41 protein-coding genes (2 of these 41 cut by a window edge) are annotated in these 57671 nt (G+C 38.1%); 27 read left to right on the plus strand and 14 right to left on the minus strand.

Going from position 1 to position 57671, the window contains the following annotated elements; genetic code table 11:
- A protein-coding gene (locus SVZ03_14090) for a hypothetical protein (protein ID MDY6935340.1) crosses the window boundary here: on the minus strand, positions 1-1485 show its 5' end (the start). 4071 nt of this gene lie to the left of the window's left edge; only the first 1485 of its 5556 coding nucleotides appear in the window; its start codon is at positions 1483-1485; its stop codon lies off the left edge, out of view.
- A gap of 167 nt (positions 1486-1652) precedes the next feature.
- Positions 1653-2648 (minus strand): M23 family metallopeptidase, encoded by a 996-nt coding sequence (locus tag SVZ03_14095; protein MDY6935341.1) that lies wholly within the window; start codon positions 2646-2648, stop codon positions 1653-1655.
- A gap of 764 nt (positions 2649-3412) precedes the next feature.
- On the opposite strand from SVZ03_14095, the gene SVZ03_14100 reads away from it, so the two are divergent.
- The 5 genes from SVZ03_14100 (at position 3413) to SVZ03_14120 (ending at position 9375) form a co-directional block, all read left to right on the plus strand.
- Entirely contained in the window at positions 3413-4174 is a 762-nt protein-coding gene (locus tag SVZ03_14100; protein ID MDY6935342.1) for a restriction endonuclease subunit S, read from the plus strand.
- A 333-nt stretch (positions 4175-4507) separates the two neighbouring features.
- Entirely contained in the window at positions 4508-6382 is a 1875-nt protein-coding gene (locus SVZ03_14105) for an ABC-F family ATP-binding cassette domain-containing protein (protein MDY6935343.1), read from the plus strand.
- A gap of 238 nt (positions 6383-6620) precedes the next feature.
- Positions 6621-7250 carry a lysophospholipid acyltransferase family protein gene (locus tag SVZ03_14110; protein ID MDY6935344.1) on the plus strand — a complete coding sequence of 210 codons (630 nt, stop codon included), beginning with the start codon at positions 6621-6623 and terminating at the stop codon, positions 7248-7250.
- Positions 7251-7465: 215 nt separating this feature from the next.
- Positions 7466-8404, plus strand: coding sequence for a malate dehydrogenase (gene mdh, locus SVZ03_14115; protein MDY6935345.1), 939 nt, complete (start codon positions 7466-7468; stop codon positions 8402-8404).
- A 74-nt stretch (positions 8405-8478) separates the two neighbouring features.
- Entirely contained in the window at positions 8479-9375 is an 897-nt protein-coding gene (locus tag SVZ03_14120; protein ID MDY6935346.1) for an MBL fold metallo-hydrolase, read from the plus strand.
- 75 nt (positions 9376-9450) lie between these two features.
- Here the strand turns inward: SVZ03_14120 and SVZ03_14125 are convergent, their stop codons facing one another.
- The 6 genes from SVZ03_14125 to SVZ03_14150 all read right to left on the minus strand — a co-directional run bounded on the left by SVZ03_14125 (position 9451) and on the right by SVZ03_14150 (position 23007).
- A complete protein-coding gene (locus tag SVZ03_14125; protein MDY6935347.1) occupies positions 9451-10014 on the minus strand; it encodes a FumA C-terminus/TtdB family hydratase beta subunit in 564 nt (187 codons plus the stop codon).
- Positions 10015-10074: 60 nt separating this feature from the next.
- Positions 10075-10920, minus strand: a complete 846-nt coding sequence (locus tag SVZ03_14130) for a fumarate hydratase (GenBank protein ID MDY6935348.1) — start codon at positions 10918-10920, stop codon at positions 10075-10077.
- A gap of 121 nt (positions 10921-11041) precedes the next feature.
- Positions 11042-12880 carry an acyl-CoA dehydrogenase family protein gene (locus tag SVZ03_14135; GenBank protein ID MDY6935349.1) on the minus strand — a complete coding sequence of 613 codons (1839 nt, stop codon included), beginning with the start codon at positions 12878-12880 and terminating at the stop codon, positions 11042-11044.
- Positions 12881-12917: 37 nt separating this feature from the next.
- Positions 12918-13859, minus strand: a complete 942-nt coding sequence (locus SVZ03_14140; protein ID MDY6935350.1) for a TetR/AcrR family transcriptional regulator — start codon at positions 13857-13859, stop codon at positions 12918-12920.
- 6 nt (positions 13860-13865) lie between these two features.
- A complete protein-coding gene (locus SVZ03_14145) occupies positions 13866-14654 on the minus strand; it encodes a 4'-phosphopantetheinyl transferase superfamily protein (GenBank protein MDY6935351.1) in 789 nt (262 codons plus the stop codon).
- Positions 14638-23007, minus strand: a complete 8370-nt coding sequence (locus SVZ03_14150) for an SDR family NAD(P)-dependent oxidoreductase (GenBank protein MDY6935352.1) — start codon at positions 23005-23007, stop codon at positions 14638-14640. The genes SVZ03_14145 and SVZ03_14150 overlap by 17 nt, the downstream gene beginning before the upstream one ends.
- Positions 23008-23569: 562 nt before the next feature.
- Here SVZ03_14150 and SVZ03_14155 point away from each other — a divergent pair.
- From SVZ03_14155 to SVZ03_14170, 4 genes are all read left to right on the plus strand, one after another.
- A complete protein-coding gene (locus SVZ03_14155; GenBank protein MDY6935353.1) occupies positions 23570-24085 on the plus strand; it encodes a hypothetical protein in 516 nt (171 codons plus the stop codon).
- An 89-nt stretch (positions 24086-24174) separates the two neighbouring features.
- On the plus strand, positions 24175-24630 hold the full coding sequence (locus tag SVZ03_14160) for a hypothetical protein (GenBank protein MDY6935354.1): 456 nt from the start codon (positions 24175-24177) through the stop codon (positions 24628-24630).
- Positions 24631-25163: 533 nt separating this feature from the next.
- Entirely contained in the window at positions 25164-27242 is a 2079-nt protein-coding gene (gene fusA / locus SVZ03_14165) for an elongation factor G (protein MDY6935355.1), read from the plus strand.
- A 259-nt stretch (positions 27243-27501) separates the two neighbouring features.
- Positions 27502-28917 carry a citrate/2-methylcitrate synthase gene (locus tag SVZ03_14170; protein ID MDY6935356.1) on the plus strand — a complete coding sequence of 472 codons (1416 nt, stop codon included), beginning with the start codon at positions 27502-27504 and terminating at the stop codon, positions 28915-28917.
- A 150-nt stretch (positions 28918-29067) separates the two neighbouring features.
- On the opposite strand, the gene ggt is transcribed toward SVZ03_14170, so the two are convergent.
- Complete coding sequence (gene ggt, locus SVZ03_14175; GenBank protein MDY6935357.1) at positions 29068-30675, minus strand: gamma-glutamyltransferase; 1608 nt, start codon at positions 30673-30675, stop codon at positions 29068-29070.
- Between the two features lie 67 nt (positions 30676-30742).
- Between ggt and SVZ03_14180 the strand changes: the two genes are divergently transcribed.
- From SVZ03_14180 to SVZ03_14225, 10 genes are all read left to right on the plus strand, one after another.
- Positions 30743-30925, plus strand: coding sequence for a hypothetical protein (locus SVZ03_14180; protein ID MDY6935358.1), 183 nt, complete (start codon positions 30743-30745; stop codon positions 30923-30925).
- Between the two features lie 516 nt (positions 30926-31441).
- Entirely contained in the window at positions 31442-31705 is a 264-nt protein-coding gene (locus SVZ03_14185) for a 4Fe-4S binding protein (protein ID MDY6935359.1), read from the plus strand.
- A 77-nt stretch (positions 31706-31782) separates the two neighbouring features.
- Positions 31783-32928: a 2-oxoacid:acceptor oxidoreductase subunit alpha gene (locus SVZ03_14190; GenBank protein MDY6935360.1), complete on the plus strand. Its 1146-nt coding sequence runs from the start codon at positions 31783-31785 to the stop codon at positions 32926-32928.
- A 6-nt stretch (positions 32929-32934) separates the two neighbouring features.
- Complete coding sequence (locus SVZ03_14195) at positions 32935-33840, plus strand: thiamine pyrophosphate-dependent enzyme (protein MDY6935361.1); 906 nt, start codon at positions 32935-32937, stop codon at positions 33838-33840.
- A 1-nt stretch (position 33841) separates the two neighbouring features.
- A complete protein-coding gene (locus SVZ03_14200; protein ID MDY6935362.1) occupies positions 33842-34432 on the plus strand; it encodes a 2-oxoacid:acceptor oxidoreductase family protein in 591 nt (196 codons plus the stop codon).
- On the plus strand, positions 34429-37815 hold the full coding sequence (locus SVZ03_14205) for an FAD-dependent oxidoreductase (protein ID MDY6935363.1): 3387 nt from the start codon (positions 34429-34431) through the stop codon (positions 37813-37815). The genes SVZ03_14200 and SVZ03_14205 overlap by 4 nt, the downstream gene beginning before the upstream one ends.
- The gene (locus SVZ03_14210; GenBank protein ID MDY6935364.1) at positions 37802-38227 is read left to right on the plus strand and encodes a hydrogenase iron-sulfur subunit; all 426 of its coding nucleotides are present in this window, start codon (positions 37802-37804) and stop codon (positions 38225-38227) included. Before SVZ03_14205 ends, SVZ03_14210 begins: the two co-directional genes overlap by 14 nt.
- Positions 38224-39390: a (Fe-S)-binding protein gene (locus SVZ03_14215; protein MDY6935365.1), complete on the plus strand. Its 1167-nt coding sequence runs from the start codon at positions 38224-38226 to the stop codon at positions 39388-39390. The genes SVZ03_14210 and SVZ03_14215 overlap by 4 nt, the downstream gene beginning before the upstream one ends.
- A gap of 38 nt (positions 39391-39428) precedes the next feature.
- Complete coding sequence (gene hdrA2 / locus SVZ03_14220; GenBank protein MDY6935366.1) at positions 39429-41846, plus strand: CoB-CoM heterodisulfide reductase HdrA2; 2418 nt, start codon at positions 39429-39431, stop codon at positions 41844-41846.
- A 343-nt stretch (positions 41847-42189) separates the two neighbouring features.
- Positions 42190-43386, plus strand: a complete 1197-nt coding sequence (locus SVZ03_14225) for an HD domain-containing protein (GenBank protein MDY6935367.1) — start codon at positions 42190-42192, stop codon at positions 43384-43386.
- Between the two features lie 20 nt (positions 43387-43406).
- On the opposite strand, the gene SVZ03_14230 is transcribed toward SVZ03_14225, so the two are convergent.
- From SVZ03_14230 to SVZ03_14250, 5 genes are all read right to left on the minus strand, one after another.
- The gene (locus SVZ03_14230; protein MDY6935368.1) at positions 43407-44381 is read right to left on the minus strand and encodes a CAP domain-containing protein; all 975 of its coding nucleotides are present in this window, start codon (positions 44379-44381) and stop codon (positions 43407-43409) included.
- Between the two features lie 136 nt (positions 44382-44517).
- Positions 44518-45843, minus strand: a complete 1326-nt coding sequence (locus SVZ03_14235) for a hypothetical protein (GenBank protein MDY6935369.1) — start codon at positions 45841-45843, stop codon at positions 44518-44520.
- A gap of 6 nt (positions 45844-45849) precedes the next feature.
- Positions 45850-46089: a carbon storage regulator CsrA gene (gene csrA, locus SVZ03_14240; GenBank protein ID MDY6935370.1), complete on the minus strand. Its 240-nt coding sequence runs from the start codon at positions 46087-46089 to the stop codon at positions 45850-45852.
- A 4-nt stretch (positions 46090-46093) separates the two neighbouring features.
- Entirely contained in the window at positions 46094-46552 is a 459-nt protein-coding gene (gene fliW, locus SVZ03_14245; GenBank protein ID MDY6935371.1) for a flagellar assembly protein FliW, read from the minus strand.
- 503 nt (positions 46553-47055) lie between these two features.
- On the minus strand, positions 47056-48102 hold the full coding sequence (locus tag SVZ03_14250; GenBank protein ID MDY6935372.1) for a response regulator: 1047 nt from the start codon (positions 48100-48102) through the stop codon (positions 47056-47058).
- Between the two features lie 409 nt (positions 48103-48511).
- On the opposite strand from SVZ03_14250, the gene SVZ03_14255 reads away from it, so the two are divergent.
- The 8 genes from SVZ03_14255 to SVZ03_14290 all read left to right on the plus strand — a co-directional run.
- The gene (locus SVZ03_14255; protein ID MDY6935373.1) at positions 48512-49966 is read left to right on the plus strand and encodes a hypothetical protein; all 1455 of its coding nucleotides are present in this window, start codon (positions 48512-48514) and stop codon (positions 49964-49966) included.
- Between the two features lie 139 nt (positions 49967-50105).
- Complete coding sequence (locus tag SVZ03_14260) at positions 50106-51551, plus strand: hypothetical protein (protein MDY6935374.1); 1446 nt, start codon at positions 50106-50108, stop codon at positions 51549-51551.
- 26 nt (positions 51552-51577) lie between these two features.
- Complete coding sequence (locus SVZ03_14265) at positions 51578-52006, plus strand: hypothetical protein (protein MDY6935375.1); 429 nt, start codon at positions 51578-51580, stop codon at positions 52004-52006.
- 24 nt (positions 52007-52030) lie between these two features.
- Entirely contained in the window at positions 52031-53920 is a 1890-nt protein-coding gene (locus tag SVZ03_14270; protein ID MDY6935376.1) for a methyl-accepting chemotaxis protein, read from the plus strand.
- 35 nt (positions 53921-53955) lie between these two features.
- Complete coding sequence (locus tag SVZ03_14275) at positions 53956-54489, plus strand: chemotaxis protein CheW (GenBank protein MDY6935377.1); 534 nt, start codon at positions 53956-53958, stop codon at positions 54487-54489.
- Entirely contained in the window at positions 54476-56257 is a 1782-nt protein-coding gene (locus tag SVZ03_14280) for a chemotaxis protein CheA (GenBank protein MDY6935378.1), read from the plus strand. Before SVZ03_14275 ends, SVZ03_14280 begins: the two co-directional genes overlap by 14 nt.
- 102 nt (positions 56258-56359) lie before the next feature.
- Positions 56360-56782 (plus strand): chemotaxis protein CheW, encoded by a 423-nt coding sequence (locus SVZ03_14285; protein ID MDY6935379.1) that lies wholly within the window; start codon positions 56360-56362, stop codon positions 56780-56782.
- A 238-nt stretch (positions 56783-57020) separates the two neighbouring features.
- On the plus strand, positions 57021-57671 hold the 5' portion of the coding sequence (locus SVZ03_14290) for a methylmalonyl-CoA mutase family protein (protein MDY6935380.1). Its footprint extends 1032 nt past the window's final position; 651 of the gene's 1683 nt are visible here — the first part of the coding sequence; it begins with the start codon at positions 57021-57023; the stop codon falls past the right edge of the window.

Below are 57671 nucleotides of genomic sequence, written 5' to 3' on the forward strand. Positions count from 1 at the left end.
ATAAATAGATGAAAGATAAGCATTCGTCTGTTGCTTTTCAGAATAGATCACATCTGCATCATTCATATCCAAGAGCTGCCGGAAGGGCTCCCTAAGGTGGAACTCTACTATACCATTGGTATAATCCACAGAATATTTCCCCAACTTAGCAACATCACTCTTTGGCAAAAGTGTATTTTCTCTATAAAAAAGTATTCTGAAATTATCCTCCAGAAGCTGTCTGTCCCCAATATTATAGAATGATCGTATCTCATATATATCACGATTGATCCTGCCATCACCATTGACATCATCACCATGAGTCTCATCTAGGGAGTATCCATATTTGATGAATACAAAGTTCTTGCCTGAAAACATCCCACCAGGGTGATTTGAACTACCTGGAGATAGAGCGCATGGATCTGCGGTAGATCGGTCTTTAAGCCAATATACTGCAAAAATATTCGCATTCTCTGGAATATTTTTAATAAAAGTAATTAAGCCAGTGGCATAATTTATCTTATAATCTATGCCGGAAATCAATTTTGAATAATAACAATTATCTAAGGTGAGTCTAATGGCGTTATAATTATTCTGCGGATTCTTATCATCAATGTATATTTCAAAACCAGATGGTTCAATATTTACAGGATAGAGAGTATAAATTTCTGGATTTGACGGTGATGACGTGACCACGACAGAATTTAATACCTCTCCATCAGAAGGGATAGATATCCTATTATCATACCTAATAAATGGTTCGATCTGATAGTATATGTTTCTTATGTATTGATATTCTGATAGCCTGATATAACTCGGAGAAGCATTGCCACGAAATATCTCAATCTCTGTCTCACCCCTTGATACGCTGCCAAAGGCCCTGATTCTCAAGTTCTCCTTCTTTAAGGCTACATCAATCCCAATACCCTTCATTGAGGTTTCATCAAAAGCAACATACTTTGACTTCTCAAGATTTATATCAATCTCACCGGCATTTATCTCCCTAATAACCTCTTCCTCACGAATAGCCCGATATCGCATCACATAGTGATTGTCGCTCTTATCACTATCATGGTCAATATAAACGGTAAGGCGTCTACCGATATCGCCTTCCATATGAAGTTGCAGTTCATGCTCTGCATTGAATCCATCCTTAATAACCCTTGAAACTGGTTTGTCCTCATCATATCTACGGTAACTATCCTTTGTAAATTTCGATTTGCCATATAGCAGATCAATCTTAAGCGAACCATAAGAGTTGATATTCACCTCACCCCTCTTCTCAATGCTGAATCCCTCATCAAAAAGGTTTTCTGTAATAGGTTTATATTTTATTGAGGTGACATATTTCTCCCAATCCCCCTCAAGATATACAAATGGATGAGTGATGTTCTCGTTTATTTCATTAATAAATATATTCTCTTTTTGAAGAGAGATGCCTACTTCTCCTCCTTCTGAGTTTGACTCAATATATCTTAGCAGGATGTCTTTGAAACCTCTTTCCACATAAGTTACTTTTGAAAAGGCAACAGCCAATAAGCATGTTGTCCCCAAATATATTAATAACTTAATACAAAGGGACACCCTTATTATCATTGACTATTTCTTTATGAGGAATGAAATGATTTTAGAAGAAATGAAAGAACAAATCAGGAATATTATATCAATATTTTTTACCAGACTCTGCTCATATAGGGATAAGGATTTGATGCGGCATGACCGACCCTAATCTCATAGTGACAATGATTACCGGTTGCTGCTCCGGTTTGTCCCACATAGGCTATTATTGTGCCCTTCTTCACTCGATCTCCCTTTTTCACTATTATCTTAGAACAGTGGCCATACATCGACTGAAATCCATACTTATGTTTTATTCTTACTAAATACCCGTAACCGCTTCCCCATCCAGCTGAAACCACCACACCTGGCGCTGTTGCTCTTATCGCTGTGCCTGGTGGAGCGGCAATATCTATCCCAGTATGAAAGTCTCTTCCAAAACCAAAAGGGGATCGTCGCCATCCGAATAGTGAAGTAATATGCCCCCTGTTTGGAACAATTGACGGCATATCACCTATTACCTTGCTTCTAACATCAACAAAGGTTTTAATAGTTTTTATGATATTTGTTGTGCTGACAATATCTTTTTGTAAACCTGCTAACGTAAATATTTCTTCAGGTAGTATATTATTAAGGCCCTCAAGTGTATTCAAATCACCCGCATCAGATAAAACACTATTCCATACCTTACCAATATCAATATCACCAACAGTCATTTTATATAAGTCGCTCACTTCTGGTTTAATATTCTTTATCATCTCATCTATTTTGTTTGTATGCTTTTCAAATCTCAACAAGTGAGATCTTATATCCATGTAATCGGACAACAATCTCTGTTCTTCACGCTCGATAGCAGCATTTTTTATGATTGCATAGGTTGAAGTTGATATAACGATCACAAATAGTATCAAGAAAAAGGATAATGTAAATTTTGATATTTGAAAATTAAATATTCTCTTCTGGTTATGTGGTATAAACATAACGGTCATCTTTTCATGACCCTTTTCCAAATAACTATCCCATCTCCTATTGAGTCTCCTCTTATATACATAGTAAGACTCTGAAACCCATTTCTTAATTCTATTTCGATACTTCTTTATCATAAATCTCATCTTGCCTTCCTATTCCAACTAAATCGTATGACTTTTTCTATTTGATATGCGTTTACTCAATCATAACCCCAATATATGATAATGGATAATCATTCTAAAATAGAATCAAAGAGGTATGCAGATTGATGACGCTCCAGCAAAAAATCAACTCCAATAATATTTACATTGATAAAAGCTAAATACTAACAATATAGTCGGATATAGAAAGCATACTTCAATTAAAAGTAGTTTGTATGAATGTTGATTGTACAATACTTTATATTATCATTACACTAATATCATATCTTCCAAGCTTTATACCCTAAACATAAATGGAATCAATGATTCAAATTAACCTTTTCGGTGTATTGCGATAAGACTTTTACGCAATTGCCTCATTAGTATTTCCACAACATACTCGTGACAAATACTATGTCATGGAAATCCATTGACGAAGTCCAATATAAAGGACTTATACCATAGCCTTTATCAAAATAAACAACCGCCTATTTTAGATAATATTATTAATTTAAGCAACCATTTTTTATGGGAATTAAATTTATTATGAATTATGATATTCAAATATAGGATAAATATTATTTTCACGACAATAATAATGATAATAACAGAATGTGCCAGAGGTTTTTTTAAAGTGTTTAAAAATATAATAAAACTTGTTGAAATATCACTATATTCTAATAATTCTTGCATTCAATTATCATCTTTGCTTCAAAAAATTGCCCTGAATAATAATAATCGTTCAAAATAACAGGAGGACAACCTATATGAATTCTTCAGATTCTGTTAACATAGAGAAAACCCTATCTTCTGCAATCGATAAAGCGCTTCATCAGGCCAACAATCTGCTTCATATGATCAAGGACTATAAAAAAATAAAAATAAAACAGATTCTTGATCTGGAATACAATCACTATTCAATAGATGCTAATGGAGTCGTAAGCATATCATCACGGTGGCCTATTGTTAGGTTGCATGAATTTATTTCTGATGATCTCGGCATCGTACAGGGTGCGGAAGATATATTGATATATGAAAGGTATATTCAACATGAGGGATTTCCATTAACAGAGTCCAGGTTTCTGACCAGTCTGCGATACAACCCAGAGAATTGTTGGCATGTTCGCGAGGATATTCAAAATGAATTTCCACATTATGTGGTGCATGGTTCGGATATTCTTATGGTGCAGGCTGGGAGTTTTGCTGGAGCTTCAGCAATATTGCCAATATTTCATGAAGATGTGATTCTGGGCAATGGATGCATAAGAATCAGGGTAAAGGCTGAAATTTGCGAGGTATTTTATTTGCTAAATGTCCTTCACTACTATTATTCACAAGGAATAATACAGATTTCACATAAGGGAGCCCGAGACAAAATCACTATAGAATCGTTATTAAACATTCAATTACCGAATCCTCCGATGGAGGAGCAGAAGCGTATCGCTGACACACTTCTGAAGCTGTCTGGGGCCATGGTTGCACAAACAACTTACAGCGATGAGATGCTGAATCTTAAAGGTATGATTTAGCGTCATTAGCAACTGCTTGACAATTCATATTATTATTAATCATAAATTGTATGATAGTTAAAAATGAGAACTCCTTATAATGCGTTGCTTTAGTATAACTATCCTTGTTATAGAGCACTACTCATTAATATCATAATTAATTGATCACAATCATCATGTTTAGAATAAGTCACTCAAGTAATCTTAACAGGACTATCTGTGTAGGGATTGAACAAATATTATTATGAAATCGCTGCTAATGGTTAACCATTTATATCTTACGATTACGGCTTTTAATGATATAATGATAATTACTAGGAATAATTATACTTCAATAACAAACAGGTTACAGGGATGATCAGTGTTGAGAACCTAACTAAAAATTTCGGGAACAGGCTACTACTTGATGAAGTTAGCCTAAAGATTAATTCCAGAGAACGTGTTGGCCTTGTTGGGCGTAATGGACATGGGAAGACCACACTTTTCCGTATCTTAATCGGCGAGGAACCTTATGACAAGGGCAGCATCATTATTCCCAAGTACTATCGTATCAGCTATGTTCGTCAAATAATTGATTTTACCCAGGATACAGTATTAAAGGAAGGCATGACGGGACTTATGGAAGGAGAACTCGATCATTTTTGGAAAGTCGAGAAAATCCTAGCAGGTCTTGGATTTTCTAATAAGGATATGCAACGAGACCCCAGAGATTTCTCAGGAGGCTACCAAGTTAGACTGAATCTGGCTAAAGCGCTTGTTTCCGAACCAAATCTTCTTCTTTTAGATGAGCCTACCAATTATCTTGATATCACCTCTATTCGTTGGATTGAACGTTTTCTATTAAACTGGCCTAACGAATTGTTACTTATCACTCACGACAGGAGCTTTATGGACAAGATCGTAACACATACAATTGGAATTCATCGAAAAAAAACGCGCAAAATACTCGGAAATACAGGGAAGCTTTACGCGCAGATTGCTCAAGTGGAAGAGATATATGAAAAAACCCGCCTTAAGGATGAGCGTCGGAGGAAAGATGTTGAGCAGTTCATAAACCGTTTCAGGGCTAAAGCTAGACTTGCCAATCTGGTGCAGTCACGTATTAAGAGCCTGGATAAAATGCAGAAGCGGGATAAGCTTGAAAAAATTCAGACACTCGACTTCTCCTTTAGAGATAACCCATTTTCAGGAAAAAGCGTTCTGAGCGCTCGGGATGTCTACTTTTCATACAATTCCGATATCCCGCTTATCAAAAATTTTAATATCACTATTAAACCGCGCGATAGAGTCTGTATAATAGGTAAAAATGGAAAAGGAAAAACAACGCTTCTAAAGCTATTGGCAGGGACTCTCAATCCTCAAAAAGGTGAAATCATAACTACTCCTAATGTGATTAAAGGATTATTTGAACAGACAAACATCAAAAGCCTTATAGACAAGAGAACAGTTGAAGAGGAGCTTCTCTATTCACACTCAGATGTGGATAGACAGATGGCTCGCGATATATGTGGGGCCATGATGTTTAAGGGCGATGATGCGCTGAAGAGGATCAACGTGCTTTCAGGTGGAGAGAAGAGCAGGGTCATGCTTGGGAAGCTGCTCGTAACCCCAGTAAATCTGCTGCTCTTGGATGAACCGACTAACCATCTTGACATGGAGTCATGCGATGCTCTGCTTTCAGCGATTGACAACTTTGATGGCGCTGTAATTATTGTAACACACAATGAAATGTTCCTTCACGCCCTTTCGGAAAGGCTTATAGTATTTCAAAATAATCGCATTTATGTTTTTGAGGGGAATTATCAAAATTTTTTAGATAATAATGGATGGGAAGAAGAGAAAATATCAATTATATCTACTAATAAAGATGATGCGCTAGATAATGAATATAATACAAAAATCAGTAAAAAGGATATTAGACGACATCGCTCTCAAATAATCACTGACCGGTCGAGTGTCTTAAAACCCCTTAAAGCACAAATAGACCAGATAGAAGCGGAGATTGAAGCCAAAGAAGAGGAACTGGAAGAGAACAACAGGTTCATGATAGAGGCGTCAGCATCCCAAGATGGCGAAAGGATATCGGAACTTTCTCAGTCCATACATAACTGCAAATCTGTCATTGACAGCCTATTCGATGAGCTTGAGGAGCTAACAAACAACTTTAATGAGCAAAGCGCTCTCTTTGAGAAAAGACTAAATCATCTTGAACATATCAAAGATTTCTAGATGAGTCAACAATTCTTCTTTATGCATATTTTTTGTTACTAGTGGACTAATAAACAATACAGAAAGGCCTCTTTTGTATTGACTTTTTAAAACCAATATTTCAACATCGATCATATAAACCCTTTTAGCGGATGATCATGAAATAATGAGAGCTGTTTCTCAGGAATTGAGTGATGAAGACGCAGTCTTCAACAATTTTAATACTCGCGTTTAATCATTGAGTTTGGGAGCAATCATTATGCAGAAAAAAAATCAATTAAAAGCACAGCCATTAACATATAATGGAAGAAAGGAAATTGTTTACTGGTTAACCAAAAGCACAGCTAGAATATTATTATTCCCATTTTTCAGATTGGAAATAAATGGTCGTGAAAATCTCCCAAAGAGAGGACCCTTTATCCTATTACCCAAACATCAACGTTGGGAGGATGTACCCCTTGTGGGTATTACCCTACCGAAAAATGTATACTATGTTGCCAAACATGAGCTGTTCAGCAACAACCTCACTAGTTGGTTTTTTGAATCTATTGGGGCTGTGCCATTAAACAGACAACGTCCACTGGAGAGCAGGCCCTATCTTCGCGCCTTAATAGAATTGATAAAGAAGGGAGAACGGATTGTGCTTTTCCCTGAGGGCACATATTATGTAAATGAAATGGGACCTGGAAATATTGGAATCTTGAGGTTTATACTTTCGCGCTTTGATGTTCCATTCATTCCAATTGGAATCTGCTATTCAAAGGTTGGATTCCGGACTGACGTATGTATCTCTATTGGGAACCCTCTCTATGGTAATTCATCAGAGTCTCCAGAAACCTTTCTAGAAAAGACGATGAAGGAGATCGCTTTTCTCTCAGAACTCATTTAAATTACTTCTCTCTGCTATGTAAATATATCAGAATAAGTGAAACAGCATTTTCTCCAATTTGTAAAATCTGAATATTAAGAAAGATGCTATTTCTTAAAAGCAAAATAATTCCCAAAAAATACTTTACAAAAGTTGCTATCAGGTTCGCCATTAAACCAATGGCTTTTGCCTATGTTCAGTAATTGAGCACCAGTTAACTATTTGGAGGATAAATTATGAGAAAGAAAGTGACAATAGTTGGAGCAGGTAATGTTGGCGCCACTACAGCGCAAAGAATTATCGAAAAGGATTTTGCAGATGTTGTTATGATCGATATCCTTGAAGGTGTTCCACAGGGAAAAGCTCTGGATATGACTGAGGCGTCAACCCTCATGAAGCATGATTCAATAATTGTAGGCGGAAATGATTATAAATTAACAGAGGATTCGGATATTGTTGTCATTACTGCTGGTGTTCCGAGAAAGCCTGGAATGTGCCGTGATGACCTATTGAATACTAACGCGGATATAATTAAAAAGGTCGTTGAACAAATTATGCAATACTCCTCAAATACAATCATAATAGTAGTTAGCAATCCACTTGATGCATTGTGCCATGTGGCGTATAAAGTCAGCGGTCTTCCAAGATCAAGGATAATTGGAATGGCCGCATTACTCGATTCAGCACGTTTTAGGGCCTTTATTGCTATGGAGTTAGGGTATTCTGTAAGTTCAGTTCGCGGCCTGGTGTTGGGTTCTCATGGAGATCAAATGGTGCCATTAGTGCGATATACCACTGTTGCAGGAATACCACTACAGCAACTACTATCAGAGGAAAAGATTGAACAATTAGTGCAGAGAACAAAAAATGCTGGAGCCGAGATTGTACGACTCTTGAAATCAGGAAGCGCCTTTTATGCACCATCAGCAGCAACCTCAATCATGGTAGAATCAATCCTCTCTGATAAAAATAAAATAATCCCCTGTTCTGTTTACTTAGAGGGCGAGTATGGGATTAGTGACCTCTTTGTTGGTGTTCCAGTTAAGCTTGGTGACTGCGGCGTCAAGGAGATTATTGAGATTGAATTGAATGATGAGGAGAGGAATTCCTTAATGAATTCAGCAAAAGCTGTAGAGGAACTTGTTAACAAATTAAAAAAAACAGGTTATCTCTAAATGTTCTGTAAAGATATTTTTAATCTATTGATACTGCCGATGCAACAATATGGGCAATTACGAGAATGAAATAAATGAATATCCAAGAAATCACACCTAATTTACACCTCATCAATCTGAAACAGGATATTAGTGGTTTTAGAAATTTTATTAGTTCATGGATTTTCAATAGTAATATCAATTTCCTGGTTGATATTGGGCCTGCTGCCACTATTAAATCATTACTGGAGGCTTTAGAGGAACTAAATATTAAGAAACTTGATTACATATTATTAACCCATATACATCTGGACCATGCCGGTGGTATTGGTCATTTAATAGATCTTTTCCCGGAAGCTAAAGTCGTTTGCTGCCAAAAAGGGATAAAACATCTTGTTGATCCTGAAAAGCTATGGGAAGGAAGCACAAAAGCCCTTAAGGATATTGCCCTAAAGTACGGCCAGATAAAACCAACACCAAAGGAGAGGATAATTCCTGCCGAGGAGTTCAATTCATCAGGGATACAAGCAATAAACACTCCAGGACATGCAGCGCATCATGTAAGTTATGTTTATGATAAATATCTTTTTGCAGGAGAAGCTGGAGGAGTATTCCACTCCTTCAATAATGAACTTTATCTGAGACCTGCCACCCCACCAGTTTTTTATTTGGAGGAGGCGGTCGAGAGTATCAATAAACTTATAGAATTGGGAAAAAAGCACATCTGTTATGGTCACTTTGGTCATTTCGACAACTCATTGGATACTTTATCCATGCACAAAAATCAATTATATTTATGGAAGAATATAATTTCTGATGTGCTCAACTCCTCTAGTAAAGAAAATTTAATAGAAAATTGTGTATCAACTCTTCTTTCGAGAGATGATCTTTTTAAGCCATTAAATGGATTTGATGAAGATATTATTCAGAGGGAATTATACTTTGTGAAAAACAGCATTAGAGGCTATCTTGGATACCTTGAAGTCGATTAGTAATGTAAATATTTACGATGCTGGATTTGCCCCAAGTCGAATTATTAGGGCAGTAAATTTCATTTATAATACAAACTAACTACTCATCACCTGATATATCTTATACCTACTCTCGTATAAATCATCCCCATAAATATCGTTGGCCACAAACATAGGAAAATCTTCCACCTCCAATTCATAAATAGCCTCAGTAGCGTATTCAGGAAACGCCAATATTCTCGATCTTAAAACATATTGAGACAAGAGGGCTCCAGCCCCTCCAAGTGTAACAAAATATACTGCCTTATATTTCTTTATTGCCTCTACCACCTCTTTTCTTCTTTTGCCCTTTCCTATCATCCCCTTTAACCCATTGGATAATAAAATCGGTGTATATGGATCAAGACGTGAACTTGTAGTTGGACCAGCCGCTCCAATAGGCATTCCAGGGGGATTGGGTGTTGGTCCTACATAATAAATAATTTGACCCTCCAATGAAAAGGGTAAAGGTTGACCCTCTTCAATCATTGCCACAAGCCTCATATGAGCCTTATCCCTAGCTGTGTAAATTGTGCCACTCAGCAGTACCCTATCACCAACCCTCAAATCCTTAATTATATTATCATCAATAGGTGTTTCGATAGTCTTAATATCATCCATACATATCATTTCCTGAAGAACTTTCTGGTAGAGTCTTGATACAAATAAAGAGCTACAGTTTTAGATTACAGCTTTTTTTACTCTATGAGCATGGCACTGAATAACAACAGCCACAGGAATGCTTGCGATATGACAGGGGTGTATCTCAATGTGTACGGCTAAACAGGTATATTTACCTCCAAATCCCAGTGGTCCATATCCAAAGTTGTTAATTGCCTTTAGCCATTTTTTTTCTAAACCAGCAACATCTATGTCATCAGCCTTGCCTCCAACTGTTCTCAACAAGGCCTTATGAGCTAAAGTTGTAGACATCTCAAGATTCCCCCCAATACCTACCCCAATTATCAAAGGACCACATGTTTTAGCTCTCTCTGCAGTTGCTCTAACTGAGGTTAATACAAAATTTTCAATGCCTTCAAGACCATCCGCCGGCGTCAGGACAATTGCTTTAGAAACATTCTCACTTCCAGCGCCCTTGGGCATAACACTAATCTTAATCTCATCGCCAGGCACAATATCATAATGTATAATAGCCGGTGTATTATCACCGGTATTTTCACGGGTTAAGGGATGACATATCGAATTCCTCAAGAAACCCTCTTTATATCCCTGACGCACACCCTCATTTATTGCTTCCTTAATGTCGCCTCCAACTATATGTACATCCTGGCCAACTTCAGTAAAAATAGAGACAACTCCTGTATCCTGACAAATGGGTATTTTCAAATCCTCGGCTAATTCAGCATTCTCTAAGAGTAGACCAATGACCTCCTTTCCAATTGGCGACACCTCATCTTCCTGAGCTTTCTTTAATAACCTAATCATATCCATACAAAGAGAGAAGCATGCTTGTTTGCATAAATTCTTTACCACATTAATAATCTTATTAACCCGAACTTCCTTCATTATGAATACACATTTATATTTTTTTTATTTTTTTTCACCCCCCATGTTATGATACAATATATCCCCTCTGTTCTATCAAAAAACAGATATTTCTATTGTATAAAGCCCAAGTGAGTGATAATTATGAGTCAACCCTCATCACCAGATTATAACTCTCACCAATGATATCATCAACGCCGCCCTTTATATTATTTTTATGATACTCGGCTTTGATTTTCATTCTTTCTATATATGATTTAGCAATACTCCCTTTATAATCTGATATTAAAGCCTGTTTTAGTAACAGGTAACCCTTTATAATAGCCCCGATTATATCTACATAATCCTTCTGAAATACAGAATTATATCTTCTCCCCTCTTCCTTTTCCTTTTTTCTAGCCTCAAGAAAGAGTATCTCCCTTGATTCCTTTAAGAATAACCTCATCCTGTCAATCATCTCAAGTAGGTCAAGAACAATTTTCTTCCCATCTGCATTACTAATAATCTCATTCTTATATTCATCAAAGAGGTTATCTAAAAATAATCTGTTTTTTTCTGTCTCCACAAATGTTCTGTTATCGCCAAGCTTAAACTGATTGATAAGGCCCAACTTTTCAAAGTAAAAGGTTTCATTAAAGACCTGATCTATCTGTATCTGACTTGTGCCTTCATATATACTTGTAATTCTTGCATCCCTATAAAAACGCTCCATAGGATATTCCTTAGTAAATCCATATCCTCCATAAACCTGAAGAGATGAATAGGCTACTGTATTTGAAAGCTCTGAGGCATCATACTTTGAAAGAGGGATAAAAATCTCTGAGATTCTGTGATATTTCTTTAATTTATAATTTAACTCCTTATATTCTATACTATCCTTGCTAAAAGTATTCAGCTTTCTCTTGTAGGCTTCCCGCATATCGAAATAATATGAGGCCATATATGTTAAGGCTCTTGTAGCCTGTAGATTGATTTCATTCTCATATATTATCTGCCTTACCGGCGGATGCTCAATTATTGGAACCCCAAATTGGATCCTCTCATTTGCATAGTCCACGGCAAATGAATGCGCTCTCTGCCCAATGGCCAATGCTTGAGTCGCGACACCCAATCTGGCAATATTCATTAATTTAAGCATATTCGGGATCAATCCCCCACCCAATTCTCCAACAAGCACACCAGGTGAATTGTCAAAAAAGAGTTCGCATGTAGCTGACCCCTTTATACCGAGTTTCTTCTCTATCCTTGAAACCTTCTTATCTTCCCCATATACCAGAAACATACTTATCCCCTCTCCAACCTTAGCTAGAGCTAAGACATCACCATATCCATTGGAGATAAATATTTTCGAGCCATTCAGAAGATAGACCTCTCCTAAATTCTGTAACTCCTTTATCCTCTCTGAATTATCAGAGGTTGTATCAACAGGACGAGCAGTTGTCTGCATAACAACGAGATCGCTGCCAGCCCCTGGTTCTGTCAATCCCATAGCACAGAGCCTTTCTCCGCTTATAAGCCTTGGCAGGTATTCGGAGATGATCTTTTCATTAGCAAATTCCACTAGCACCTGAGCAGAACCTTCATTGAGCATTGGGGTCAAACCAAGGCTTGAATCTGCCATAGAAATTATTTCACCATAGGCAAAAAATGTGGTTAATGGAAAATCGAATCCTCCCTTGTCTTCAGGTAAGGTAACACCACAAAACAGACCCAATTCCTTCAATTTTTCATGCCCTTCAGTTATTCCTTTGGGTAATATTACTCTGTTATTTCCATCAGACATCTCCTCAAGTCTGCATTCATCTTTATCATTCCCCTCAGCCTCAGGCTCAACCTGTTCCTCACACCACTTAGCAACAGTCTCCATGGTCATAATGTATTCATCCAGAAGGCTCTCCTTGCCCTGCACAGCCTCAATATCGCCCCAGGGTATATATTTCTCCAGAATAAATCTTAAATCATCAAAACAAAAATCAGCCATTCCCCTACTCTTCTCCTTTTATGAAAATATAATTTAATTACACAGCATCCTTAGATGATAAAATCTCTCCCCTTAAATCCTCGCCTACAAACCCATAAAAAATTACCTCAATGATAACCGGCACTTCGTCCTTAAGAGAGTATTCACAATCATCATTTAACCACTTATGCACAACACCGTCAACAAATCCCAGTATACCATAAAAGACAGTATAAAAATTTGTAGCCTTAATTCTTCCCCTCAGGGTTTGAGCATATATTCGCCTCTTTATCATAGGCAGATGAGAAATAATATCGTCATAAAAATGCTTGTTAACATCACTCAATAACCATGGTGTATGAATTAGTATTCTATAAAGATCCTTATTCTGTTCACAAAAATCGACATAGTATGCTATCGCCTCTTTAATTAATTCAAGAATATCCCTGCCTCTTCTAAATATTTCACTCAATCCCCTTCCTACAAGTGCTATCTTCTCAATAACAAGATCTCTCAAAATATCATCCTTACTGCTAAAATAACGATACACCGTCCCCTTTGCAATTCCAGCCAGCTCAGCGATCTCATCCACATGCGCGTTATGAAATCCCTTTTGTGAAAAAACCATCATTGCTGCGTCTAATATGACACTACGTTTATCCTGTTTTGGTCTTGATCTCTTCTCAGCATGAAAATCCTTCCCCGCCAACTCCATCATCTGTAGGATTGTATTAATCGGCAGGCTCACCATCTGCATCCCGATAGAATCAATATTATCAAGTACTATCCTTACAAACTCAGATAATACATCATGCATCCTCTTCTCTATCAGAAAGGAGGTTACTGAACAAATAAGGCTTGATATCTGATCGTTGAGTTCCCTCTTAAATTCATCTGTATCTTCAGGAGACGAAATCTGTTGAATCTGTTTTCTTAGCTCTTCTACAACCACAGACTCATTAACAGAACCATCATCTGAGAAAAAAGAATCTATATCCATCCTCTATCACCTTCTCCCAAGGCATGCGATTGAAATCACATAACTATTATTAATGATAAAGGATTCAATCATTAGATCACTTTCATCAAAGTGTAATTGATCATATTTCCTTTTCACATCATTAGTCATGCTTATGCTCACTCTTCCAGAATTAGAATCTAATATTTCAATATCCTTTAGATCCATATTCAAGCCAAGACCCAATGATTTTAGCACAGCCTCCTTAATCACCCAGGACCTCGTCACCTCTTTATCCATGGACGATATAGAATCACTGATATCATCTTGTTCATACACCTTAAGTCTATTGATCTCACTCTGATTAAACGCAACATTCAGGAATGATTCATCCCTCTTCTCAATCCTTTCAATATCTACTCCAATCCCTCGATAATTCGCATCACCACTTACAGTAGACACCGCTAGAGTACCTGAATGTGATATAGAAATTAGAAATCCAGCTTGATTATTTGTAATTGATACTTCAGGTTTGCCTGTCTTTAATCTTCTTATCTCTATGTCATTAAACCTCAGGGATTCGCAGCTATCCCTGAAATAATCCAAAAGATATCCCTTAACCGCCCTCTTGGCAGCGAGCCTTCCGGAGAGAAAATCATATTTCCTCTTTGGATACCTCATTCCATCCACATAAGCATGCTCCCAATCAGTTAAGAGACCACTATAAGCCCTGTTCCCATACTTCTCCATTCTCATCCTTGTATTAGATATATCAACCAGAGACAGGTTTACATTCTGTTCCCTTAGATCATTTTTGATATTATTGAAATCTCTCATTTTCTTCAAGCTCCTCAGTATTTATCATTTTATAGCCCTTCATACGAGAATACAGATTCCCATCATTATCAAAGATCTCGGTATCATAAATATGCTTGTCCTCTTCATTTCCAATATGCTCGGCTAAAATAAAAAGACTGTCAACCTTATCAGGTATTTTCCTAAATTCCAGTTCTGTTATTGCATCCGGTAGAGAACTCATGTTTGCATTTGCCATTCCATAAATACCAGCATTCTGAAGCGCAGCTTCAATTGTCATCGGATTAGCTATAAACCTCGGTTTCTCTATTGATTTAAATATCTTTTCATTCTTAATACCCACAGCACCAACAATCCTCTTCTTATCAGTATTGAGATTTAGGACACCATTATGCACCTGGAAAACTGGTCCATGGAAAAATCTCTTGTATATCTCTTCATCAGAAATCTCAACTGCACCATCCTTCATATATCGCTCTATTATATGCTGCTCATGAGCGGCGCTCTCAGATTTCGTTAATACAACCTTATCTTCTGATATAATTATCCTAGCCGTAAAGTGAAGCTTGTTATCCCCAAGCTTGATTCCCTCTTTGTTATAAAATTCGGTTTCTATCTTTGCATTGAGTTCCGTCTTCCCATCCTCAGTTCCACACTCCTCCACTGTAATAATTAAATCAACAGGGTTCCCCTTCAATAGCTTAATTGGCACCTGGAACTGGATATCCCTCATTGATCTTATCCTCTTCTCAGGGAAAAGAAGGTGTGTGACCTCAGCAAAGGCCTCAATACCCATTACTGCCGGGAAATAGGGCACATTTTCAATTGAATGATCCTTTAGATAAATATCTATCTCTGGATCAAGCTTCTTCTTTACCACTAACCTCTTGCCAGGTTCAAAGTCTATAATTTCATCAAGCAAGGGATAAACTTCCCTCTTGGACTTAACCAGGCTGACAAGATTTAAAAATTCCTTTGACCTATCGCCAACCACAATTGCATCACTATCTAGAATCCCGACTTTACCTGCAATTACAACCTCGCTATCATGTCCAAATAATATTTCCTCACGTACCCTAGTAACACCATCAGCCAATGATATCATATCAATTCCATCTTCCTCGAATATCTTTGTTATGCTTTCTCGAGTTGCCATCCCCACATCCTTCCATCCACTCCAATTCATTGAGACAGCTACTGTCTTACCATTTTTCCTCTTGTTTACATGCTGGACATATTTATTTAGAAGATCATTTGCTGCAGAATAATCCGTTTGACCACGATTTCCAAATCTGCCTGATACAGATGAAAAAGTAACCAATGCCTTAACATCTATGTCTCTTGTTAGCTCAACTAAATTAAAACATCCATCCACCTTAACATCAAAAACACGACAGAAATCCTTATATTTCTTATCCTCAAGGAGTTTGCCGTAATCAATTCCAGCTCCATGGATTATCACATCTATTCTTCCATACTTCTCTTTAATACTATTAATAATTCCTGACATCCCCTCATTATCTGAGACGTCACAGGGATAGTATTCAACAGATGCCGCTCCGATATCCTCCATCTGTCTGATATTCTTATACTTCTCAATGGCATTAAGATATTTGCCATACTCTCGATCAATAATCACAGGTGTAATCCTCTTTTCAGTCGATTTTAGCTCATTAATAACACGATCCTTTAACTCCTTTAAGCCATTCTCATCTAAGCTAGCCAACTCCTCAATATTCGATGGCAATCCCTCTCGCGAAATAATTATAATTCTCGATTTGAAATGCTTGGCAATATCCTTTGCAATCTCACTGGTAATGCCATATCCACCGCCAGTAATTAGGAATACTGATTCACTATCAAACTTCATCCTTGGTTCAACATCTGTATTTAACTCACTAAATATAAGCTGAGGTATTACCCTTCTTTTGCCAGAATAACCAACCTCAACTCTTTCGTCACCATATTGAATCTCATTAAATATTGTCCTTGAGATACTCGATGGCTTCCCTTTAATCAAAAAATCTACCGTCTTTACAAGCACTCCTTCAAGCTCCTTGTTTAATGCCTTGGTAAGACCGGCAACGCCCCCACTAGTTGGTTCATTCACTTGGAAATCCTCAAAGCCGAATGATCCACCCATGGATGTAGCGGTTAAGACAAAGGCGCTCTTTGAACCTGCATTATCTAATAAATCCATTTGGATGGCCTTAGTTAAGATAAAAAGCCCCTTTACGCTATGAAAGGTAAGTTGTCGCCATTCATCAAAGCTGAGATCAGTTAAATTCTTACTCTCCCTAAGTGGAACCAAATGCACAAAACCATTGATTTTACCTAGTCGCTTCACCTCTTCCACTCTACGCATAAGTTCATCCTCAGTTTCAATACCGTTAAAATCAATAATCTCAACATTTGCCTTATTCTCACTAAATACTCGACTCAAACTCTTCGCTACTCCCTTGCCATCATCAGTAATGATTATATTATATCCTTCAAAATTGAATCTCCCATCCCTATCCATATTCAAGGGATCGTCAATTATTTCAGCAATGATTCTCTTGATTTTGCTATCCGATACATTTGCCTCAGTGGAGATTGTACCCTCAACGTCACTCCCGCCAATTGCATCCGTTTTAAATCCATTTGACCTATCTCTTGCAAATTCTAATATGTGATTTAGAGTTGGAAAGTCCTTTATCTTCAATCCCTCATCCTTAGGGATATCAAAAACCTCCCGTATCATGCCGAACATCTCTGCCTGCTTCACCGTGTCTATACCCAAGTCAGACTCCATATCAAGATCAAACTCTATCAAATCCTCAGGATAACCGGTCTTATCAGATACTATGCCAAGTATCTTAGACCTGATCGCATCATCATCACCTCTGGACGATGAAGAATCAACGACTCTTTCAGAAACAACCGCTCCACCATTCCCAGAATCAGCTGATGAACGCCCCTTCGCATAATCTAATATGTGATTAAGCGTTGGAAAGTCCTTTATCTTCAATCCCTCATCCTTAGGGATATCAAAAACCTCCCGTATCATGCCGAACATCTCTGCCTGCTTCACCGTGTCTATACCCAAGTCAGACTCCATATCAAGATCAAACTCTATCAAATCCTCAGGATAACCGGTCTTATCAGATACTATGCCAAGTATCTTAGACCTTACTACGTCATCCATGCTTGAAGGTGAAGTAGATTGCGCTATAGCCTCAACAGTGTCTACCTCTTCATTTTTCCCTTCCAACGCCGTCTCAACTACTGCTTCTTGAATCCTCTTCTTGGGGATATCCACTCTTGGTAAATCCCTTTTCCTGTTCAGTATTCTTTCATCCTCTTTTACCCTCAATGTTCTATTCACTATCTCAAGCTCAGGATTATCAATCCCGGATATTGAACTTAACCAATTATTATAACTCAACCGATCCACAATCCTATCTTCATTTTTGCTCACTAGCCTAATAAAACTCATCGATATCTGTGAACCGAACCCCGCACCAAGTCTCAGACCATATTTCAGATTATCATAGTTCCCGCCATGACTAAGGTTTAATCCAGCAAGCTCCGGGTCTGGTTCCTTATAATTTGCGATCGGTGGCAATTTGCCAATTTGAAGAGACCTAATTATACATACATCCTCTATGCCAGCCCCCATTGCATGACCGGTAAATCCCTTTGTATTCGAAACGACAATACTCTTCCATTCATCCCCAAACGTCGACCTCAATGACTTAACCTCTGCCGAGGCGCTGCCACCCCTTGCTGGCGTATATGTTTCATGCGACATGAAAGTTAGTTCCTTTGCAATATCGCTTCTCTTAATCTCCAACACTCTCTCAACCTTGGTTATCAATCTGTCCATAACAGATGCTATATGATCGATATCTAACCTGCTGAAATGAAACGCGCTGTTTGAATACTCTGTTGCAACAAGCTCAACGATTGGCTCCATCCCCCTCTTCCTTATTTCAGACTCCGCTTCAATAACCATCCCAGCAGCCCCCATCCCAGCAATCATACCACTCCTGCGCTTATCAAAGGGTATGGCGGCATTTCTATAATCGCCCTCCGATGACATAGCGCCAACTGCAAAAAGCCCGCTCACTAACCACTCCATAAACTCATTTGTAACAACATCAGCGCCAACTAATATAATCCTTTTGGCTCTGCCTGTCCTTATCAAATCCTCCGCAACCCCTACAGCGGTCACTGTGGAAGAACATGCTGTATTCACTTGCAGATTAGGACCTCTTACTCGGAGGAATTGTGCCAGTTGCGAATGACCCATGGCGAGAATTCTTAAGATAAATTTCCTATTAAATTTATAAATTCCATCCTCACCCTCTGATATATTTAATGTTGAATAATTATTAACATACCAATCGGATAACTCCTCACGAATCTTTTCGTCATCCACCCTCTGGATAATTGAAGTATAAAGTTCTGTTAGCTCACGCTTTGACTTCGAACCATATCTATAGGCTATGCTTCTGGATACCTCATCAACCAATGAATCATAACCTGGGAATGCTGAAGCAAACACAATCCCGGTATCATCTATCATATACTCCGGAAGCCCCCAATGTAATGGCAGGACACCACCTGTTGAGGTATCCTTATATATTCTAACAAGAGGGATGCCGGCATCCTTTAATGCCTCAAGACTAGCCGCTATCACAAGTTTTGAGACCACATCAAGGGTTTCCGAAAAGCTATTATCAATGCCATAATCAGTCTCAAAATCAAATTTGCCCATCTTCCCAGCCAGTTTAGGCACCTGTGATAGATTATCAATAGTCTCAAAATGGGCACCCCCATCTGATGACTTCACAAGTCGATGTATATTCTTATCAACTATGGTTCTCATCTCATCATTAGTGAGGGGATCAATCATATTCACACCATCAAATAACCTGTCAAAGGCATCATCGCCGAATACGCTATATCTTAATCCTGGCAATCCGACGGATATTCCTGATATCATAACCCTCTCAAGATTGATATTATATTTATCCATCTCCTTTTTCTGATGCAACATCTCCCGAAGATGATCGTATAATAACTCCTCACTCCTCTTTGAATAATTATCAAGAACATCCCTCACCAATTCCTTCTGCTTTTTCTGGAAATCACTAAACAAACTATCAACAGCGATATCTTCGATTCCCCTGCGTAAATTAGTTACATCACTCCTTATATCATACTTTTCAGAATCACCTCCCCTTGGATCATTCTTATTTGTCAGAAGTCGCTCCTCATCTCGCGTTTCCTTAAACTCCACACTCGCTTCTGTTCTGTATGAGGATAACTCAACTACCCTTCCATCCCCTCCAAAATTACTATCGCTATATCTCCAATATGGATTATTCATTCTCATGCCATCCGGGGTAACCCCATTCCAATCTATATCATATCCATAAGTTGCAATAGCGGCCAATGAATCGTTTAAGGTGATCACCCCACCCCTCTTTGGATGATTGGTGGCGACTGCAAGATGTGGTTTTTTATCAATAATGTTCACCACAAAGGAGGTAAGAGCCCTTTTAGGGCCAATCTCTAAAAATATCCTCACTCCATCATTATACATCCTCTCTATCTGATCAATAAATTCCACAGGATTCGCTATATGCTTTTCAAGTATATCGAGAATCTTTTCCCGCACGTCATCTCCCTTGGGATAGTAGTCAGCGTTCAGATTTGCAAGGATATCAATCTTCGGGCTAAGGATATCCAATCCCTCCAGCACTCTCCTATATGGATCACACGCCGGAGCTACAATCTGGGAATGGAAGGCGTGGGAAACAGGGATCTCCTGCGCCTGAACACCCATCTTAGAAAATTTATCAATAGCCTTTAAAACTGTTTTCGAATCCCCGGCAATAACCGTTTGAGAATAGCAATTTTTATTGGCAATGATCACATAACCATCTATATCTTTTATTTTATCCCCCACCTTCTGATAATTTATGGCAATACTGGCCATCTTCCCGACATCGTCTATTTGCACTTTAGCTATCTCCCTGCCCCTTGCGGACACGGCATATAGAGCATCTTTAAAATCCAACACACCTGCTGCAACCAACGCTCCATATTCTCCAAGACTATGCCCAACAACAACATCAGGAGACACTCCAAAGCTTCTCAACAATCTATAGATCGCAACATCAGCCGCTAGAATAGCGGGCTGAGCAACCTCTGTCTGTTTTAGTTTCTCTTCAGCCTCTCTTCTCTCATCATCTTCAGCATCGTCCCTTATAAATATTATCTCGGTTATCTTCTTGCCAATTATTCCCTGCATAACCTCATCTGCCTCGTCATAGGTCTCTTTCACGATTTTGTATTTACTATACAGGTCTTTCAACATATTGGTATACTGTGACCCCTGTCCGGGAAAGAGAAATCCTATTTTACCAAGCTTCTCTTTCTTTGATTTCAACTCCTCCCCATAAAATATCCCTTTGTTCTTTAAGACGATTCTCTTTTTATGATTATATAGGGACTCTTCCGCTATATCCAACTTGCCTATCAAATCTGCTACCGAAATGGCTGATATTCCAAGCTTGAAATCAGCGCCATTGCTCTGCATATTCAACTTGGTGAATAATTCCTTCATGCTTATACTGAATTTCTCATCACCATCCATCTTCTTTGATTGAAAAAATCCCCTCAAATCATCCATCTTGGCTTTAACATCATCCCATGAGGATCCACCAATAATTATAGCCTCTCCCTCAAGTTTTAATCTCTCAGGTTCAGATAATGAATATCTCTTATCATTAGAGTTATCAAATGATAATGCCGGGCCATATCCTCCTTTATCATTCTCCTTTGCATAATGTTCATCAGTATTCATTACATTACTCCTCTCAGAAAATGTACTATCAAAATTAGATGTAAAATATCTCTTATCCTCCATAGGCATACCATTATCCCCGACATCCTCCTCCATTGCTATATGAAAGTTTGTGCCTCCAAAACCAAAAGCACTGGTGTTTGCCCTCCTGGGATTACCATCTATCCCAGCTGGCCAATCCTCAGGCTTAGTAATTACTCTAAATGGTATATTCCCAAAATCTATATTTGGATTAGGAGTATTGTAATTTATTGAAGGCGGTAATTTCTTTTTATGAAGCGCAAGCGCTACCTTTACAATAGACGCTGAACCAGCAGCAGCCTTTAGATGTCCAATCATAGACTTTACTGACCCTATACCTATTGAACCAGCCTTCATTTTATTAGTATCCCAAACATTGCAGAGGGATTCAACCTCAGCTACATCACCCACGATTGTTGCAGTGCCATGCGCCTCAACATATTGAACGGTATCAGGGGCATAACCAGCGCTTTCAAAGGCCCTGTTAATCGCTAACATCTGTCCTTTAGGATTGGGGGCAGTGATTCCTTTCCCTTTGCCATCACTAGAGGCCCCAATGCCTCTGATAACAGAATATATTTTATCGCCATCACGCCTTGCATCACTAACCCTTTTCAGCACAAAAAGCCCAACACCCTCTCCCATGACAAAGCCATTGGCACCTGCATCAAATGGTCTGCTGCCATCTGGAGAAAGAGCCCCAATTTTAGAAAATTTAATATAAGGCCCCGGACCCATCAAAAAATCAGATCCGCCAGTAATCACCATATCGTATTCTCTCGTTCTCAATCCCTTCACTGATGATGAGAATGCTGCCATTGAAGAAGCGCATGCTGCATCAACAGTAAAGCTTGGTCCTCTCAAGTTAAAGACATTCGCAATTCTGCCAGAGATCACATTTGCCAGTTCGCCTGGCATCGAATCTTCAGTAATCACAGGCAAACCACCCTTAACGCGTTTCTCAAACTCTTCTATTATCTCTGCACGAAGACTTGAATCAAGATTAGAGAAACTGTTACACCTCCTAAGGTTATCTTCAATATCACCAAAAAAGGCTCTCAGGTTAGTATAATCTATCTGATCGCCTCCCATAGAATTCCCAATTACTACAGCTGTCCTTTCCCTATCAAAATCCTTCTCATCATACCCAGAGTCTATCAATGCCTCGCCAGCAGCCAAAATTGCGTATCTCTGCGACCTGTCCATAGCTTCAACAGTTCTTGGTGGGATCTTGTATTTGATAGATATCTCTTTTGAATCGATTTCATCAACGAATCCACCAATCTTCTGATAGGTCTTATCCGGCACATTTCTATCTTCATGAAAATAGACATCAACATCCCACCTATCTTTCGGAACATCTCTAATTCCATCTACTTTATTAATAATATTCTCCCAAAAAATATCCTTATTTGATGCTTTTGGATATATGCAACCTATACCTATGATAGCTATACCTTCATTTAAATAATAATTTTGTTTATCATTTGACATTTCAATCCCCCCGGTTATTCTCTTCACAGTAGACTGACTGGTCAGTCTACTGTGACACAAGAAATCGCATCCTACTTGATTTCGCAATGCCTGTCAACAAAAAATTCCCCGATACCCACAAATATTTGGGGAGCGCACTTTAATTTTTAGGGCATTTTTTGATAAAGATGTTATTAATTTTTCAGCAGTATATTATTATGTCCCTTAAATAAATTATACAGGGAGGGATATTCATGGAACAAGCAACAAAAACGATTACCAGAAGAGATTAAGAATGAACTATTAGATTTAATGGAAAAAAAGATTGAATCGATCACAATAAAAAATAATGGTAAGCCATGCACATTTTATGAGCCTGAAGGCAAAGTACTCGATATCGGAAAACGATATAAACAAAAAAGTTAGAGAAGATTACCGAACTTGAAGCTTAAGAATATGGTAAAAAAAAACATATCCCTGTTGTCAGGGAAGGTTGAGAAATAAGGGTAAAGTCAAAAGAATAATTTTAAGTACTACTGGAGAAATAATTATTTACCGTCAACATTATGTATGCATTAAATGTATGGAGCATGTTTATGCTGCTGACACAGTTCTTGAACTGTCAAGGAGTATGCCAAGTAAACGATGTTCTCAAGCTATAAGTCTTGCAGCATCGTTTATACCATTTGAGCATACTAAAAATTTTTTATCACAACTTCTCATGTTAGATGTCAGCGAAACATGCATTGAAGGAATAACTCATCGAATAGGCTCTAAACTATATCATGATGCATGGATAAAAGGGCGATATCCCTATAATTTATGCAAAGATGCAGAAGCGCCAGAACATATATATATCCAGACGGATGGCGCTATGGTCCCGATCTGTGGTGATAAAAAGGTAGTTTATAAGGAAAACAAATTGGTTATTGTGTACAAAGACACTGATATCGTATACAAAAAGAGTAATAATGGGAGAGAAAGGATAGAAATACAGAATAAGCGTTTTGTAAGTAGTCTTGGTGAAGGAGTTGATAAATTCAAAAAGATGCTTTACGCACAAAGTCTTGAGCAAGGGGCAAAAAAACCGAGGAAGTAATAATTCTGGGAGATGGCGCTGTATAGATCAACAAATTCAAAGAAGATTATTTCCCCGATGCAGTTCAAATATTAGATTGGTATCATGCAGTGGAACATTTATGGGATACTGCACGTATTCTCTTTGGAGAAAATAACACAAAACGATGTGAGGAATGGGTAAGGCCATTAAAGGCATTATTATGGAACGGCAATGTTGATACTGTGATTGCCAGTATATCCAAGGAAGCCTTGTCACGCAAGGGTGGAAAAACATCACTTTTTAAATTACGAAGTTATTATGTAAGCAATAAAGATCATATGAAATATGATGAATATCGAGCAAAAGGATACAATATTGGAAGTGAGGCAATCGAGAGCGCTAATAAATATATCGTTGGTCAGCGTTTAAAGTTATATGGTATGCAGTGGACGATCTCACACGCAAACGCATTAATACGACTTCGTTGTAAATACTATGAAGGCTGCTGGGAAAAATTCTGGGATGATTTGAAATTAAAGGATTATCTTGTCCATGGGCTTATCAAAAAGTATAAAGCTGCATGAACTGCCCTAATAATTAAAGTGCGCCCTTGGGCTAATAGGAATAGCTTTATAATTAATTTGTTGACATATTATTTTATGGTATTAAGGATGGTCATCCCTTATAATCTTACGAATGTTTATGTTTTATTAATATAGAAATATAAAATATAATACATAATGATTTACTTATAAGTCGCAATAGAAATAATTGAGATATATTACCTCTATTATGACTTATAGTCGAAGAGAAAGATATAATTATTCTGTGAGTTTTAACAATGTTTTGACCTCTGTAGATTATTCTTTATTAGGCTTCACTTCATAGCATAAAAGCTATTCAATTGATTCTATCAACACTTTAACATAGAAGCAACCTGCTTATATCAAGATGCTGAAGGGTGGGACAATTGACATCTTGTTTAGATGATGTTAATATTTAATTAACATTTTAATGCAATGGAATTATAATACATTACATAAATTTGTAGAAATTAACCTTCATAATTTTCTATAATTCTATTAGGAAGAGATTATTTTACTAAAGGAGCATAAAAATGCCGTTTCAAAAAATTAGAAACATAGGAATAGCTGCACATATAGATGCGGGAAAGACCACACTAACAGAAAGGATGTTATATTTTACCGGAACAACTAGAAAGATAGGGGAGGTGCATAACGGCCAAGCAACAATGGATTTCATGAAACAGGAACAAGAGAGGGGGATTACAATAGCCTCTGCTTCTATTTCATGCAAATGGAATGAATACCAAATTAACATTATTGATACGCCAGGTCATGTTGACTTTACCGTTGAGGTTGAGCGATCTCTCAGGGTTATTGATGGCATGATAGCCCTCTTTTGTGCAGTTGCTGGTGTTGAGCCCCAGAGTGAAACCGTATGGAACCAGGCAGATAGATACAAGGTGCCAAGGATTGCCTTTATCAATAAGATGGACAGGATCGGTGCAAATTTTCATGAGTGCCTCAATCAGATGGATAAGTATCTCGATGCCAATCCAATCGCATTACACATTCCCATCGGCTCTGAGGATAATTTCCAAGGCTCAATTGATATAATTAGAAGAAAGGCGATTATTTTTAAGGATTTTAACAGGATTGTAATGGATGTCCCAGCAGAATACGAGGAAGAGTGCGAAAGGGCAAGAGAGTTTCTGGTCGAAAAATTGGCGGATTATGATGAAGACATTATGGAATTATATGTAAATGAAGATGAAACTCCTGCGGACCTTCTTATAAAAGCGGCGCGTGAGGCCACACTCAAGCTTTTGATTACGCCTGTTTTCTGCGGTTCAGCTTACAAGAATAAGGGTGTTCAAGTAATATTGGATACAATTATTGATTATCTTCCATCACCAATTGATGTGGGAGCTGTCATTGGTATGGATATTAATGATATAAATAAATCACATGCGAGGCACCCCTCTACTAATGATCCCTTTTGCGCCCTAGCATTTAAGCTGATTCATGATCCCTACGTGGGCCAGCAAACCTTTATACGGATATATTCAGGCGAGCTAAAAACCGGGATGAAGGTATATAACGCATCAAAGGAGAAAACCGAAAGAATTGGAAGAATACTTAAAATACACGCTAAAGAGAGGGAGGATGTTAGCCACGCATCGCCTGGCGACATTGTTGCCTTGATTGGGATGAAGTACACTAAAACAGGAGACACCCTATGTGACCAGAGTAGCCCCATTCTGCTTGAGTCAATCTTTATTCCACCATCTGTGATTGAACTTCAGGTAGCTTCTGATGCGACAAATGAAGCCGAGAAGCTGGGAATAGCCTTGAGAAAGCTGGACATGGAGGATCCGTCATTTAATGTCAGAGTAGACGGTGAAACTAATGAAACAATAATATCCGGAATGGGTGAACTGCACCTTGAGATAATTGTTGACAGGTTGAAGAGTGAATTTGGGGTTGAAACTATTACAGGCGCGCCTTCTGTTGCCTTTAGAGAAACCATAACAACTGAATCTCAGGCTGAAACAAAATATGTGAAGCAAACTGGAGGCAAGGGTCAATATGCTCATTGCGTAATGAGAGTGGAACCAAATGCTGGTAAGGGATTTGAGTTTATTGATCACATAAAGGGGGGAGTAATACCTGCAGAATTTATACCATCAGTGGAGAGGGGAGTCAGATCAGTATTGGAGGATGGAGTGCTTGTGGGATTCCCAATAATTGATGTAAGAGTAGTTCTTCTTGATGGAAGTTTTCATTCCATAGATTCATCAGATATGGCCTTTAGAACCTGCGGAGAGTTATGCTTCAAGGAAGCATTCAATAAAGCCATCCCAATACTATTAGAACCGACGATGAAGATTGAAATAAATATTCCTGATGATTATATTGGAGATGTAATTGGGGATTTTAATAAACGTAGAGGCAAGATTGAATCGATGAGAAGGTTCAGGAAAGGCTCTCAGAAGATTAGTGGATTTGTGCCATTATTAGAGATGTTCGGTTATGCAACCCAACTAAGAAATCTTTCCAGTGGTAGAGCAAATTATTCTATGGAATTTGACAAATACCTACCCCTAGATAGAGAAATTCAAGAGGAAACAATAAGGTTATTAAAGGAGAAAAAACTTAAAAGGGTTGGATAAACAAGCGAACTTAATCCAAATCAATACCTCAATGAAAAATGCCTTCAGATATAGATTATCTGATATGGATTAATTTGGATATAACACTATTGCAACAATATAATCTTTTTATCAATAGATGGTAAAATCTCTTTCTGTATATGATCTCTGAATAAGGGCTAAACTATTAGTTAGTATTATTTTGTATTGACTTTAATAAAAAGCTAAATATATTTAGCTTCAATATTATTACTAAAGGAGATAAGGGGGTGAGAAGATAATGGATAGGAATTCAGACAGAATTACTGAATTGATACTCAAAGCCAGCAAAAAGGTGCATAAGGAAACAAAGGGAAATCATGAGCCGGAATTTACTAAAATAGTTAAATGGCCTGTAGAGTGTATTGTTGGACCCGGGCTCGAAGGGGCCATTGCATGTGAAACGAATGTAGGGTATGTGAATGGTTCAAAGGGATCTTTGATTTATTGGGGTTATGATATATTTGATTTATGTGCATATTCCTCATTTGAGGAGGTATGCTATCTGCTTCTACATGGACATCTCCCCTCAACAGAGCAACTGGATATTTTCAAGAATAAACTTATTCAATATCGCAACACTCCTAATACTACACGATTGCTAATGAGTTTCCCGGTTGAAAAGATGAATGCAATGGGCGCTCTTCGACTTGGAACAAATCTTTTGCGTCAAGAATTTACTGATGTTGACCAGGATTTATATGTGCCAAACATTTCTGAATCAGAAATCATAAGCGCTGATGAGGATTCAATCCCAATGGAAACCCCTCCAAGGGGAGAAGAGCATGCAATCTATGAGTTTAAAGAAGGTCTTGACAAGACCGAGTATGAAAATAATTTTCATTCAGCCATTGGATATGAGTCATGCTATCATCTTATTGCCGGAGTTTCTACTATTGCTGCTGCTGTTAAAAGGCTTCGTCATGGAAATCTGCCGATTGAACCGGATCCTGAGCTTAGCCATGCAGCTAACTTCCTCTATATGATGAATGGACGGCGGCCAAGTCCAGTAGAAGAGCGAATTATGGATGTATCTCTTATACTTCATGCTGATCATGGAATGAATGCCAGCACTTTTGCCGCTATGGTCGTGGCTTCCACACTATCAGATATCTATTTCTCTGTGGGTTCGGGAATTTCCGCTCTTAATGGACCCCTTCATGGTGGTGCTAATGAGCAAGTGCTTAAGATGCTTCTTGAGATTGGCGGCGCTGAAAATGTTGATTCTTGGTTTGACAAAGCACGTGAGGCTAAACGGAGGATAATGGGATTCGGACATCGAGTGTATAAAACCTATGATCCAAGGGCAAGAGTGCTTTCACCCCTAGCGGAATATCTAGCCAAGGGCAACAAAGAGAATTTGAACCTGTTTTCTACTGCTCAGAAGTTGGAAGAAAGAGTGGTGTCAGAGTTGGGGAAAGAAAAAAAAATATTCCCAAATGTAGATTTTTATTCGGGTATAGTATATTCCTGTTTGGGAATTCCAATAGATATGTTTACTCCGATTTTTGCTGTAAGCCGTGTGGGAGGATGGACTGCAAGGGTGCAGGAATACCTAAAGAATAACCGAATATTCCGACCGCGTGCTGTATATAACGGTCCATTCGATAAAGAGTATATACCCATTGATGGGCGTAGTAGTGAAGAACTGAAATAGTCATAGACTTTTCAGTTTAGTTCATTACTAATTATCAAATCCTATAGTTCTTGAATAGTGATCACTTCAATAATATATCTACTATCATTTACAACTTTTATCAATAGCTCAGCACCAATTCAGGATTCTCAATTTCCCTAAACCCTTTCATTAATAACCTAGAGCAAGATCATCCACGCCGCGCATGCTATCTGCTACACCAACAAAGGTTTTATTAAGCATGATTTGGATCGCTTCAACCTTTCCTAAGGATAACGAAAAGAAAGGATATGTAAGGGGGATGTGCCCCCTCAATAGGAGCTTGATAAGCGCTATTGATGAGGCGCTACCTCGTTCAAGGAAGATGTAGTCCGGTTGCCATTGGGAATGGACTCTTTTTGCGGTTACTGCTTCTTTAAGACTCATATTATATTCAACAATATTTAGTAATATTTGGTATACACTTGTGATAATGGTGGGTCCCCCCGGTGAACCTAACACAAGAAAAAGTTTGTCATTTTTTTCTACAATTGTGGGTGTCATGCTGCTCAGCATCCTTTTCCCGGGTTCGATGGAATTGGCAAGGTCTCCAATTAAGCCAAATTGATTGGGCACACCAGGTTTAATGCTAAAATCATCCATTTCATTATTTAGAAAAAACCCAGCCCCAGTAACCATTATTTTAGATCCGAAATTGCCATTTAGGGTAGTTGTAATCGCAATAGCATTTGTCCATTGATCTACAATTGAAAAATGTGTAGTTTCAAAATGCTCTATTTGCCGCGAGTAACCCTTCCTAATTTGTTCTGAGGGAGTCTTTTTTGAAGCGTTGATCCCCTTAAAACGATTGTTAATATAGTGTGAACTGATCAATTTTGGAGTGGGAACATTATAATAATCCGGATCACCGAGATAGGTTGCCCTATCTGCAAACACCCGTCGTTCAAGCTCTGTCATAAGGTGAATGGCTTCAGCGCTATTGTGCTGAAACCGACCGATTGCAACCCTATCTGACCCCTGCAATAGCTGAACAAGGGCAATTCCTCCACTAGAGGGCGGAGGCATAGTGATAATACGGTATTCTTTGTAATCTGTTGTGACAGGGGTGCGCCAAACAGAGCGATATTGCGCCAGATCCTTACTCGTTATTATTCCACTGTTCCTTTTCACTTGAGCAATAATATACTTCGCTGTACTACCACTATAAAATCCCTCTCTACCCTTTTTTTGAATTAGTTGTAATGTCTTGGCGAGTTGAGTTTGAACCAAAAGATCGCCCTGTTCCCACTTATCCTGGGTGAGCAGGGGACAATCAGGCGAATTAAACTTTAAAAATTTTTCTCTGAACTTATTAAAATATTTGGCCTGATTAGCGGTAATATTAAATCCTGATGAAGCAAGCCTTATGGATGGCTGCAAAAGCTCGTGAAAGGGAAGGGATGCCAGCTTACGGTGTAACTTGACCATTCCATCTACTGTGCCAGGTATTGCAACTGATAAAATTCCTATACGACTTAATCCCTTCGATACATTGCCCTTTTTATCCAAATAGAGGGAGGAATCCGCTAAGAGTGGAGCCCGCTCTCTAAAATCTAACGATCCTATTTTACCTTTGCATGTACGATATACCATAAAACCGCCACCACCAATATTCCCAGCCCGAGGATATACCACAGCCAGTGCAAACTGTACTGCAATTGCAGCATCAAATGCATTACCACCCCTCTTTAGAATATCTATGCCTACTTGAGATGCCAGAGGGTGGGCTGACACTACCATCCCTTTATTACCTTTCGCTATTGATGAAGGATTTTTCACCCTTTGTGCATAAAAATAGGAGTTGCTAATGAAAAAAGCAATAATCGACAAGACTATTATAGAAACAAGGACTGTTAAGTGGATGAGAGAACCCTTCATCAATTTATTAATCATACTCAACTCCAAGGTAAAAATTATTGGCATTAATCCCTTTCCAGAAACAAATAGACCTATGGTTAGAAAGCTTGCAACAAATGTAAAAAAAATTTGAAGAAATTATAGATTTCCATATACATTTGCACCAAGAATGCGCGTGCTTATAACACTAATCCCTATCACAACGATAAGGACAAGGATCATTGAGGTATAGCGAGAAAGAACCTGACGTGCTTTTTGTTTTTCCAAAGGCCCTTTGTATAATAAAATTCAATATTTTCAAGTATCTAAATGCCCAATTTTAAACAATAATATGTATAGCAGCAAAAACTTAAAAAAACATTCATTAATAAGAATGTCAAGGATAAACCATGCACCTATAAAAAGTATAAAATTAGGTATTTGTTAAATGGATTAAGTAATTTTTATATTTTATGAGAATTACTTAATAATATTGAGCGCTGTAAATACATTAAAGCTATCTGTATTAGATAATAATGGATTGACTTTATTTTGGTATAAATTAGAACAATGCATAATGTATTATTTTTAGTTATTATATATCATTATTTTTAGAATTTCCGTAATTATTAAAATATATTAACATTTCGGTTTCACTAAGGGAGTAAGTATGAGATATTGGAGACCCCCTCTCGATCAGGATAGCATTCAAGTTAGTAAAGGAAAACTAATAATCATTGAAGAGCGTTGCAAGGGTTGTGAGTTCTGTATTGAATATTGTCCTCGTGATGTTTTACAGATGTCATCATCCTTTAATATCAAGGGTTACCATTATCCAGAAGTCGTTGACGAGAAGAGATGTGTCAATTGCCATTTTTGCGAGGCAATTTGTCCAGAATTTTCCATATTTTCAGTTGAAGCCAAGAAGAAATAAAAACAAATATACTATAATGATAATTTAAAAATTATAAAAAATGATAATATGATATTCAATCAATAGGGAGGATTAAATTGGCAGGCAAGTCTGTAATGACAGGAGTATACTTTATGAATGGGGATGAAGCCTGTGCTGAAGGTGCTATTGCGGCAGGATGCCGTTTTTTTGGCGGTTATCCGATAACCCCTGCCACAGAGGTAGCAGAACGCATGGCGAAAAGGTTACCTGAGGTTGGTGGAATTTATATACAGATGGAAGATGAAATGGCTTCAATGGCTGCTATCCTTGGCGCAAGCTGGGGCGGCAAAAAGGCTATGACCAGCACCTCCGGTCCTGGTCTATCGCTTATGCTTGAGAATATTGGTCTGGGGATCTGTACTGAAACGCCTTGTGTTGTCTGCAATGTACAGCGTGGCGGACCTAGTACCGGACTCCCCACCCTTGTGTCTCAGGCTGATATGATGCAAGCAAGATGGGGATCTCACGGTCATTATGAGATAATTGCACTAACCCCCTCCTCTCCTCAGGAGATGTTCGACTTTACTATTAGGGCATTTAATCTCAGCGAAGAATACAGGATTCCGGTTCTAATTATGTCAGATGAAGTTGTTGGTCATATGAATGAGAGGGTAGTGATACCGGAGGAGAATAAAATTGAATGTATTAATCGAAAAAAGCCCAAGGTCTCTCCTGATAGATACCTGCCCTTTAGTCCTGAATCCGACTGGATAGCACCGATGGCATGTTACGGGGATGGTTACAGTGTGCATATCACAGGCTTAACGCATGATGAACGCGGCTATCCGGGTATGGACGCAGATACTCAAAAACAGATGTTGGAACGACTCGTTAACAAAATACGTAATAATGCCAATAAAATAATTGATTACAATTTTTTTGAAATGGATGATGCTGATATTGTTGTTGTCGCTTATGGAATTAGTTCCAGATCAGCAAAAAAGGCAATTTTTGAAGCCAGATCTAATAATATCAAGGTAGGACTTATAAAACTTAATACTGTCTGGCCCTTTCCTGAAGAGATGATAAGAGACCTATCAAGCAGTGTTCGTGGGATGATAATGCCGGAGATAAACTATGGACAGGTAGTTCTCGAACTTGAACGATGTGTAGGTGGTCGTTGCCCTGTCACCCTCGTGCCGCATGCAGGGGGATCAATAATTAAACCATCAGCAATTCTGAAGGCGATTGAAAATATGTAAGGAGAAATGATGAACAGCAAAAAAAGAAAATCAAGACAGATCCCTCATCCTCAGGATGAATTATTACGCACTGACCGATTACCTCATATCTGGTGTTCTGGTTGTGGTATTGGAACTGTCTTCAGTTGTGTAATCTCAGCTATCAAAAAATCGGATTATGCACTCGAAGATATTGCATTGGTATCCGGAATAGGATGCACAGGTCGGATGGCAGGTTATATTAAGCTGGATTCATATCACACAACACATGGAAGGGCTATTCCATTTGCTACTGGGTTGAAACTCGCTAAACCTGATGGCGCTGTGCTCGTGGCATCTGGTGATGGAGATCTATTTGCGATTGGGGGGAATCATCTCATTCACGCCGCAAGAAGAAATATCAATCTTACTATTATTTGCGTAAATAATTTCAATTATGGCATGACTGGCGGACAGATGGCTCCAAGTACCCCCTTTGGTGCCAAAACAACCACTAGCATGATCGGAAATCCAGAAGAGCCCTTTAACTCCTGCCATTTAGCATCAACCTGCGGAGCTGTGTATGTTGCCCGGTGGACATCACTTCATATCCGAAGACTGACCGATTCAATCACAAAAGCAATGAGGAAAAACGGTTTTAGTTTTATTGAGATACTGGCTCCATGTCCAACGTCTTTTGGCCGACATAATAAAATGCGCAAGTCACTAAATATAATAAAATTTTATCATGAAAAATCCATAATCAAGAATAATATCAATCCAGAAGAGGCTGTTGTGGACTTCAATAAAAACATTGTTGTCGGAGAGTTCGTTGATATCGAGCGTCCGACATTCCTTGATAATTATGAACAAATAAATCGTCGTGAATTAGGGGACTGGCCTAATCTAGATTTAGGGCTAGATCTTCATGAGAAACGAACAATGGGATTATGAAATGAGTAAACAGACAGAAAAGGAGATACTAATATCAGGATTTGGAGGCCAGGGGATTGTCCTTACTGGCAACATTATTGGGAAAGCCGCGACCCTTTATGATAATAAATTTGCTACTATGACACAATCCTATGGACCTGAAGCCAGGGGTGGTTCATGTTCTTCCCAGGTTGTAATCAGTGAAGAGGAGATACTCTTCCCTTATGTTGAGAATCCGCAAATTCTTATATGCATGAGCCATGAGGGTTTTAATAAAAATAGGGAATCCCTAATCAAGGGTGGACTCCTAATCTGGGATTCTGATCTTGTTACAGTCTCTCAACCTGATGAAAGCTGGAAATTATATAATATACCGGCAACGCGCTTTGCTGAAGAGTTAGGAAACAAAATGATGGCAAACATTGTTATTCTCGGTTTTTTCTCAGCATTAAGTGAGGTCATCTGCGCTGATTCATTATGTAAGGCTGTTCTTATCTCAGTGCCAGCTAAAACGAAGGAGATGAACAGTATAGCTTTTGACAGAGGACGTGAATATGGGATGGAAATCCTGAAAAGCTATACTATGCAGGAGAAAAGACGAGGTATTCAGTGATCCCAAAAGAAAAATATAAGGAACGCAGGAATGCGGTTCTTCTTGTGGGTTCAGGTTATGGCCCCCTCAAGGTTGCAGAAGACCTTGCACAATCGGGAATCCCTGTGGTTTGGGTAACAAGGGAACATCATTTTCTCAAACTTTCTGAACAAAGGGATGATTTTATTGAATTCCCTGGAGATCTGAATTACCAGTTCAGGCCGCTATATCTGAGGGTAACTCGTCATCCCCTTGTAACACCATTGACCCAATCAAAGATAGTCTCCATTACAAAAGATAGGAATGGCTTTAAGTCAACAGTAGTGCTTGAGCCTCAATATATAAATTATAATTTATGCATTGGATGCGGGAAGTGTATGGAGGTATGTCCTCTTAATGAGAGTGAGAATCCTCCGCTAATGCGAACACCCTCTTACTGCCCATCCCGTGCACTTGAACTAGACAAAAGGATGCTCAGCTCATGCAGAATAGAATGTCCATTAAATATCAATGTACAGGCTTATATGGCAATGATTGCAGCTCATCGTTTTGATGAGGCCCTTGCAATTATCAGGCAGGATAATCCTCTTCCAGGAATATGCGGCAGGGTATGTCATCATCCCTGTGAAGTGTCATGCCGAAGAGGTGAATTGGACGATGCTGTTGCCATACGGGCATTAAAGCGTTTTCTTGCAGATTATGAGGCGAGGATCGACCATCCCAAGCTTACAATGATAGATCAACCACGGCGATCTGAGCGCGTTGCTGTAATTGGTTCTGGTCCTGGTGGATTAACCGCTGCCTATCATCTTAATTGTGCTGGTTTTCCTGTCACCGTATTTGAAGCACTTTCAGAGCCTGGCGGCATGCTGCGGTATGGAATAAATGCATTTCGACTACCAAGATCGATCCTGAAAGCTGAAATAGATGCCATTATAGATACAGGGGTGGATATTAAGATAAATAGCAGAGTTGAATCAGTTGAATATCTTTTTGATCAGGGATACAGCGCTGTGTTGCTATGTATCGGGGCGCACTGTGATTTAAAGATGAATATTCCAGGTGAGGATGCGCTAGGCGTATTAGGTGCTGTGAAGATGCTTCGGACTCTTAATCTGGGAGAGAGGGTTGAAATTGGCAGGCATACTGCTGTCATCGGTGGGGGCAATTCAGCGATAGATGCGGCAAGAACGGCTATTAGGCTTGGTTCGGAGAGTGTGACCATATATTATCGAAGAGAAAGATCGGATATGCCAGCTGATGAGAATGAGATTATTGCAGCGGAAGAGGAGGGTGTACATTTTGAATTTCTTGTCTTGCCTGTGAGAATGCTTATGGGGAATGGGAGGATTAGTGCTCTTGAGGTTATACGCATGCAACCTGGAGAACCTGACAAAAGCGGAAGAAGACGGCCGGAGCCAATTAAGGGTTCAGAGCATATAGTTAATGTTGATACAGTTATCACAGCCATCGGTCAGCGATCACATTTAGTGGATGAAGGTCTTGCAGGTAAGATTCAAACAGACGACCGAGGTAGGATATCTGTTGATGCGCGGTCATGCACCTCCTGGGAGGGAGTTTTCGCTGCAGGAGATGCTGTGACAGGGCCTTTGACTGTAATCGAGTCCATGGCAGGGGGTAGGCGTGCGGCTTATTGCATAATAGAGTATCTCACTAAAGAGCCTGTTGATGATACTGAACTTACTGCCAGTTCACGCGGAGTTGGCGATTATATAAATATTTCTGAAAAAATTTTAACACAGAGGCGACCGGAACCTGCCCAGCGTCAACCGAAAGTTAGACGTAACGATTTTGAGGAAGTAGAATTTGGATTAACTGAAGAACAGGCCATAGTAGAGGCAAAGAGGTGTCTTCAATGCGGATTATGCTGTGAATGCCGTGCCTGTGAAACTGCCTGCGGTGAAATTAGCGCAATTGATCATTTCGTAAAACCTAAGAAGGTCCGAATCCTCAGTCCGGGCATCATCATTGCTGATGAGGATGAGATGAATCATTTGTCTTTAGACTATTCTGAAGGAATTTATCATATTGACGAAGATATTGAGAAAAATGATCTATTAAACCTAATGATTGCTGGTAGTTCATTAGCAGGTCAAGCAATGGTAAGAGCAGCAAACCTACGTGAATCAGCAATACAAAAAATAGGTTATGAACATGATGTGCCAAGGATTTTAGACATAGGGGTTTTCCTATGCACATGCAACGGTACTATGGCTTCCCCTGTAGTATTAAATCAGATCATGGATATGTTAGCGAAGATACCTCAGGTAAAACATAGCGAACTTATCGTTTCATGCTGCCATCCAAAGGGAGCTGAGCGTATAGCAAAATCTTTTAAGAAACATAGACTCACCAGGGGAATTGTCGCCTCCTGTGTCTGCTGTCCTCTTGAGTTTCAATGCATTTCATGTAATGATCAGCGAACGCGTGCACGAATACATCTTTTTGACACCCTCAAGCTTGAACGAAGCCAGTTTGAAATGATTAACCTAAAGGATAATCTCAACATAGGGAATCTGACTATTGATGAAATGATGGAATTTTCACGCGATATGCTCCGCAATGCCTTTATTAGGACAAATTACAGAGAAAAATTACATCAGGGCTTTACTGAAATCAGCAATAATATACTGATACTCGGTGGATCGGAAATTGGCATCAACTGTGCAATTAATCTTGATCAGCAGGATTTTCGAGTACGTTTGGTTCATCAATGCAGACTTGCTAAAGATGTAATGCTACCGGAAGAAATTACAGATCGAAGATTAGATATGGACTTTGGCAGATCAATTGATCATGTCAAGGAAGCCGTTATTGAAGAAATAAAAGGGCACATTGGCGATTTTACAGTTATATATAATCAAAATGGCAAACAGGGACGTTGGCAAGCGGATATGATTTGCCTAACGGACAACCATCTCCTCTCATTAGCTATACAGGAGGAGATGATGGGATTGAAAAAAATATATCGTTATAATTTTTCTTTTTTTCATACGCCACAACCCGGTTTTTATAGGATTCATTCAAGGACATTGGAGAGGATCAATGCCCCTGGAATAGGCACAGCGTTGGCTGCGCAGGTTGCAAAAGCCTCAGTTGAATCCTTCTTAAAGGATCATGAACTCAGTCCTAGGATAGATGTTGAGCTTTGCAGGGGTTGCGGTCGCTGCAAGGATATATGTCCCTTTGGCGCAATAAAGATGGTAGCCGGGCCGGATGGTATATATCATTCAGAAATCCTTCGTCATAACTGTGTTGGTTGTGGTGGATGCGTGGGGCGATGTCCTGTTACTGCCATGGATATGCCCTATTACTCAAATAAGCTGTTGACTGAAGTCTTTACGCGTACATTAAATTGGGAGCAGGATAATGAAAAGAGCTAATCTGCTAGGAATTTGCTGCAATTGGAGCCCATGGGCCTGCTATAATGCAGCCTGCATGGCAGGGATGATTATGCCTCCAAACTTACGAATTAAACGAGTGATGTGTATTGGTAGAATAAATCAGGCTTTAATTCTTAGAGCATTTGAATATGGTGCAGATGGGGTTGTCATTCTTGAATGCAAGGATGAAGATTGCCGGTATGGACCAGGCCCTGAGGTGGGACATTCAAATGTAGCAAGGGCGCGTAGAATTTTACGACTGATAGGTATTGGTCAAAAAAGGCTTATTGAGAGGAGTTTCCTCGCACATGAGAAGGAGGAAATGGTTGCAGCTTTATGGGAATTTTCTCGAGAAATAGAAAGCATGGGTCAGAACCCAGCTAAACCAAAACAGGAGCGTGAAGCATCGTGAGCCTTGAAGATCCAAGAATAGACCAGATATTGAAAAAATACAACCTGTATCAATGTCTTGAATGTGGCAAATGTTCTGCATCCTGTCCGCGTCTCTTAACCGGTAAGGAATATTCACCCTGGTTGGTTGCTCATAAACTGATATCAGAGCGCGATGATGAAGCCTTTATCGAAAATCAGGTATGGGAATGCCTTACATGTGGTCTTTGCGAAGAGCGTTGCCCCTCAGCTGTTGACTTTAGTCATTTTATTCTGGAGATGCGAACCCTGTTGGCTGAGGATAAGGGACTTAAGGGTTTTCGTTCACATGATGGGGCTCTTCATTCATGGATGAGAATGATGACCTCGCCAGACTTAGTACAGAAAAGGTTAGATTGGGTTGTGCCCAAATTGCGTGTTTCTGATTCAGGACCCATAGCATATTTTGTAGGTTGTGCTCCATACTTTGATGTATTCTTCTCATACCTTGAAGTTGATACGCTGGCTATTGCTAGGGACAGTATCAGACTGCTGAATTTTCTTGACATAGAACCTGTATTATTAGAACAGGAACGCTGTTGCGGCCATGATCTTCTCTGGACAGGGGATCGCGTAAATTTTGAGAGCCTTTGTAGATTGAATTATGAGGCTTTTAAAGCTGCAAAGCTTGAAGAGATTGTTGTATCATGTCCGGAATGTTATCTTACACTAACTAAATATATGCCAGAGTGTATCCCTGAATTCGATATTAAAATTACACTTATCATTGACCTTCTGGAAAATGAGATCAAAAAGGGTGGAAAGTCATTGAAACCATTAGATAACAGAATAACCTTTCAGGATCCTTGTAGGCTTGGACGTTTTCTTGAGCGATATAATGAACCTAGGAATTTACTTAAGAGGATACCTGAACTCAAATTAAATGAAATGGAGAATTCAGGAAGAAGCGCCATTTGCTGTGGTACAAGCTGCTATATCAATTGTGATGCCTATTCCAAGCGGATTCAGGTGAGTCGACTTAGAGAGGCAAAGAAAACTGATGCAGATATGTTGATTACAGCATGCCCCAAATGTATGATTCATCTTATGTGTGCGAAAAGAGATCCGATAAATGATGAGTATTTTAATTTTGAGATAAAGGACCTTGTTAGTATTTTAGCGGATCAAATTGAATGGACAGTATAACTATTATCATATTAACCTAACGATAAGAAGGAGCGTCAATGGAAGAAACAAATAATATTGAAGAGATACGGATAGGGGTATATGTTTGTCATTGTGGCTTCAATATTGAGGGGGCTGTTGATTGCCGCGCTGTTGCAGAATATGCTTCTCATTTGAGAGATGTAGTATTAGCAAAGGATATCACCTACCTCTGTTCCGAACCTGGTCAGGATCAGATTAAAGGGGATATCATCGAAAATGGGATCAATAGGATTGTAATAGGTTCCTGTACTCCAAGACTGCATGAAACGACTTTTCGTCAATGCCTTGAAGGGGCTGGACTTAACCCTTACCTTTTAGAGATTGCCAATCTCCGAGAGCAGTGTTCCTGGGTTCACAGTCATAACCGTGAGGAGGCTACAGCAAAGGCAAAAGACCTTATCAATTCAGCTGTTTCTAGATCCAGGTTCCTCTTGTCGCTCACTGACACTGAATTAAAGATCAAAAAATCGACCTTGGTTATTGGCGGAGGCGTTGCTGGCATACAGTCAGCTCTCGATCTTGCAAATGCAGGTTATAAGGTTATCCTTGTAGAAAAAGAGCCGAGCATTGGAGGCATTATGGCATGGTTGGATAAGACATTTCCAACCATGGATTGCTCTATATGAATTCTAGGTCCAAAGATGACTGATGCCGGTCGGCATCCGAATATTACACTTCTTACTTTAAGTGAAGTTAAAGAGATTACAGGGTATGTTGGGAATTTCCATGTTAGAATAAATAAGCGTGCACGATATGTTAAGGATGATTGTTCGGCCTGTGGCGAGTGTATAGATGTCTGCCCTGTTCTTATACCGGATGAATTCAATATGGGGCTTTCAACACGCAAGGCGATCTATTCTCAATTCCCACAGGCAGTTCCTTCAACCTATGTAATAGATATTGATCATTGTCTTGGACACAATCCAATTGTATGCGGCAAGTGTATTGAAAAATGCGATAAGAAATGTATTGATTTTAATATGAATGATGAAGATCTGGAATTTGATGTGGGGACCATCATCGTTGCCACAGGAACAGCTATTTATGATCCTGCAATTCTTGATGAATATGGCTATACTCGTTATGAAAACGTATTAACCAGTATTGAGTTTGAACGCTTAATTAATGCCGGAGGCCCCAGCCATGGTGACGTCATACGCCTTAGTGATCGAAGGGTTCCAAAATCAGTTTCATTTATTCAGTGTGTCGGATCGCGTTCGCAGAATCGCGGTCATCCATATTGCTCAAATGTATGCTGCATGAATACCATTAAGAATACAATAATGCTAAAGGAGCATTATCCGGAAATGGAGGTAAAGGTCTTCTATATTGACATCAGGGCCTTTGGCAAGGGTTTCGAAGATCTCTTCCGTCGCAGCAAGGGAATGGGAGTCAGGTATATCCGCGGTCTTCCAGGTTTTATTAAAGAAGATACAGAAACAAAAGATTTAATTCTATCGGTTGAGAATACAGCCTTGAGGGTGTTGGAGACTCATAGGAGTGAGATGGTAGTCCTTGCCGTTGGCCTCGAATCACCTGAGGATATGAATGTTATACAGGAGATGCTTGCCCTGCAAAAGACCTCTGATGGATTTTATCTGGAGGCTCATCCCAAACTTCAGCCAGTTGATTCAGCAACCCGCGGTATATATTACTGCGGATGCGCAGAGGGGCCAAAGGACATTAAGGATTCTGTAACCCAGGCGTCTGCTGCTGCTGCTCGGGCAATGTGCATTATGAATCCGGGCCAGATGAGGGTTGAGTCGATCAATGCTGAGGTTGATCCTGATAAATGTACATTCTGCGGTCTATGCGTAAAGGCATGCCCTTTCAATGCTATCAGCGTAGATAAAAAAAAGAAAATCCCAGCCCATGTGACAAGCGCGGCCTGTGCTGGTTGTGGCAACTGTGTTGCTGAATGTCGAGAAGATGCAATTACCATGCATCATTTTACTGATGATCAGATTATTGCCCAGATTGATTCCATTTTAGAGGAAAAATCTGAAAATCGCATTCTTGTCTTCGCCTGTAACTGGTGCTCCTATGCAGGAGCAGATTTTGCAGGAATTTCGAGGCTACAATATCCTGCTAATACAAGGTTGATTCGCACGATGTGTTCAGCAAGGGTATCTGAAAAGTTTATATGGCATGGCTTTAAAAAGGGTGCATCCATTATACTTGTTTCGGGTTGTCATATTGGTGATTGTCATTATATTGATGCTAATCATTGGACAGAGCGCAGGGTAAAGAGAATACATAAAAAGATGGAGAAACTCAGTATGAGGCAAGAACGGCTTCAACTTGAATGGATAAGTGCGGCTGAGGGTATGCGCTTCCAGGGGATCATGCAGAAAATGGAAGAACTTCGAGAGAAGGTCACCTTAAAGGAGATTGCTGAGACGCAGCAGGTTCTAAAAAATGAGTCTATATCATAACCTGAAGGTGACCAAAAAGAGTAAATATCAGTTATAGCACCTATTCCTGTTAAATCTATTACCCGTTCCAGATTCGGCCTGCCATTTTTTTCAACAATTACTCTTTTTGTTTCGATTATTTCCCAAATAATAGATTAAATCTATAATTTGTAATATTTCTCAAGAAAATGAGGGTGTCAGATATAATGCTGGATATTACCCCTTAAATAAAAAGCTCAGTATAATTATTGATTATATGTAGAAAAGGATGAATATGATAATCGATTTCAAATGATTGGCATGTTATTCTTCTTGAATTGTTTATACAAATATGATACTATATTGAGCAATGGGGGTTCCGTTAATGGAAAAGGAGAATGAATTAAATAATCAAGATTCAGAAAAAGTGGAATCAGAAAAATCTTCTCAAGCAGGGGAAGAGAAGGGCGAGAACACAGAGAGTAATGCTGACGAGAAGAAGGATGAAAGGATTGAGTTAAAGGTCTCACATTTAAAACCTGGGATGATTATTAAGGGGAAGATATATACAGAATCAGGGCAGTTCCTCTTCGAAGAGTATCACGTCTTGAATGAGGAGGATCTTGAACAGCTAAACGAAAAAAAGATAGAAAAGATATATTACATCCCTGTAACAGACATAATATCAGACAATACCAAAAGAGAGAGCATTGAATTTATGATGCAGTTTGTAAAATCTGTGAAAACAGGGAAAACTGCTAATATAAATGATGCACATAAGGTAGTTGATCTCTTGATAAATGATGTCTACTCCAAAGAGGTTGGCCTGATTAATCTTATTGAATTGAAAAACTATGATGAATATACCTATGTACATTCAATTAATGTTGGCATCTTGGCCATAATTCTCGCTAAAAAGCTTGGATTAAATGAAAATGATACCAAAAAGATAGGGCTTGGAGCCTTTGTCCATGATATTGGAAAGATCAATACTCCATTGGAGTTAATATGGAAGATTGATAGTGACGATGATTATGAGAATACAACAATTCATGAACATCCTATGTTTGGCTATAAGATTTTAGAATCCGCTTCTGGAGTCACAGAAGATATCCTGAATATAGTGGTAGGTCATCATGAAAATTTTGATGGATCCGGTTATCCCGGAGGACTTCAGGATAAAGCTATTCATAAATTTGTTAAGATTATTTCAATATGCAACTATTATGATTATCTTATTGAAAAACTTGATGGTAAGGAATCACTCACACCAAGAGAGGCGGTCTTAGAAATATGGGATTTATCAGGGAAAAGTTTCAACCCCTTCATTGTTAAGGCTTTTGTTAATGATCTTTCGTATCTGCTATTAAATAAACCAATTTATCCAATCGGCAGTGTTGTTCTTCTGAACACAAAAGAGGTGGCGATAATTGAGAGCGTTATGAGATATTCTGATATTAAGCCGCTGGTTCGTATATTATCCGGTAATGATGGTAAAAAATTGGCACGACCAATTTCAGTCAATCTTAAGAACGATCCTACCCGTTACATCAAGAAGATAATGAAATTAGGTGAGGCATAAAAGATGTAATCTGTAATTCACTAATTTGCCTTGATAACGATCCCAGAAACAGGTGAAAGACCTTTTGTGGTAATGAAACGGTTCTTTTCATTTTTGGTATGCCCACTCTTTATATAAATTTGTACATAGTATAAACCCACCTTTGAGGTTTGAAAGGAAAAGTGAAACTGCTTGCTATTATCATCGTAGTTTATTTTCCAGAAGGGCAGACTAACCACCCTTGAATCAGTAAAATCAGAATATGAGTTCTTTTGAGCTATCTGTTTCGGTGTCATTGGGGAGGGAAATGGTTCATAATATACAACCACAAAGAATATGCCGTAATTAGGGGCAGCTACCCTTCCGGATATCTTTACAGATTCCCCTGCCCTTATGCTTGTTTGTAAAGGTTCAATCTCAAGATATATATTCAGATACTCCTCATAATATCTGAAATTATTTTCAATTAACGAAAATCCTAATCCTACATGAGTGTGCCAGGGATTCAGGATATTCTTTCTATGTCCATCATGTGGGGATTTTTCGTTATACATTGCCATATGTGAATCAATAATAAAATTGAGTACATTTTCATAACTCTTTTCCATTGGGACTGATCTCCATCTCATCGCTGCATTCTCGGATACATGATGCATCCCTCCAGCAAATGCATAACGATGATATGGTTTTTCTCCCCTTAGATTCCAATGACCAAAATAATTGCCCCTAACAGCCTCTGATGCTGTCTTGCTCGCTATCCTACAAGCAAGAATATCAAGCTTAAGCGATCTTAAACCATGTCGAGACCTATTGGTATTTATCTCCTTTAGTATTTCAAGCTTTAGCTTTATTGTCTCTTCATTATCCTTGTATTCTTCAAGTTGCTTTACTCTACTATTTTCATCCAATAATTCACTTAGGTATGATTCAGTGTAGGGTAGTGAAATTGATTGATGGGTAGTCAAGAAAACGGATATTATCAGAAGATTGATTGAAATAATTCCAAATTTTTGCATTATTCTGATCCTATCATTATGTAGGAATGTGAATTAGGAATACCATTTTATAAGCAGAAGTAGTTCCAAGTCCTCTTTTGTAGCTAATACTATCAATTCTATATAATATTATTTATCTTAATTACTCGATAGATTGTTATAATAATCCAGATGTTTTATCGCTTGGTATTCGTATTCCACTTAACATCTGATAACATGTGCTTCCTGTTACAGCGCTATTCTTTCCATCTAAAAATAGCTTAATACTAGGATCTAATTCAACCGCCGTACTCAGTATATTAATTGCAGTTTGCTTACGTCGAAGCATAACTGCAATTGTATTAGTAGTAATATTGAGTAATGTCTCCTGGGGTTTGTTAATAAAATCACCAAAATTGCCAACACAAGCACAACAATATGCAAGATGACCGGAAGGTAATACTACGATGTTATTGGCTATAAAGGCTCCATATTCGGTCTCACAGATAAAACCTTTCAATTCATTACATCCATCAGTTGCAATAAGATCAACTGGATCAAGCTCTATCCTTCCATCGGTGTAATAGGAATTCTTTGTGATATCCTTTACTTCTATACTCTTCCCATTGCCTTTACTAAAGGAGACTAAAGCCCTACCTAAGAGCATGATCCTATTATTAGGAACCCCATATAGAAGTGGCGTTCCGATTCTCGATTTTCTACAAGCCTTCCAGATTCGATTAAGCATGTCCATTAGGGTGCTATTGGATGGTGCATGATGAAAGGGGTCCATTGAAATACAGATATGTGTACGACCACTATTATCGGTTTCATGATCACTCCAATGCTGTATGACTGTATTAGCACTTTGAATGTCTTTTGCAAACCGTCCGTTGGTCAAGATAAAGATATCATATTCTGGAATTCTATTATTAATGTATTTCAATAGATCTTTTTGGAATTTCAGTCGATCATTTTTCGATACTTCCACACCATCCATCACATGCGGCCAGGTATAGAACTCTCCCCCACTAATACGTATCGATGGCCTGCCAAAATTGAGAGGAGTGATTCTTTGGTCATTTATCCACATGGAGGTATAATTTTTCCCCATTAAACAATCTGCATAACCCTGATAGACTTCTTTTGTCAATTTTTTGGGAGGTTTGGGTCGCATATATAGCTTTTCATATTTCGCGGGATAAATTGTCCTAAACTGGCCACCCCTATCAAGTGTTTGAAGTCTTGATAATATAGAATATTTTGCGATATTATCAATTACTTGTTTTGCTCGGTTTGGATGAAGAGACTCTCCCCTATGAGGCCCGGAGTTGGTTATACAATGTGCACACCTGTCATTCCCATGAAATGATAGATATAATTCTACTTTGTTTATAGCTGGAAGAGGAATTTTTGATTTATCCGGAATGGTTGGTATTAAGTTTTTATGCTTTAGTGTCTTAATAATCTCATTGGTAAGAGGGTTATTCCCTATGTCAGTCATTATGACTCATTTGCCCTTATTGAAATAATCGGATATGTCCTTCAAGGTTTCCTGTGTGAATTCTGAGCTGGATGCGGCGATGTTTTCCTGCTGAATCTCTTCATATATTTCTTTTCTATGAACAGCGATTCTTCTTGGAGCTTTTATCCCCAATTTGACCTGATCTCCCTTTATGTCAATCACAACTAACTCAACCTCATCACCTATCATTATGCTCTCATTCAATTTTCTCGCCAATACTAGCATGATTCTATTTCTCTCCCTCGGCAAGCTTTTTCATCTCCTCTAGAATTTTATGTTTTACTATATATTTATCACTTAGGGAGATAACCTGCCTTCCAATTCGCTTTTGTGGATTTATTGCTATTGGACCTTGTAGATTTGCTGTCATTTCAGAGGGATTAGATGGAATAGTAACAATGGCAAACACAAGCAATTCTTCAACACTTTCAACATTCAATGCCTTCATGTCATTCTGTGATACTATTAGTTCATATTTTACAAGAAAATCGATTGGTCTTATTATAATAAAGGCCAGTTCTGGTATTGAATACGCCTGCATCCATTTGAATGGAGACTTCTCATCTGAGTCAAGGATTACGAATTTTTCAACAAACTCAAATCCCAATATCCCGTCAGGGAAATCTATAATCTGTTTTTTCTCTACCTTTATCTGTCCAAAGGGTTTTGTATTAATCTGGATACTCAACTCTCTTTCCCCTATTTTATTCAAATAATGATTACAGTAAAATATTATATACCATTTCGGAACTTCCAGATAATTCACTTCTCAGATTATTAAAGGAGAAACCTCATCCCATTCCCTTCCACTTTTTTGTAAGTCTGCATTAGTAATTGAAGCAGCTTTATTAGCAAAAAAAAGATGATAGTAACACGCTTTTATATATCCACTAATGTGATGAGATGTGTATTATGAATGTCTTTCGGGAAATTTCTTAATCAGAGGTAACCTAATATTATCAAAAATAATTGTCAATGAGATTATAATATAAAAATTGAATTGTAGCTTAATAAGTGCAGGAAATTCGATATTTTAGCTGTTAATGGCGAAAAAAACTAATGTTTTTTTAATAGCTCTCATAATATTCATCAATTTCGATATTGGAATATGTGTTAAAGTTTAAGGAGAATATTTTTTATAAATGAAAAATATTGCGATAATGATATGGAATAATTCAATCAATTATAATTCTAGTCAGGATATTTTTTCTTTATCAATATTATGTCATCCAATATTTCCATAAACACCTTCACAAGGTTTGGATCAAAGTGTGTACCGCTCCTTTTCTTAATTTCTGTAACTGCGTCCTCAACTGACCAAGCTTCCCTAAAAGGTCTATCAGAGGTCAGCGCATCAAACACATCACATAATGCGACAATGCGACCTTCTATAGGTATCTCTTCTTTCTGCAATCCCCGAGGATAGCCAGAACCATCCCATTTTTCATGATGAGTTGCAGCGATTTGTTGAGCTATGCTTAAATGTTTAGAGTTATAGACCGATAGCATCTCTTCGCCAATAGCTGTATGGGTTTTCATTATTTCCCATTCATCATCATCGAGCTTATCAGGTTTGAGTAGGATAGACTCAGGGATTGCAATCTTTCCAACATCATGCATAACACTAACCTGACGCAGCAATTCACAATCCTCATCACTCATCCCATAAGCGCGAGCGAGAAGGTAGCTATAATTGCTAATGCGTATTATATGATTGCTGTTCTTATTATCCCAGTATTCCGCAGCGCGTCCAAAGCTGTGAAAAATATGAAATTGATTCTCATGATTTCCCTCTATGGATTCCTTCGCATCTGTTCCAAAAATCTGATCCTGTTTTTGCAACTCATCTGTGGCATGTTTTAAGGCAAGATGCGTCTTAATTCTAGCCTTAACTTCAAATATATCAAAGGGTTTGTTGATGTAATCCACTGCGCCAATCTCAAAGGCCTTAGATTTATCACCAAATTCATCCATGCCAGTAATAAAAATTACTGGTATGTCATTTGTCTCTTCATCTCCTTTCAACCTTTCACATACTTGATAACCATCAAGACCTGGCATCATGACATCCAATAGAATTAAATCTGGGTGGTTCTCCTTAACCTTTGCAAGAGCCATCAATCCGTCTATGGCTGAGTCTATTATATAATCATTTTTAAGAAGATGTGATAGAATATCTATGTTGCTCTTCATATCGTCAACAATTAATATCCTATCATTATTTGCATCTTCATTCATGCATGTCTCCAGTAATCATCTGAGTTAATCCTTTCGGTTTGTGTATAAAAAAGCCTAGCGTTAGTATTCATATAGCGCTGTATTATTGTTATGAGGACGAAGAATTGCTATAATTGATATAATCAAGCACAACGCTTGATTAGCAACCGAACAACGATGGTGAAACTAATTCAAGAAGCTATTTATATAGCTTAAAATGAATTGTAACTCAGTTTCATGAAATAATCAATAAAAAATATTAATTACACATTACATCGAAAAGATTTTGCATGTGTATAAATAATTAATATTTAAAAATGAATATTGATTGATTTATGTTAGTTAAAGGAATATAATTAAAATAAAATAATGAATTATGCGCCATCGTCAAGGTCCTACATATAATTAACAAGATTATTAGGGAGATAAAATGAAAAAAATAGTATTACTGGCTGGGATTGTATCGCTTATTTCAGGCTGGTTGTCCAATGGAATATACCCCCAGGAAAGAGACGAGGAGACACCACAGAGTATTGAATTGATTGAGGAAGTGGAAAAAGAACAACGATTTAACATCTCTGGTTTCATGGATTTTCAATACGTGCAATATGATTTTAAATCGGAAGAGAGTCAAATGAAATATTTGTTTAAAGAAAATGGCGCCTTTGTTCTTAACAACTTCAATCTATATTTCTCATTTAACGTTAGCGATGACCTGTTGGCGTTTAGCGAGATTAGATTCCTTTTTGCCCCAACTGGGAATGAGCAACTAACCCCTGTCGATGATGGCTATGTATACATTGGCGACGATAGCAATGCAGTAGACCATATAATTATTACCCCCTACAATAATTTGACTTCCGATAGTCAGGCAACAAGATTCAAGTATGGCTCATTATTTATTGAAAGGGCATATTTTGAATGGAATAAGCTCTCCTTTGCTAACCTTAGGCTTGGTCGTTACCTGGTGCCATATGGCATTTGGAGCCAGGATCATGGCGCCCCTGTAGTTACATCGGTGAGAGTTCCGCTAATGGTAAACACGCCATTAATTTCTTTTGGCATGCCGCAGCGACAAACAGGGATTGAGCTTTTAGGAAAAGTTAACCTTCCTAGCACAAGTATATTCTTAGACTATGCTGCTTATATCGGCAATGGCATATCTGACTCAGACGCAACTGCTGATGAAGCGGATAAAAATAAGGCTTATGGAGGATTCCTAAATTTCAAGCTCCCTTTAATTGCTAAAATGATTGATATTGAACTCGGCTGCTCTGGTTATCAGGGGGAGAGGACATTTATTTGTAAGAAGATAGCAGAGCCATTTATCCTCTCTTCAATAAATGATGGCACACAAAGCATTTCATATAATATCGATTATTCTGATATAAAATTTTATTATAAACAATTGGATACAATAGCCTTAGCTCATGTAAAGGTATCCATTGGCTCATTGCCCTTTGATGGCACACTTATTATTCAGTCAGAGTTTATGCGTCAATGGGTTGATGAAAAATCGGATGAATCTCGATTAGTAGATATTTGGGGACAACCGAGAAAAACTGATGATTCTTATTTTTTCGGTTCATATTTCCAAATTGAGTATCAGATCTTTGGAAAAATTACCCCCTACTTCAGATACGAGCGCTTAGAGTCGAATACTATAGATACTTCAATAGCCCTTACACTGAAACATGCAAACATGTATACTGTGGGTTTGAATGTAAAACCATACGATGAGGTTGTTATAAAGACGGAATGGTTGAGATTCGATGCGGCTTCTGCAAGTGGATGGATTAAGATAGAAATGGATGGTACAGTTACTCCATATGTAGCCAGTGAGGATGTGGATCAATATAGTGTTGCCGTATCATTTTCATTTTAACTCTCGGTCTATATTGTAAAATACAAGTAATAGGATATCTATGATTGAGCATTGAAAATTTCGAGATGAATAATTGATTAAGCATTTATCCGGATCGCTGAAATTTTGATACTATATTGAAATATTTTAGGGGTATAGGATGAAGGCAATAACAATATTCGGAAAGGTAGTTTTGAGTATAGCGGTATTCCTTCCATTAGGGCTTTTGGCCCAGGAGGATAAAACGATTAGTAAGACCAATCTATTAATAGATGAAGATGAAAGAATACAGCGTTTAAACATACAGGGTTTTATGGATTTCCAATATATGCAGTATGAGTTTAAATCAGAGGACAGTCTGCTAAAAAATTTTTTTATGAAAAACGGGGCTTTCTGTCTAAATAATCTAAATTTATATTTTTCATTTAACGTTGGTGATGATCTGTTGGCATTTAGTGAGATGAGATTTCTTTTTGCTCCATCTGGCATTGAACAATCTACTCCAGTAGATGATGGATATGTGTACATTGGGGAGGATAGCTCTGCTGTAGATTATATCATAATAACCCCATACAATAACCTTACCTCTGATAGTCAAGCTACTCGATTTAAGTATGGCTCAATCTTCATAGAGAGGGCATATTTTGAATGGAATGCGATCCCATATTTAAATATCCGACTTGGGCGCTATCTTGTACCTTATGGCATTTGGAGCCAGGATCATGGAGCGCCGGTATTAACCTCTGTGAGACTTCCATTGCTGGTTCAAACCCCATCACAGAATGTTGGGATGCCACAATGGCAAACAGGGATAGAACTTCTGGGAAAGGTTAATGTCCCTGGCACAAGTATATTTGTAGATTATGCCGCATATGCTGGGAATGGCATATCTGACTCGGACGCAATTGATGATGAGGCAGATAAGAACAAGGCTTTTGGCGGATTCTTGAATTTTAAGCTTCCATTAATTGCCAAAATGATTGATATTGAATTTGGCTGCTCCGGTTACCAGGGGGATAGAACATACATCTATAAAAAGACTGCAATCCCTTATATATTATTTTCATTAAATGACGGCACTCAAAGCATCTCCTATGATATCGATTATTCAGGCTATAGATTCTATAATAACCAGCTGGATACCATTGCCATGTCTCATATTAAAATTTCAGTTGGATCATTGCCTTTAGATGGCACTCTTGTATTGCAGTCAGAGTGTATTCAAAATTGGGTTGATGAAGATGATACCAGACTTGTAGACAGATGGGGCATGGAGAAGGACCCGGAAGACTATATCTATTATGGATATTACTTGCAGATGGAGTATCAAATATTAGGGAAAATTACGCCTTATTTTAGATATGAGTGGTACAAGACGGATTCAGAAATAATTTCGATAGTGTTATCTGTAAATCATATCAGGATGTATACTATGGGATTGAATATTAAACCATACAGAGATGTAGTTATCAAGACTGAATGGGTTAGATTTGACATGCAATCGAGGGGTGGATGGTTCAGGTTGAACACAGACGGAACATATACACCCTTCGATGTGGATGATGATATAGATGAGTACTGCATAGCTGTATCATTTTCATTTTAGTATTATACTATTGCAAGAGGTGTACAATGAGAATACGGCTATTTCTGATAATGCTATTAGTAATAGTGTATATAGTTATATCGCTTTTTCCGGGAAATTCTGAAACAAAGGATAATGTAGTTGTTATTGTTCATAAGAGCAGACCCAAGCTTACTGATAATCAGATAAGATTGATATTCACTGGTTACATGACAACATGGCCAAATGGAGGCAAGATCAGGGTGATGATAAATAGAAACGATGCCATAAAAGAAAAATTTATTAATAATTATTTGAATATGTCAGTTGCTAAATTCAACAACCTTTGGACAAAGAAGAAAATCCGCGATGGCGTTCCTCCTCCACGAGAGGGCTCCAGTGATGTAATTAGCACACTTGTATCATCCTCTCCAAAGTATATAGGATTTATCTTAGAATCAGAGTTGATATCATCCGTTAAAGTTGTCGCTAGATAGTTGATTTCTTTTGGAGGTTGATTAATGAATTATAAAATGAAATTATTCAACAGATATAAAAATATGAGGATCGTTAGCAAGGTTTATAGCGCACATATAGTTGTAACGCTATTAGGTTTGATTATATGTATTTTCTTCATCATCGGAATGTCTACCATCAGCCGTCTTACCGATAAAATGTATTACTATCCATATATTATTGCTAATAATGTCTATGGGGCACAGAAGGATATATTACAGATTAAAAATGAAATGATGGATAATGTTCTTTTCAAAAAAGGCAGAGCTGATATTGAATTGGCTATATCAAGAATTGAGGACTATAAGGATAATGTTGATAATCATTTCAGGATTATAGAAGAGAGAATGACAGATGAAAAGGGGAAGGAGCTTATTGCCAAAGCAAAAGATAATTTTAAAGACTGGAAGGCTATTATTGATGAAGTAACCCACTTGATAACAAATAGAAGCTCTAGTGAGGCTTTATTGATAATGAAAGGTTGGAGCCAAAAGCATGTAGGCAAGCTTATTGAATTGATGGACTTAATGAGTAATCATACTGATGAATTAGCAATGAATTTCCATATTGATGCCAACACGGCTAGCTCTAAAGTAAAATCGATTTCTCTCATAAGTACCATTGTGCTAATAGTAATAATTATCTTTATATCAATTTTTATTTCAAAAAACATAAAATTATCCGTTAGCTCAGCCATTGATACAATAAAGGATATAACCAAGAATGGCGATCTCTCTCAAGAGATAAAAATAATGAATAGAGATGAAATGGGAGAGATAATAATGCATCTTAATGAATTATTAAATTCCCTAAGGGATTTGCGAGATCAGGCTAAGTCAATATCTGATGGGAACCTAACAGATAGAATTCTGGATAATAAAATAATCGGAGATCTGGGCGAGGAGTTCAGTAAGATGGTATATAATTTGAAGCTGCTGGCGAATCAGGCAAAGGCTATTTCAGAGGGGGACCTTAAAAATGAGATTTTGGATAATAGAATAGATGGAGATCTGGGAGATGCATTCTTTTCCATGAAGGAGAATCTGAAAAGCATAGTTGGAAGTATAAACTATCTTATCAACATCACATCCTCAACAGTAAATGAAATATCTGCGATAAGTGAAGAGATGGCAGGCGCTGCAAATACACAAGTAGACATGATCTCAGATATTTCTTCTTCTTTTTCACAGTTGACTGGATCGATTAAGCATGTTGCCGATAATGCAGGTATTGTATCCCTTAAAGCAGGCGAAAACACCCAAATTGCAGAAAGAGCTAAATCCCTTACTGAAAAGGCAATTGATATGGTGATTTCAACAAAGAAGATTTCAGATAAGATAAATGATACTTTTATGGAACTGCAGAGAAAGGCAGAAAATATAAGTGATATTATAAATATTATTTTAAATATAGCTGATAAGAGTGATCTCTTGGCGCTAAATGCCTCTATTGAGGCATCATCTGCTGGAGAGTCTGGAAGGAGATTTTCAGTTGTTGCAAGTGAAATGAGGAAGTTATCTGAAAGGATTTCCCTTTCTACAGGAGATATTGAAAAAATTTTAAAGGAGATTCAGGATAGCATTGGAGAATCCGCAGGTTTGATTAAGACTGAGGCAGATGATATTGAAAACACCGGCAATATCATCATGGAACTTGAGTCAGTATTTAAGGGTCTGTATAATGACTTCAGTGATACATCAAAGATGATGATCGAGGTCTCCACGGCTACAGAAGAACAGCGGATTACTACTGAGTCCCTCAAGGGTTCTGTAGAGGAGATGAACATATCAATTCAAGAAACAACGAATGCTGCAGAGGGGACGGCTAGGGCCGCTGTGGAGTTAATGGATAATGCTAATACTCTTATCGAATATGTAAAAAGGTTTAAGCTTTGAACCTCTATACATTATAAAATGGAGAGGACCGGCATATGTCAAGTTCAGATATAATTGAAAGTGATGATTATGTTTTAGAGATTGACTCTAATGTCATCGTAACCTCATCTGAAGAAGAGTTGGAAACAATAGATATTCTCATATTCAAAGTAAATGATAGGGAACTCGGATTTCAGAATAATGGCATATATGAGATCCTTAAACCACAGAAGATAACACCTGTGCCCTTTACAGAGGATTTTGTTCTGGGATTGATGAATGTGCGGGGAGAAATAATCTCTTGTATTGACTGCGGTCTTTTCCTCTTTTCTGAATGGATTGAGATAGGGGAGAAATCAAGAATTATTCTTATCGGAAACGGGGAAATCACCACAGGTATTTTAGTAAGTTCTATAATCGGAATCGAACAGATACAGGTTGGGGCAATGGAAAAATTTTCGGAATCTGGAGGTGGACTCATTGTCGAATTTATTCAATGGATTATGGATACTGAAGAAAGGTCCTTGGTTGTGTTGGCTATTGATAAAATTATAAATTCAGAGAGATTGAGAAGCTATGAAAAGAGATGACCTGTCTCCTGAGATTATCAAAAACATTCTTGATGAATCAAGGGAGCTCATTACTGAACTTGATCTTTATATAATTGATCTGGAGAAGAATCCAGATAAGAATGATCAGATTAACAAAATCTTCAGAGCCTTTCATAGCATTAAGGGTACAACCGGAAATATTGATGAATTTATACCCATATCAAAATTTGCACATCAGGTAGAGACACTCCTTTCCAAGTTGAGGGCAAAAGAGTTGAGGATGAATCATTATATTGGGACTATTTTATTAAGTGCACGGGATATGATTCAGGATTTATTAATAAGGGCTGGAGAAAATGAAAATATTGAGGATATTAATACGAATATAATCAGCAATGAAATACAACAGATTATTGAGGGCAAGGCAATTGCAGAGGAGGAGAGCACACTTGAATCATCAACAATCGAAACGCTAACAAGCAAGAGAAATAGTATAAGGGTGGATATTGATAGAATAGATAAACTCATCAATTGCGCTGGTGAAGTTTATATAAATGAAAGAATGCTTAAGCATCAAATATTGATCCTGAAAAATAAATTTTTAACTCTAAAGAATAATATTGCACTACTAAAAGCAGGACAAGGTGATCGAAATTATTCAGATGTATATGAACTGCAAAAGGTTTTTAGTGATCTGCTAATGAGTTTCGAAGATCTTTCAGAAAAATCTGATGAAGTTGATTTTGTATCAGATGAATTAAAATCAAATCTGCTCCAGATGAGGATGGTTCCCATTCAGCAATTATTCAATAGAGCAATCAGAATTGCGCGTGATATATCAATAGCAGAAGGCAAGGAGGTAAATATACAATCATTTGGTGAAGAGACTGAGGTTGACAGAAAGGTAATAGAGGAGATGTATGATCCCCTTGTGCATATAATCAGAAATGCAATAGATCATGGTATTGAGCTAAGTGAAGAGAGGGAAGAGTATGGCAAGACTCATGTTGGAAATATTATATTAAAGGCATTTTATCATGAAGGATCTGTTGTAATTGAGGCTAGCGATGATGGTAGGGGTATTGACATTGAAGGGATTAAAAAAAAGGCTGTCTTTATGAAATTATATTCGGAAAATTCTATAGAAAAAATGACTGAGGAGGATGTATTGAATACAATTTTTCTTCCAGGCTTTTCAACAAAGGATATGATTTCAGAAATATCTGGAAGGGGAGTTGGGATGGATGTCCTCATGGAAAATGTCAAAAAGCTAAAAGGCGATGTTAAGGTAACCTCTGAAAAAGGAGAGGGAACAACCTTCTCAATTACGCTTCCTCTTACACTGGTGATGTCAGAGGTTATTATAATTGAAGTTTCAAATGAAATATATACTATACCCATTGATAATATCATTGAGATTGTCAAGTTGTCAGGCAATCTAATCAGAAATGTTGGAGAGCGCTATACACTTAGTTTTAATGGAAAGAGTATCCCTGTAATTGATTTAAATAGTCTTTTCATAGGTGAGAGTTATTCACCCATCTTCAATGAAGATGATGTGCATTCATTTGTAGTTGTAAATTCATTGGGAAGAATTGCTGCATTGTATGTAGACAGAGTAATCTGTTTTGATAGTATTGTTGTAAAGGGAATGGGGTCTCATATATCAAGGCTCAGAAACTTCCAAGGCGCAACCATCCTTGAGGATGGGAATGTTTCACTTATTCTAAATATTGATGGAATACTTACAGAGATGGACGAATATTTTCTCAAGAATAACCATGAACCCTGTATAGGATTACACTGAAATTGAGGCTTTAGGTATATATATTGATAATCTGTGACTTTCATTACTTCAACAGATGTTCTCTAAACTAGATGAAACAATACACTGATAATATGTGAATATATGAACCTCTTAAGATTTAGAATTGAGAAATCAGTTTTCTCAATAAGGACTGACGGAATTATTAAAATAGTTGGACGAGTCGATTTATTAGAAAGGCAGAGACTTCTACAGAATAGTACTTCTGAAAGTGAAAATATGAATATAAAGGTATTGAATATCAGGAAACTCTTAAATCTACATAATAAAAATAAGAGGAATCCAAGGATAATATTTATTAATAGTATCTCAATCCCTTACGGTATTCTGGTAGATGAAATTCTACATATTGGAGATGGCTTTGTAAGGGAATTTAAAACACCTGTTCCAATAATTAAAGGAATTGATCCCAATGTCATCGAGGGTTTCGAAGTTTTTATGAACGAGGTGAGTATAGTATTGGACTGCGATTCTTTAATAAGATCCTTCGGTCGTATGACATTATGAATAACCTTGGGTATGATTTTGTTTGTGTCCTTGATGTAATACTATACTTATCCTCATAAATTTTCCCCTAGTAAAATATCCTTGCAAATTGAATTATACTGTTGTTTTTATAATAACAACCTGTTGCTGATTGCAATAGTCGCTTTTGGATTATTATTGTTGAGATGAAGGTGTTAATCCAATAGGTCAATAAACATATAAATAACAAAAGTAAATATTAGGGGAGGAGGTGTAAAACATGTTAAACAAGAATGATTTAGAGAGGCTTGAAGAGGCTAGGAGGAAATATGATGAGGAGGTGCGTCAGGTATTGGCAAAGATTCCGGATTCAGGAAAGGAGCATGTGACAATCTCCGGTCTTTCAGTAAAGCCCCTTTTCAGTCCTCTGGATATTGAAGAATCCGATTTCTTAAAGGATATTTCATTTCCAGGTCAGTATCCCTTCACTCGTAGTGTTTTCCATGCAGGTTATCATTCCCGCACAATAAACATAAGGCAGGTTACTGGGATCGGCACTGCTGAGGAGACTAACGAGAGGTGGAAATTCCTTTTATCTCTTGGTGCGACAGCCCTTGCGGTTGTGGGATTGAGAGGCTGGGGTCCAGATGCTGATGATGAGAGGATGGATGGATTCGTGGGAAAGGATGAGGTGGTCTGTGATTCGCTTTATGATTATGAAACCCTCTTCAATGGTATAGATTTGAGGAAGTACCCGGTTCATCTCATCACTGGGTCCAGTTTTGCATTGGCCAATTACATTGTGATTGCTGAGAGGCAGGGTATTGAACTTCATGAACTAAGAGGAAGCATCTCCAACATGCTTAGGCCGGATAGGGAGTGTCTGGATATCATTGAATATTGCGCACGGAACATGCCTCTCTATAACGCT

The sequence above is a fragment of the Spirochaetota bacterium genome (genome assembly GCA_034190085.1).
In the GTDB taxonomy this organism is placed as follows: Bacteria; Spirochaetota; UBA4802; order UBA4802; family JAFGDQ01; genus JAXHTS01.

What these genes read in the sequence shown, in the direction of transcription:
- SVZ03_14095 (MDY6935341.1), bottom strand. Translation starts at nt 2,648, where the DNA reads ATGAGATTTATGATAAAGAAGTATCGAAATAGAATTAAGAAATGGGTT.
- SVZ03_14100 (MDY6935342.1), top strand. Translation starts at nt 3,413, where the DNA reads ATGAATTCTTCAGATTCTGTTAACATAGAGAAAACCCTATCTTCTGCA.
- SVZ03_14105 (MDY6935343.1), top strand. Translation starts at nt 4,508, where the DNA reads ATGATCAGTGTTGAGAACCTAACTAAAAATTTCGGGAACAGGCTACTA.
- SVZ03_14110 (MDY6935344.1), top strand. Translation starts at nt 6,621, where the DNA reads ATGCAGAAAAAAAATCAATTAAAAGCACAGCCATTAACATATAATGGA.
- mdh (MDY6935345.1), top strand. Translation starts at nt 7,466, where the DNA reads ATGAGAAAGAAAGTGACAATAGTTGGAGCAGGTAATGTTGGCGCCACT.
- SVZ03_14120 (MDY6935346.1), top strand. Translation starts at nt 8,479, where the DNA reads ATGAATATCCAAGAAATCACACCTAATTTACACCTCATCAATCTGAAA.
- SVZ03_14125 (MDY6935347.1), bottom strand. Translation starts at nt 10,014, where the DNA reads ATGGATGATATTAAGACTATCGAAACACCTATTGATGATAATATAATT.
- SVZ03_14130 (MDY6935348.1), bottom strand. Translation starts at nt 10,920, where the DNA reads ATGAAGGAAGTTCGGGTTAATAAGATTATTAATGTGGTAAAGAATTTA.
- SVZ03_14135 (MDY6935349.1), bottom strand. Translation starts at nt 12,880, where the DNA reads ATGGCTGATTTTTGTTTTGATGATTTAAGATTTATTCTGGAGAAATAT.
- SVZ03_14140 (MDY6935350.1), bottom strand. Translation starts at nt 13,859, where the DNA reads ATGGATATAGATTCTTTTTTCTCAGATGATGGTTCTGTTAATGAGTCT.
- SVZ03_14145 (MDY6935351.1), bottom strand. Translation starts at nt 14,654, where the DNA reads ATGAGAGATTTCAATAATATCAAAAATGATCTAAGGGAACAGAATGTA.
- SVZ03_14150 (MDY6935352.1), bottom strand. Translation starts at nt 23,007, where the DNA reads ATGTCAAATGATAAACAAAATTATTATTTAAATGAAGGTATAGCTATC.
- SVZ03_14155 (MDY6935353.1), top strand. Translation starts at nt 23,570, where the DNA reads ATGGAGCATGTTTATGCTGCTGACACAGTTCTTGAACTGTCAAGGAGT.
- fusA (MDY6935355.1), top strand. Translation starts at nt 25,164, where the DNA reads ATGCCGTTTCAAAAAATTAGAAACATAGGAATAGCTGCACATATAGAT.
- SVZ03_14170 (MDY6935356.1), top strand. Translation starts at nt 27,502, where the DNA reads ATGGATAGGAATTCAGACAGAATTACTGAATTGATACTCAAAGCCAGC.
- ggt (MDY6935357.1), bottom strand. Translation starts at nt 30,675, where the DNA reads ATGGTAGTGTCAGCCCACCCTCTGGCATCTCAAGTAGGCATAGATATT.
- SVZ03_14180 (MDY6935358.1), top strand. Translation starts at nt 30,743, where the DNA reads ATGAAAAAAGCAATAATCGACAAGACTATTATAGAAACAAGGACTGTT.
- SVZ03_14185 (MDY6935359.1), top strand. Translation starts at nt 31,442, where the DNA reads ATGAGATATTGGAGACCCCCTCTCGATCAGGATAGCATTCAAGTTAGT.
- SVZ03_14195 (MDY6935361.1), top strand. Translation starts at nt 32,935, where the DNA reads ATGATGAACAGCAAAAAAAGAAAATCAAGACAGATCCCTCATCCTCAG.
- SVZ03_14200 (MDY6935362.1), top strand. Translation starts at nt 33,842, where the DNA reads ATGAGTAAACAGACAGAAAAGGAGATACTAATATCAGGATTTGGAGGC.
- SVZ03_14210 (MDY6935364.1), top strand. Translation starts at nt 37,802, where the DNA reads ATGAAAAGAGCTAATCTGCTAGGAATTTGCTGCAATTGGAGCCCATGG.
- SVZ03_14225 (MDY6935367.1), top strand. Translation starts at nt 42,190, where the DNA reads ATGGAAAAGGAGAATGAATTAAATAATCAAGATTCAGAAAAAGTGGAA.
- SVZ03_14230 (MDY6935368.1), bottom strand. Translation starts at nt 44,381, where the DNA reads ATGCAAAAATTTGGAATTATTTCAATCAATCTTCTGATAATATCCGTT.
- SVZ03_14235 (MDY6935369.1), bottom strand. Translation starts at nt 45,843, where the DNA reads ATGACTGACATAGGGAATAACCCTCTTACCAATGAGATTATTAAGACA.
- csrA (MDY6935370.1), bottom strand. Translation starts at nt 46,089, where the DNA reads ATGCTAGTATTGGCGAGAAAATTGAATGAGAGCATAATGATAGGTGAT.
- SVZ03_14250 (MDY6935372.1), bottom strand. Translation starts at nt 48,102, where the DNA reads ATGAATGAAGATGCAAATAATGATAGGATATTAATTGTTGACGATATG.
- SVZ03_14255 (MDY6935373.1), top strand. Translation starts at nt 48,512, where the DNA reads ATGAAAAAAATAGTATTACTGGCTGGGATTGTATCGCTTATTTCAGGC.
- SVZ03_14260 (MDY6935374.1), top strand. Translation starts at nt 50,106, where the DNA reads ATGAAGGCAATAACAATATTCGGAAAGGTAGTTTTGAGTATAGCGGTA.
- SVZ03_14265 (MDY6935375.1), top strand. Translation starts at nt 51,578, where the DNA reads ATGAGAATACGGCTATTTCTGATAATGCTATTAGTAATAGTGTATATA.
- SVZ03_14270 (MDY6935376.1), top strand. Translation starts at nt 52,031, where the DNA reads ATGAATTATAAAATGAAATTATTCAACAGATATAAAAATATGAGGATC.
- SVZ03_14275 (MDY6935377.1), top strand. Translation starts at nt 53,956, where the DNA reads ATGTCAAGTTCAGATATAATTGAAAGTGATGATTATGTTTTAGAGATT.
- SVZ03_14280 (MDY6935378.1), top strand. Translation starts at nt 54,476, where the DNA reads ATGAAAAGAGATGACCTGTCTCCTGAGATTATCAAAAACATTCTTGAT.
- SVZ03_14285 (MDY6935379.1), top strand. Translation starts at nt 56,360, where the DNA reads ATGAACCTCTTAAGATTTAGAATTGAGAAATCAGTTTTCTCAATAAGG.